Annotated in this window: 44 protein-coding genes, 5 tRNA genes and 1 riboswitch; of the genes, 16 read left to right on the plus strand and 33 right to left on the minus strand. The window is 41.2% G+C overall.

Annotated features, from left to right (window positions below):
- The first annotated feature begins 338 nt into the window (after positions 1 to 338).
- Positions 339 to 1,856 carry an acetaldehyde dehydrogenase ExaC gene (exaC, locus tag FN960_RS19440; RefSeq protein WP_143850541.1) on the plus strand — a complete coding sequence of 506 codons (1,518 nt, stop codon included), beginning with the start codon at positions 339 to 341 and terminating at the stop codon, positions 1,854 to 1,856.
- A 113-nt stretch (positions 1,857 to 1,969) separates the two neighbouring features.
- Here exaC and FN960_RS19445 read toward each other — a convergent pair whose 3' ends face one another.
- The 10 genes from FN960_RS19445 to FN960_RS23355 form a co-directional block, all read right to left on the minus strand.
- The gene (locus tag FN960_RS19445) at positions 1,970 to 2,569 is read right to left on the minus strand and encodes a methionine ABC transporter permease (RefSeq protein ID WP_143850583.1); all 600 of its coding nucleotides are present in this window, start codon (positions 2,567 to 2,569) and stop codon (positions 1,970 to 1,972) included.
- Between the two features lie 64 nt (positions 2,570 to 2,633).
- Positions 2,634 to 3,656, minus strand: a complete 1,023-nt coding sequence (locus FN960_RS19450) for a methionine ABC transporter ATP-binding protein (protein WP_143850542.1) — start codon at positions 3,654 to 3,656, stop codon at positions 2,634 to 2,636.
- 66 nt (positions 3,657 to 3,722) lie between these two features.
- Positions 3,723 to 4,529: a MetQ/NlpA family ABC transporter substrate-binding protein gene (locus FN960_RS19455; protein ID WP_143850543.1), complete on the minus strand. Its 807-nt coding sequence runs from the start codon at positions 4,527 to 4,529 to the stop codon at positions 3,723 to 3,725.
- Positions 4,526 to 5,620: an iron-containing alcohol dehydrogenase family protein gene (locus FN960_RS19460; protein ID WP_143850544.1), complete on the minus strand. Its 1,095-nt coding sequence runs from the start codon at positions 5,618 to 5,620 to the stop codon at positions 4,526 to 4,528. The genes FN960_RS19455 and FN960_RS19460 overlap by 4 nt, the downstream gene beginning before the upstream one ends.
- 175 nt (positions 5,621 to 5,795) lie before the next feature.
- The gene (locus FN960_RS19465; protein WP_143850545.1) at positions 5,796 to 6,278 is read right to left on the minus strand and encodes a hypothetical protein; all 483 of its coding nucleotides are present in this window, start codon (positions 6,276 to 6,278) and stop codon (positions 5,796 to 5,798) included.
- A gap of 9 nt (positions 6,279 to 6,287) precedes the next feature.
- The gene (locus FN960_RS19470; protein WP_143850546.1) at positions 6,288 to 6,818 is read right to left on the minus strand and encodes a hypothetical protein; all 531 of its coding nucleotides are present in this window, start codon (positions 6,816 to 6,818) and stop codon (positions 6,288 to 6,290) included.
- Positions 6,819 to 6,883: 65 nt separating this feature from the next.
- Entirely contained in the window at positions 6,884 to 8,095 is a 1,212-nt protein-coding gene (locus FN960_RS19475; RefSeq protein ID WP_143850547.1) for a serpin family protein, read from the minus strand.
- A 1-nt stretch (position 8,096) separates the two neighbouring features.
- Entirely contained in the window at positions 8,097 to 9,347 is a 1,251-nt protein-coding gene (locus tag FN960_RS19480) for a serpin family protein (RefSeq protein WP_185971116.1), read from the minus strand.
- Positions 9,348 to 9,492: 145 nt separating this feature from the next.
- Entirely contained in the window at positions 9,493 to 10,005 is a 513-nt protein-coding gene (locus FN960_RS19485) for a hypothetical protein (RefSeq protein WP_143850549.1), read from the minus strand.
- Positions 10,006 to 10,228: 223 nt separating this feature from the next.
- Positions 10,229 to 10,372: a Rha family transcriptional regulator gene (locus FN960_RS23355; protein ID WP_185971117.1), complete on the minus strand. Its 144-nt coding sequence runs from the start codon at positions 10,370 to 10,372 to the stop codon at positions 10,229 to 10,231.
- A gap of 309 nt (positions 10,373 to 10,681) precedes the next feature.
- Between FN960_RS23355 and FN960_RS19490 the strand changes: the two genes are divergently transcribed.
- Positions 10,682 to 10,888: a hypothetical protein gene (locus FN960_RS19490; protein ID WP_143850550.1), complete on the plus strand. Its 207-nt coding sequence runs from the start codon at positions 10,682 to 10,684 to the stop codon at positions 10,886 to 10,888.
- A 143-nt stretch (positions 10,889 to 11,031) separates the two neighbouring features.
- Here FN960_RS19490 and yhbH read toward each other — a convergent pair whose 3' ends face one another.
- Both yhbH and FN960_RS19500 read right to left on the minus strand, forming a co-directional pair.
- Positions 11,032 to 12,243, minus strand: coding sequence for a sporulation protein YhbH (gene yhbH / locus FN960_RS19495; RefSeq protein WP_143850551.1), 1,212 nt, complete (start codon positions 12,241 to 12,243; stop codon positions 11,032 to 11,034).
- An 847-nt stretch (positions 12,244 to 13,090) separates the two neighbouring features.
- On the minus strand, positions 13,091 to 14,866 hold the full coding sequence (locus FN960_RS19500; RefSeq protein ID WP_143850552.1) for a right-handed parallel beta-helix repeat-containing protein: 1,776 nt from the start codon (positions 14,864 to 14,866) through the stop codon (positions 13,091 to 13,093).
- A 146-nt stretch (positions 14,867 to 15,012) separates the two neighbouring features.
- Here FN960_RS19500 and FN960_RS19505 point away from each other — a divergent pair, with 146 nt between their 5' ends.
- The 3 genes from FN960_RS19505 to yidD all read left to right on the plus strand — a co-directional run bounded on the left by FN960_RS19505 (position 15,013) and on the right by yidD (position 16,575).
- A complete protein-coding gene (locus FN960_RS19505; protein WP_143850553.1) occupies positions 15,013 to 15,228 on the plus strand; it encodes a hypothetical protein in 216 nt (71 codons plus the stop codon).
- 134 nt (positions 15,229 to 15,362) lie between these two features.
- Complete coding sequence (locus FN960_RS19510; RefSeq protein ID WP_143850554.1) at positions 15,363 to 16,262, plus strand: M15 family metallopeptidase; 900 nt, start codon at positions 15,363 to 15,365, stop codon at positions 16,260 to 16,262.
- A 64-nt stretch (positions 16,263 to 16,326) separates the two neighbouring features.
- Positions 16,327 to 16,575: a membrane protein insertion efficiency factor YidD gene (gene yidD, locus FN960_RS19515; protein ID WP_143850555.1), complete on the plus strand. Its 249-nt coding sequence runs from the start codon at positions 16,327 to 16,329 to the stop codon at positions 16,573 to 16,575.
- Between the two features lie 44 nt (positions 16,576 to 16,619).
- Here yidD and lepB read toward each other — a convergent pair whose 3' ends face one another.
- Positions 16,620 to 17,153 (minus strand): signal peptidase I, encoded by a 534-nt coding sequence (gene lepB, locus FN960_RS19520; RefSeq protein WP_143850556.1) that lies wholly within the window; start codon positions 17,151 to 17,153, stop codon positions 16,620 to 16,622.
- A 368-nt stretch (positions 17,154 to 17,521) separates the two neighbouring features.
- Between lepB and FN960_RS23270 the strand changes: the two genes are divergently transcribed.
- Both FN960_RS23270 and FN960_RS23275 read left to right on the plus strand, forming a co-directional pair.
- On the plus strand, positions 17,522 to 18,286 hold the full coding sequence (locus tag FN960_RS23270; RefSeq protein ID WP_260682076.1) for an IS110 family transposase: 765 nt from the start codon (positions 17,522 to 17,524) through the stop codon (positions 18,284 to 18,286).
- Entirely contained in the window at positions 18,243 to 18,788 is a 546-nt protein-coding gene (locus FN960_RS23275; protein WP_143850558.1) for a transposase, read from the plus strand. Before FN960_RS23270 ends, FN960_RS23275 begins: the two co-directional genes overlap by 44 nt.
- Positions 18,789 to 20,168: 1,380 nt before the next feature.
- On the opposite strand, the gene FN960_RS19540 is transcribed toward FN960_RS23275, so the two are convergent.
- Positions 20,169 to 22,064: a PrkA family serine protein kinase gene (locus FN960_RS19540; protein ID WP_143850560.1), complete on the minus strand. Its 1,896-nt coding sequence runs from the start codon at positions 22,062 to 22,064 to the stop codon at positions 20,169 to 20,171.
- Between the two features lie 193 nt (positions 22,065 to 22,257).
- Here FN960_RS19540 and FN960_RS19545 point away from each other — a divergent pair, with 193 nt between their 5' ends.
- Positions 22,258 to 24,144 (plus strand): transglycosylase domain-containing protein, encoded by a 1,887-nt coding sequence (locus FN960_RS19545; protein WP_143850561.1) that lies wholly within the window; start codon positions 22,258 to 22,260, stop codon positions 24,142 to 24,144.
- Positions 24,145 to 24,473: 329 nt separating this feature from the next.
- Positions 24,474 to 25,031: a DUF5366 family protein gene (locus FN960_RS19550; protein WP_143850562.1), complete on the plus strand. Its 558-nt coding sequence runs from the start codon at positions 24,474 to 24,476 to the stop codon at positions 25,029 to 25,031.
- Positions 25,032 to 25,927: 896 nt separating this feature from the next.
- On the opposite strand, the gene trmL is transcribed toward FN960_RS19550, so the two are convergent.
- Together trmL and FN960_RS19560 are read right to left on the minus strand one after the other, a co-directional pair.
- Positions 25,928 to 26,407: a tRNA (uridine(34)/cytosine(34)/5-carboxymethylaminomethyluridine(34)-2'-O)-methyltransferase TrmL gene (gene trmL, locus FN960_RS19555; RefSeq protein WP_143850563.1), complete on the minus strand. Its 480-nt coding sequence runs from the start codon at positions 26,405 to 26,407 to the stop codon at positions 25,928 to 25,930.
- Positions 26,408 to 26,476: 69 nt separating this feature from the next.
- Positions 26,477 to 27,331: an amidase domain-containing protein gene (locus FN960_RS19560; RefSeq protein WP_143850564.1), complete on the minus strand. Its 855-nt coding sequence runs from the start codon at positions 27,329 to 27,331 to the stop codon at positions 26,477 to 26,479.
- A 175-nt stretch (positions 27,332 to 27,506) separates the two neighbouring features.
- Here FN960_RS19560 and FN960_RS19565 point away from each other — a divergent pair, with 175 nt between their 5' ends.
- Positions 27,507 to 27,953, plus strand: a complete 447-nt coding sequence (locus tag FN960_RS19565) for a GNAT family N-acetyltransferase (protein WP_185971118.1) — start codon at positions 27,507 to 27,509, stop codon at positions 27,951 to 27,953.
- 20 nt (positions 27,954 to 27,973) lie between these two features.
- On the opposite strand, the gene FN960_RS19570 is transcribed toward FN960_RS19565, so the two are convergent.
- Positions 27,974 to 28,510 carry a methylated-DNA--[protein]-cysteine S-methyltransferase gene (locus tag FN960_RS19570; RefSeq protein ID WP_143850566.1) on the minus strand — a complete coding sequence of 179 codons (537 nt, stop codon included), beginning with the start codon at positions 28,508 to 28,510 and terminating at the stop codon, positions 27,974 to 27,976.
- Positions 28,511 to 28,573: 63 nt separating this feature from the next.
- Positions 28,574 to 29,725 carry a tRNA epoxyqueuosine(34) reductase QueG gene (queG, locus tag FN960_RS19575; protein WP_143850567.1) on the minus strand — a complete coding sequence of 384 codons (1,152 nt, stop codon included), beginning with the start codon at positions 29,723 to 29,725 and terminating at the stop codon, positions 28,574 to 28,576.
- Between the two features lie 97 nt (positions 29,726 to 29,822).
- Between queG and FN960_RS19580 the strand changes: the two genes are divergently transcribed.
- Together FN960_RS19580 and FN960_RS19585 are read left to right on the plus strand one after the other, a co-directional pair.
- The gene (locus FN960_RS19580) at positions 29,823 to 30,509 is read left to right on the plus strand and encodes a B3/B4 domain-containing protein (protein WP_143850568.1); all 687 of its coding nucleotides are present in this window, start codon (positions 29,823 to 29,825) and stop codon (positions 30,507 to 30,509) included.
- 55 nt (positions 30,510 to 30,564) lie between these two features.
- Positions 30,565 to 31,005, plus strand: a complete 441-nt coding sequence (locus FN960_RS19585; RefSeq protein WP_143850569.1) for a Dps family protein — start codon at positions 30,565 to 30,567, stop codon at positions 31,003 to 31,005.
- Between the two features lie 413 nt (positions 31,006 to 31,418).
- Here FN960_RS19585 and FN960_RS19590 read toward each other — a convergent pair whose 3' ends face one another.
- From FN960_RS19590 to metE, 4 genes are all read right to left on the minus strand, one after another.
- The gene (locus FN960_RS19590) at positions 31,419 to 32,468 is read right to left on the minus strand and encodes a M42 family metallopeptidase (protein ID WP_143850570.1); all 1,050 of its coding nucleotides are present in this window, start codon (positions 32,466 to 32,468) and stop codon (positions 31,419 to 31,421) included.
- Between the two features lie 129 nt (positions 32,469 to 32,597).
- A complete protein-coding gene (locus FN960_RS19595) occupies positions 32,598 to 34,013 on the minus strand; it encodes an NAD-dependent succinate-semialdehyde dehydrogenase (protein WP_143850571.1) in 1,416 nt (471 codons plus the stop codon).
- Between the two features lie 63 nt (positions 34,014 to 34,076).
- Positions 34,077 to 34,688 (minus strand): DUF3298 and DUF4163 domain-containing protein, encoded by a 612-nt coding sequence (locus tag FN960_RS19600; protein ID WP_143850572.1) that lies wholly within the window; start codon positions 34,686 to 34,688, stop codon positions 34,077 to 34,079.
- Between the two features lie 456 nt (positions 34,689 to 35,144).
- Positions 35,145 to 37,436, minus strand: coding sequence for a 5-methyltetrahydropteroyltriglutamate--homocysteine S-methyltransferase (gene metE, locus FN960_RS19605; RefSeq protein WP_143850573.1), 2,292 nt, complete (start codon positions 37,434 to 37,436; stop codon positions 35,145 to 35,147).
- A 136-nt stretch (positions 37,437 to 37,572) separates the two neighbouring features.
- Positions 37,573 to 37,678: riboswitch (SAM riboswitch) on the minus strand.
- A 162-nt stretch (positions 37,679 to 37,840) separates the two neighbouring features.
- Between metE and FN960_RS19610 the strand changes: the two genes are divergently transcribed.
- Both FN960_RS19610 and FN960_RS19615 read left to right on the plus strand, forming a co-directional pair.
- A complete protein-coding gene (locus tag FN960_RS19610) occupies positions 37,841 to 39,310 on the plus strand; it encodes an SLC13 family permease (RefSeq protein WP_143850574.1) in 1,470 nt (489 codons plus the stop codon).
- A gap of 382 nt (positions 39,311 to 39,692) precedes the next feature.
- A complete protein-coding gene (locus tag FN960_RS19615; protein ID WP_143850575.1) occupies positions 39,693 to 40,187 on the plus strand; it encodes a phosphoribosylanthranilate isomerase in 495 nt (164 codons plus the stop codon).
- 384 nt (positions 40,188 to 40,571) lie between these two features.
- On the opposite strand, the gene FN960_RS19620 is transcribed toward FN960_RS19615, so the two are convergent.
- The 3 genes from FN960_RS19620 to FN960_RS19630 all read right to left on the minus strand — a co-directional run bounded on the left by FN960_RS19620 (position 40,572) and on the right by FN960_RS19630 (position 43,463).
- Entirely contained in the window at positions 40,572 to 41,192 is a 621-nt protein-coding gene (locus tag FN960_RS19620; protein WP_143850576.1) for a flavodoxin family protein, read from the minus strand.
- Between the two features lie 124 nt (positions 41,193 to 41,316).
- Complete coding sequence (locus tag FN960_RS19625; RefSeq protein WP_260682079.1) at positions 41,317 to 42,864, minus strand: gamma-glutamyltransferase family protein; 1,548 nt, start codon at positions 42,862 to 42,864, stop codon at positions 41,317 to 41,319.
- Between the two features lie 209 nt (positions 42,865 to 43,073).
- Complete coding sequence (locus tag FN960_RS19630) at positions 43,074 to 43,463, minus strand: DoxX family protein (RefSeq protein WP_143850578.1); 390 nt, start codon at positions 43,461 to 43,463, stop codon at positions 43,074 to 43,076.
- Positions 43,464 to 43,719: 256 nt separating this feature from the next.
- Between FN960_RS19630 and FN960_RS19635 the strand changes: the two genes are divergently transcribed.
- Entirely contained in the window at positions 43,720 to 46,701 is a 2,982-nt protein-coding gene (locus FN960_RS19635) for a 5'-nucleotidase C-terminal domain-containing protein (RefSeq protein WP_143850579.1), read from the plus strand.
- 171 nt (positions 46,702 to 46,872) lie between these two features.
- Entirely contained in the window at positions 46,873 to 47,007 is a 135-nt protein-coding gene (locus FN960_RS23280) for a hypothetical protein (RefSeq protein ID WP_260682078.1), read from the plus strand.
- A 79-nt stretch (positions 47,008 to 47,086) separates the two neighbouring features.
- Here the strand turns inward: FN960_RS23280 and FN960_RS19640 are convergent, their stop codons facing one another.
- From FN960_RS19640 to FN960_RS19675, 8 genes are all read right to left on the minus strand, one after another.
- On the minus strand, positions 47,087 to 47,293 hold the full coding sequence (locus FN960_RS19640; RefSeq protein ID WP_143850580.1) for a hypothetical protein: 207 nt from the start codon (positions 47,291 to 47,293) through the stop codon (positions 47,087 to 47,089).
- Complete coding sequence (locus FN960_RS19645) at positions 47,290 to 48,048, minus strand: alpha/beta fold hydrolase (protein WP_143850581.1); 759 nt, start codon at positions 48,046 to 48,048, stop codon at positions 47,290 to 47,292. Before FN960_RS19645 ends, FN960_RS19640 begins: the two co-directional genes overlap by 4 nt.
- Positions 48,049 to 48,164: 116 nt before the next feature.
- Positions 48,165 to 48,956, minus strand: a complete 792-nt coding sequence (locus FN960_RS19650) for a hypothetical protein (RefSeq protein WP_143850582.1) — start codon at positions 48,954 to 48,956, stop codon at positions 48,165 to 48,167.
- Positions 48,957 to 49,224: 268 nt separating this feature from the next.
- A tRNA-Leu gene (locus FN960_RS19655) sits at positions 49,225 to 49,306 on the minus strand.
- A 3-nt stretch (positions 49,307 to 49,309) separates the two neighbouring features.
- Positions 49,310 to 49,386 (minus strand) — tRNA-Arg (locus tag FN960_RS19660).
- A gap of 18 nt (positions 49,387 to 49,404) precedes the next feature.
- Positions 49,405 to 49,493 (minus strand) — tRNA-Leu (locus tag FN960_RS19665).
- Between the two features lie 25 nt (positions 49,494 to 49,518).
- A tRNA-Cys gene (locus FN960_RS19670) sits at positions 49,519 to 49,589 on the minus strand.
- Positions 49,590 to 49,601: 12 nt separating this feature from the next.
- Positions 49,602 to 49,673: transfer RNA gene (locus FN960_RS19675), tRNA-Gly, on the minus strand.
- Positions 49,674 to 49,756 lie beyond the last annotated feature (83 nt).

Genomic DNA, 49,756 nt, shown 5'->3' on the forward strand with positions numbered 1-49,756 from the left:
TCTCTTTCCCGATATCTGCTTCTCTTTCCCGATATCCAGCCCTCTTTCCCGATATCCACCTCTCTTTCCCGATATCCGGTCCTCTTTCCCGATATCCTCTCGCCGCTTTACCTCCTCTCACACCGATTCTTCCTCTCCTCCCGCCGCTTTTTCATCTCCACACCGATTCCCCTCCACTCCTCTTATCCGCAGCCGTCCCCTTTACCAAATATCAGCTCGCCACCTCCCCAAAAACCAATCCAAAAAAATCCACTATTTTAAAAATAAGCGCTTACATTTTTGTTGTTTTGGGTATACACTTAAGGGGATTCTTAATACTTACGATGGAGGGATTATTCATGGTGTATCAGCAGCCTGGAACAACAAATTCTGTAGTAACGTTTAAGGAACGATATGACAATTTCATTGGTGGGAAGTGGACAGCCCCAGTGAATGGTGGATATTTTGAGAATGTTTCCCCCGTCACTGGCGAGGTATTTTGTGAGATTGCCCGCTCTTCCTCTGAGGATATTGAGTTGGCATTAGATGCCGCACATGAGGCCAAGGCGTCATGGGGCAAAACAACGCCAACAGAAAGAGCCATCTTATTAAATAAAATCGCTGACCGAATTGAAGAAAATAAGGAAACGTTGGCTGTTGCAGAAACGTGGGATAATGGTAAACCCGTTCGGGAAACCTTAAATGCGGATATTCCTTTAGCAGTTGATCATTTTCGTTATTTTGCTGGTGTGATTCGAGCTCAAGAAGGCACTCTTAGCCAGATTGACGATCAGACCGTTGCCTATCACTTTCATGAACCTCTTGGAGTAGTTGGACAGATTATCCCTTGGAATTTCCCGATATTAATGGCTGTATGGAAACTCGCTCCTGCTCTTGCAGCTGGAAACTGCGTGGTGTTAAAACCAGCTGAGCAAACACCCGCCTCAATTCTTGTACTTTTAGAGCTAGTTGAGGATTTATTGCCAGCCGGTGTTGTAAATGTTGTGAATGGATTTGGAGAGGAAGCTGGTAAACCTCTTGCCTCTAATAAACGAATTGCTAAGATTGCCTTCACCGGAGAAACAACGACCGGAAAACTAATTATGCAATACGCATCAGAAAACCTTATCCCTGTAACATTAGAGCTTGGCGGTAAATCACCAAATATATTCTTTAAAGATGTATTAGATAAGGACGATGCTTACTTAGATAAAGCGATTGAAGGATTTGTGATGTTCGCCCTAAACCAAGGTGAGGTGTGTACATGCCCTTCCAGAACACTCATCCACGAAGACATTTATGAAGAATTCATGGAACGCGCGCTCAAAAGAGTGAAGGAAATCACCTCCGGAAACCCATTAGATCCCAATACAATGATTGGGGCACAGGCTTCCCAGGAGCAGCTCGATAAAATCACCTCCTACCTGGAGATTGGAAAACAAGAAGGCGCTGAGTGCTTAATTGGCGGAGGTACACGCCAGGTTGAAGGAATGGACAACGGCTTCTACGTAGAACCAACCATTTTTAAAGGAACAAATGAAATGAGAATTTTCCAGGAGGAGATTTTTGGTCCTGTACTTTCTGTGACAACATTTAAAGATGATGAGGAAGCATTAGCAATCGCAAATGATACCTTATATGGACTTGGAGCCGGTATCTGGTCTCGAAACATTAATACGGCATACAAGTTTGGCCGTGAAATTCAGGCTGGACGAGTGTGGACAAACTGCTATCACGTCTACCCAGCTCATGCCGCATTTGGTGGATATAAGCAATCAGGGATTGGACGCGAGAATCATAAAATGATGCTCTCTCATTATCAGCAGACTAAGAATCTTTTAGTTAGCTATAGTGATGACGCACAAGGCTTCTTTTAAAACTGCCTCAAATAAAAAAGAAACGGACACTATTCTAATGTCCGTTTCTTTTTATGTCTTTAATTTAATGAGTTTCTTGGTATCAAGCACTTACCATAAATAAAATCTCAATACTAATCCTTTTTGACTTTCGCTGCCCAACGGTTTCCAATAGACTGGACACCTTGAACAATAATAATTAAGAGTATAACGGTGACATACATAACATCTACCTCATAGCGAAGGTGTCCAAATCTGTAAGCTAGGTCACCAAGTCCACCAGCACCAACTAAACCAGCCATTGCTGTTGCCCCGATAAGTCCGATGATGGCAATTGTCATACCTAAGATAATAGACGGTCTTGCCTCTCGAACCATAACATGCCAGATGATTTGATAGCGTTTAAAACCCATTGCTTCGTATGCTTCAAGCACACCCTTATCTACTTCTAACAGTGCAGATTCCATAAGTCTTGCAATATAAGGTGCGGTATAGATAACTAACGGCACGAGTACACCTTGTACGCCAATTGTGGTACCCATTATAAATTTCGTAAATGGCAAAATGAAAAACAGTAAAATAATAAATGGCAAGGAACGGAAAATATTGATGATGGCATTAAAGAATTGATAGATAATCACATTTTGTGTTGGCTGACCTGGTCTTGTTAGTACAAGGATAATACTTAGTGGCAGTCCAATAAGTAATGCCACCACAAATGAAATTCCTACCATCACAAAGGTTTGCTGGGTTGCCTCCCATATAGCTGGACCCCTTGTATCAAAAAATGTTGCAAAATCAAAGTTCACGACCACTTACCTCCTCTACACGCACACCCTCATTACGTAAGAACTCAATCGTTTTAGCTGTTTCTACTTCAGATCCCTGTAAATGCGTAACTAATCTTCCATAAGGCTCGTCCTTTAACTGGACAATATTGCCCGATAAAATATTCGAGTGTACGTCAAATTGCTTGGAAGCTAGCGACAGCGCAGGCTTACCAGTTGAATGTCCAACAAAGGATAGACTAACGATGGGACCAGTTGCTCTTAAGTTTTTAATAAGTTCTGATGGGATATCATCTGGAAATAAGCTATTAATGAATTTCTTTGTCGTAAGCTCCTTTGCATTTGAAAATAGTTCTACCACTTTACCTTGCTCAATTATTTCGCCATTTTCCATAACGGCTACACGGTCACATATTTTTTGAATCACATGCATTTCGTGGGTAATTAACAGAATTGTAATGCCAAACTCGCGATTAATTTTTAATAATAGCTGGAGGATAGACTCTGTTGTTTCAGGGTCGAGAGCACTTGTTGCTTCGTCACTTAACAAGACACGTGGCTCATGAGAAAGAGCTCTAGCAATTGCCACACGTTGTTTTTGACCACCTGATAGCTGTGCCGGGTATGAATCATATTTTCCTTCTAATCCAACCACACTTAAATACCGTTTCACACGCTCATCAATTTCCTTATCAGGAACACCTGCCAGCTTTAGAGGAATAGCAATATTTTGATAAACTGTTGCTGTTTTGAGCAGATTAAACCCTTGAAAGATCATCCCAATTCCTTTGCGAGCTTCTCGCAGCTGGTGTTTAGTCATTTGCGTAATATTATCGCCTTTAATAATGACACTACCTGAATCTACTTGCTCAAGACGATTGACCACACGAATTAATGTACTTTTACCAGCCCCACTATAGCCAACAACACCGAAAATTTCACCCTCTTCTACACTTAGCGAAACTTTCTTTAGTGCTTCTACCTTACCTTTTTTTGATGAAAAGGTTTTTGATATGGATTTAATTTTAATCATTATGCTGCTCCTCTCTTAACAAAAACCCTACTCATACTGAGCAGGGCTAAGATTCATACAGTGCTCTTACCAAGAAGGAATAACAGACCCTTCAAATTCATCTTCTATAAATTGCTTGACTTCATCTGAATGATACGCTTCAATTAGTTTTTGTACAACAGGATCCCCTTTGTTCTCATCGCGAACCACAATCGTGTTTACCCAAGGAGAGTCTTCTGGTTCAATATAAATAGAGTCATCCTGTGGACTCAATCCTGCTTCCGTAGCAAAGTTTGTATTGATAGCTGCCAATGCCACCTCATCTAATTGTCTAGGAAGTTGAGAAGCTTCTGCTTCAATAAACTGTAAATCATAAGGATTTTCCGTAACATCTAAAACGGAAGCATTTGTCCCTGCGCTTTCGTCTAATGTAATTAGACCAGCATCTTCAAACATCATTAACGCTCTAGCACCATTTGTTGTATCATTTGGAAGCGCAACTTTTGAACCATCAGTAATGTCTGTTGGCTCTTCTAATTCATTTGAGTATAAACCCATCGGAAAGTTAACTGTTGTTGCTACATCAACTAAGGTATCTCCTTGTCCTTCATTATAATTATCAAGGAATGGCTTATGCTGATAGCTATTAGCATCTATATCGCCTTCACTTAAAGCTGTATTTGGTATGGAGTAATCAGTGAAAACTTCTAAATTAACCGTTAAGCCATCTGCTTCAGCTATTTCCTGAACCTTTTCCATAATTTGCTCATGTGGACCAGCTGTAACACCAACTGTAATTTCATCCTCAGCTAACGCCCCACCTTCACTCGAACCACAAGCTGACAATACACCTGCAGTTAGTGCCGCAAGTCCAAATCCTAGAATTTTCTTCATCCTACTACTCCCTCTTTCCTATCCATTAATTTTTCTATATTTAGTATGACTTGTTTCAGTTCATCTGATGTAGGAGAATTGCTCATATAATGAATGGATTCTCCAACAGCTAATGCTCTTGTTACCAAGGCATCCAATACTTTATCTTCGGTTCTTAAACCTATATCGTGTAGCTTCACTGGCAAACCCAACATTTGATAATATGGGATAAGTCTATTAATTTCTTCCCAGTTTTTTTCAATTCCTAGTTGAACCAGGATTCCATAGGCAACCTTTTCACCATGCAATCGACATATAGTTTCAGGAAAAATTGTCAAGCCATTATGAATGGAATGCGCTGCCGCAATCCGGCCATAATTATCACCCAAACCACCTACTAAACCTCCTGCAACGATGTTTGTCTCAATAACCTGGATTAATTCATTAGTTACCTTCTTCTGCTTTAAGGAATCTAGCGCCGCCCCTCCATGTGTTAACAATGCATCGCGGCAGGTTTGTGCTGCATCTAGCGCGAGTTTTACTGGAATACGCAAGTCTTCTAAATCTCTTGTAAGCACCTCAGCCTCATACCACTTTGCTATTGTATCTCCAATTCCAGCTCTCAGATATTGTATAGGAGATTGCGCGATAATCTCTGGTTCAATTAGTACAAGTCCAATACCTTTAGGAAAGGAGTCATAACGGATAAATTCTCCTTGCTCGTTATAAAACACACTTAACGTTGACCAAGGCGCACAAGTAGAAGCAAGAGTCGGAATAAGAATAGTGTCAATATTCATCTCATGAGCACATGCTTTGGTTAGGTCCATTGCAGTGCCGCCACCAATTCCGAGGATACAATCCGCTTTAAATTCAGCAGCCTGTAGCTGGTGTCTGGCCACTTCTTTATCTGTACAATGACCTTTGTATAACCCGTAGAACACTTCCATTTGATCAAATGATGGAAGATAAGGCTTGGCTGCTTCAAGCGACTTTTCCCCATGTAGAACATAGACTCTTCTAATGCCACGTTCTTGTAGTTTTTCTTCTAACGAACTTAGAATAGTTTGTTCACACAGATAATATCCCGGTCCCACCTTTATCTGTAGCATTCAATCACTCTCCATTAAACTGACTATTTTGATATATTTAATCATTTTAACAGGATCAACCTAAGCATTCCACAGTAAATTACGCTAAACCTTATTCTACCTCATAATAATACTCTTCTCCGTCACAGAGTTAAAGTATTAATTCCGATGAACACGATTACATTAATAGATTTATTCAAAAAATTTCCGATTTAACTTGTCTTCTTTTAAAATGCATAACTAATATCGCAACCAGCACAGTACCAGAAATAAACGCAAGCCATGTGTTCAAATTAAAATACATCTTGTTCATTTGGTTATGTGTGCCTTGTGTAATTGCGTGGATATACTCCTCCACTTCCTCCCTACTACTATTTGTTTCATACTCTGGATAGTTATTTACTAAAAGTAGACGATACTCATCAACTGCTTGAATTTGAAAATAAATAGCTAATACGACATGAAGTAACAAAAGAGGTGCCAACCATTTTGGTGGACTAGTAAGGACATGAATCCAGCAGTAAACCAAACCAGCAAAAAGGGGAATGCAAGCAATCATAAAGAATATAGCAATGTTCCCCATACTGCTGTAAGGTGGATGAACACTTGCAAGCATATTAGAAAAAATAAAACCAATCGTCAATAACACAAGTAAAATGAGTAATAAGATCCTACGCATGATTGTCCCCTATACTAATAAGTAACGTACAAAACCTAATATAGCAAAACAAAATAAAACCGAGCCTGTTCCGATACCCGTTATGGCACTTGGCGCAACTTGTAGCCGCTTAGCGACAGGAAGAGAGACACATGAAATCACCATAATTAGCAGTGCAAGCAGATAAAGAGTTGGATCAGCAAACACTGGAGCTAGCCCAATAAAATGACTACCAACAATAAACGCAACAAAAGGAGCAATCATATGCTTCTTTTTAAACACAGTCAGTAGAATCGCACCAACCATGCAGATAATGATTTCCGCCCATACAAAGATAAGATATAAATTAAATGCTGTTGCTTGATTCAAAGCGGATGCGTCATTCCAGTGTTGAATACTTAAATAGATCCCAATACTACTTATGACAAACCCCAGCCCAGATGCTACGCCTATATACTTTCTCCAGCTTGGTCTCGGATTCTCCTGTGCCCAACCAAACCACACAAAGCTAAAAAAACCAAACACCGCCATATACATCACGTAATCCCGAACATACTCCATGATCATTCCTCCCTCGATCATAGTATGAACAGCAAATTAATACGATGCTAGTGACCTGAGACAGTTTATTCGTCTTCCTCCACAACAGGCTCAACCACACTGCCCATAAATAGAATGGTTTCACTTACTTCATCCGTTATCGCAAAAACAAAAGGACGGTCGACGTTGAAGGGCTTTCCAACCACTGCTGAAGTCTCCTCGATTGCAACAGATGTAACCGCCGCTGCTTCTGTTCCTACTTCATCAACTTTAATAAAGGTTTTATGAAGAATTTCATCAATCTTATACAAAGAATCTGGACCAAATAGCGGCGCAAAGTCAATTTCCGTTAACAAAACGGAATCCATACCGAGCACAGATAACGTAGGAATCAACGAATACTCCGCTTCATAGGTAAAGGTTGGCATGGTTACATCCACGTGTTCCGTCTGCCACTCTCCATTCCAGAATAACTCACTATCTATGTCCCCTACTACCTCCTCAAACATGCCTTCCTCCGGTAAAATGACACTCATCGTTAAACCTTCATCCTCATATGGTATTTTGATCGCTTGGAAATGGTCTTCTTCATAATATTGAAAGTCAGCTGATTGTCTCATCATAGGATGCTCGATAGTTGAGCCATCTAATAAATGAAAGGGACTTGGACTTGTTTGTTCTTCTTCAAATGGAACCAACCAATTAGCATCAAAATAGACCGCATTAATGACATAAGCTACTATTTCTGGCGGGACTTCTGCCAACAGCACTTCAATATGTCCATTCGTATTCTCTTCCACCCAATTGTTAATTGCGTCCTCCGGTTTCTCTTCAGGCAGTTCATTTACCTCACCAACAAGCGAATTCTTAAGCATGCTATGATAGCTTTCTTCTACCTCTAGCTCTGGAATGTGCCAGATGGCGTTGGCGGTTTCTATTTCTGTATGTGATAAATCAGAAAAGGCTTCTACCAAGGTTTGCAGTTCTTCATTTATCATGTCTAGCTCTAATTCATTTAATTGAAGGGTCTCCAATATCACCTGCTGATCAGCGTCAGCCAGACCATTTGCTGTTAGAAGAAGGGCTAACTGAACACTATAAGGAGAGATATGTGTGTTATCTTCAATACCATACTCACTAAAGACCTCGTGAAACAGATTCATAGCAAATTGAGATTGACCATTCTTGAAGGTATGATCCAAAGTGATAGCTGCCCGAGGTTCTGGTTCGGTATTTTCCGTTCCACAACCTGCTAAAATAAGCCCTGCACCGATAAGCAGATATTGAACCCGCTTCATATTATTCCTCCTTTAACATGGGCTCAATCACACTGCCCATAAACAAAACCGACTCCGTAGTATCATCCATTATTGCAAAGAAAAATGGGCGATCAACAATAAATGGTTCTATTTCTATAATCTCAGCGGACTCAACCGTTATTTCTATTCCGGTAGCAGCGGCTGCCTCCGTCCCCTTTTCATCTACGTCTATAAAAGTCTTGTGTATGACTCTATTGATTTCATATGGTTCGTGTTCATTAAACATATTAGGTAAACCCACTTTCCCTTGAAAAAGTGGTCCTAATCCTAATTCAGTTAATTTGGGGGCCAATGAATAATTAGCAGAAAACGAAAAAGCAGGCATTTGTAGCTCCACCTTTGCATGCATCCATTTCTCAACATTAAAAGCATCCTCTAGATTTGAACCAACATTTTCAAACTCCCCTTCATCTGGTAAAACCACCGCCATATATAACCCTTCCTGTTCATAAGGAATTTTGATTGCACGGAAGGAGTCTCCTTCTATTAGAGGGAATTTCTCGGTTTGTTTCATCATAGGATGCTCTATCGTCTCACCATTCAGAAGGTGAAATGTCTCCTCAGTTGTCAGATTCTCTTTAAACGCATTCTGCCAATTGGCGTTAAAGTAAACAGCATTCATAAGATAAGCAACAACTTTTGGGTCTACTTCATCCAACATCCTTGGAATCAATCCATTTGTTTTCTCTGAGACCCATTCATTTATCTCATCCTCAGGTTGAATGTCAGGCATTAGATGAATCTCACTATTATAGAAAGTACTTATTAGCTCCTCGTATTCCTCTAGTACTGTTAGCTTATCCTTATGCCATAATGAATTAGCAGTTTTTATTTCTGCTTCTTCATACCCTTTAAAGATCTCTAACAGCTCCTGCATCCGTTCGTTTTCTTCATCCAAATCTGTCTCTGATAGATATAGGGTATCCATGATTAATTCTCTATTGCTTTCGTCTATCCCATTCGCAAGAAGCAATAGCGCCATTTGCACACTATAAGGTGAAATCAACGTATTTTGAAGATCACCTTCTTCTTCAAACACTGTCCGAAAAAGCTCAAAAGAAAAACCACCGAGATCCGTCGTTGTTAGAGGTTGCTCGACTTCTATAGGTTTATTTGGTTCATAATGAAGAGTATCGGGTGGAGTTGGTTGACCGTTAGATCCTGTTGATTGTGAACCGCACCCAGATATTATAATTAAACTTATCGAAAGCACTAGTAGGCTTTTTTTCACGTACGTCCACTCCCTTCTCTTATCCACTATTCGACAGAGATTGCAAATAACCTATAGAATTTTACTAATTTTACGAAGTTTTTACTTTTGATAAGTAGGAGTGGGGTTTGAAGGTAAAAATATAATCGTAGAGAGATAAGTAGGTTTATTCTGATATTAAAGTTAGTTGGTTTTTAGGAACTCGCTCAAAAACCATAATCTCGGTGTTAGAAAAAGGTTTGTTTTTCATATAGTTTTCTAATGTGACTCCACTTCCCCAATATTGTTTAACAAGTTCTTCTTTTGATGGAGTGCCTGGTTCAATCATGGTTCCAGCTATTCCACTTTCATCTATGACGTATTCATCCTCGATGTAAGAAAATAGTTTTGTTGTTATATCCCTATCAAATACCATGATTTTATTGGTGAATATCGGGAATCTCAAATAATTCTTAAAGTCGTAAGGGCTAAGTGTCACAACAATTCCTACGTCAAAATTTATCCATTCTGCTCCAGGTGATCTTAATCGAACTCGCTCCATTATATCTGGATAAAAATCTCCCCCGCCGCCAGTGCCTAAATACATAGAAGTTAATTTTGGATGCAAACCTTGCTCTTTGACTTTTTTCATTTTTATTAAGCTTTCATACTTATTACCATAAAGATGGTATAAAAACACGCGGATCGCCTCCTCATTTGAGCTTTATCAACTACTCACATTACTATAGCCATATGTATTATATTGAAACCACTTCAAAAGCTCTCAAACAATAAAAATAAACAGCAAAAAAACCGGCATACGCCGCACTCTCTGTGTAACCCATTATCAGGAAGGAGAACCCATCTTGCGTGATGAGGTATCTCTTATAAGTGCGGCCTCTTCCATTCTCATAATTCGACTCTCAAAAATTGGAAAGTGGAAATTTCTTGCTGCATTCAAGGTGACGAATATCCCTCCTCACCTCATGCGACTTACCAAATGAATCCGCTACCGTTAGACTGTCTGTAACTACATGACTATTTTCAATGAATACTAACTGAGTCATTTTATTTCCTCCTAAATTCAGTATTTCCTCCAATGTTTTGTAAGCGCCTCTCGGGATAGAGAAATAGCATACTTATTTGGAGGTTTTTTCATGTACAAATTTAATAAATTTGGGTGCAGTTGCATTTGCTGTTGTGATCTTACTCTCCTTTATCATAGGATGAGATTTTTATTGGACTAATGTTATAGGTGTATTCATCGGAACATTTCTTGCATGTTCCCTTGTGATTCCGATGATAAGAAAACGGCGTTCCTCCTAAATAAAGGACGATACTATATAGATTGCTAAAAATAAATTGGAGGGTTAATTATGTATAGGAACTATAATGCCAGATGGCTTCTTGCTGTAGTAATAGCTTTTGTTGGGGGACTCGCTGTATATTTCATAGTCCCACTTTTCGGCATCGAACCGAGTGTAGAGATATTTACTGCTGGTTTTTTATACTTATTCTGCGCATCATTTTATTCAGAGCGTTTCGCATCTAATGATCTTCCACCAATGAGGGAAGAGGGTTAATCAACCTCGATATCTGCATCAAGATATGAGTCATCGAAGATCTCCCTGTCCATTAGTCGATATAAGTTCTTGATAGCTCCTAAAGCTCTCATATAATTAAATAAAACCAAAAAAGCCCGGCATCCGCCGGGCTCCCCTCTTTCTTACACTGCCGCTCCCTCAAATTCCTTCCTAAAAAACTCCTTCATCGCGTGATACACGTCGCCTTGTTCTTTAAGAATATAATAACGAAAACGCGGATCATCTATGTTTTTGTATGCGCTCATAAGAGTCGAGTGACGAGAGTATTGATTGACTTCACCATATCCAAACATACTGGAGACGCTCATTAACTGCTCTACTAGCTTTAAGCAGCGGGCATTGTCGCTGGTGAGGTTATCACCGTCGGAAAAATGGAATGGATAGATATTATAGCGACTTGGCTCATATTTCTGTTCAATGACTTCTAACGCTTTTCTGTAAGCAGACGAGCAAATGGTACCACCGCTTTCACCCTTGGAGAAGAAGTCCTCCTCTGAGACCTGCTTCGCTTCTGTGTGGTGCGCGATAAATTCAATGTCTACGGTTTCGTACTTGCTACGCAAAAAGCGGGACATCCAAAAGAAAAAGCTTCGGGCCATGTATTTCTCAAAGCGTCCCATGGATCCACTTGTGTCCATCATGGCAATTACAACGGCCTTAGATTCTGGTCTTGTGATTTCGTTCCATGTTTTAAAACGAAGATCGTCGTTTGAGATGGGATTAATGCCTGGTTTACCAGTGAGGGCATTCCGTTTAATGGCTGAGAGAATAGTGCGGCGCTTGTCGACGTTGCCCATTAGTCCCTTTTTGCGGATATCATTAAACGAAATATCTTCAATAATGATTTCATCTTCTTCTTTTTTCTGAAGATTTGGCAGCTCTAGTTCGGAGAATAATAGTTCTTGAAGCTCTGCGATTGAAACCTCGGCTTCATAATAATCCTCACCAGCTTGATCTCCAGGGCCTTGCCCTTTTCCTGGGCCTGCCTGCTGCTGTGCTTTTGGATCCCTGGCGACCACATCTCCAATCTTTGTATCACCCTGTCCTTGCCCCACGTGTTTGTTTTTATCATAATTGTATCGAATCTTATATTCATCCAAGGACCTAATCGGAATTCGAATGACATCTTTTCCATTAGACATCACAATGCTCTCTTCACTGACCAAATCGGGAAGGTTTTTCTTAATGGCTTCCTGTACCTTCTCCTGGTGACGGCGTTGGTCTTGATAGCCTTTGCGGTGGAGGGACCAGTTCTCCTGTGACACAGCGAAGCCTTGATATTCGTCTTTTTTCACTTGTTTCCCTCCTTGGATATATATCTGAAACTTTTTCATTCAACAAGCACCATTATGGATAAGTTTGCATATAGTATGGTGGAGTCGGTTCACTATATAATGACCTAGCTTTTTATAGTGATTACCTTATCTTATGCAGACAAGTGAAAGAGTTGCCAAAAAATTCAGATCAATTATTGAGGGATTGTTTTGATTCATATTTTTATCGTATATGAGGACAAGCTGAGAGTATGGAAGGAATTGATGCTTCCGGATTATTCTCACCCGCACTTCTGTATTTAGGGTAATGAAGGTGAACAATTGTTGATAGAGTTGATGTTTATGTGTAAATTAGTTTTTTTCTCCTTCTGTCGCACTCGAAAATGGGGACACTTACCTGAGGGAAGGTAATGAACTAACCCAACTCCGTCGATTTACCTTATTGAACCTTTTTATCGATGTCACTGAAAAAGTCATGTAAGAATGAGCGGAATGGCGCCGCTACAGGAGAACCCTACGCTTTCCGCGGGAACGGCCTCAGCCCTCGAAGCGGAAAACCACCACTTCGATGTCTTCAGACGCGTTCTGTTCCGCAGGAGTCTACGGGTTCTCCTTCCGCTAATGTTCTGACTTAAACAATTGTAGAACTTCGCAGTCTTAGAAAGATCGTTTTTCAGTGACCCCCTTTATATCCCACAGTTTTCGACCCTCCATTTTCATTAGCGTGTTTCAAATAAATATCGTAATTCAGATTTACACATTAATAAGGACTTTACTCAAATTGTTTCCCTTCTAGTAAAAAGAATTTTTACTCCCCAAAGAAAAATCATGACTTTAGTAAGAATCCTTACCTCTCCACATAAAAAAGAAGAGAAAAGCATACTAAGCTTCTCTCCTTTTTGCCTTTTTAATATCCTTTTCCTAAACGTCGTTCTAATTCCTCAACTAAGCCTACAATTTCAGCGGTCTTGGCTTCTTTTTCAGCAAGCTCCTGTGATTTTTGTAATCGTTCCATCGTTTTCTCGTCCATATTGGCTAAACGTTCAGCAGCTTCTCTTTTTTGTTCGGCGTAATCGGAGAGTGCCTCCGCCCCTTCGCCAATGATTTCAGCTGGACAGTCCCCTTCCAAAATAATAGAGGCCGTGTTATCGGTATAGGAGCAGTTTTCTATATATGGTCCGGCTTCATGAATATGAATGGCACAATCTCCGCCTTCTAAAATAGCAGCGCCAGTGATGACGGGTGTACTTCCCTCTGTAATTTCAAGCTGTGCTAAACCGTGTTGAATGAAGCGGCAGTTCTCAACTCGGCCTTTTGCCTCTTCTATAAACCACATACCGTTAGATGCACTCTCTTGTAATGTGCAATTCACAAAGGTTGGATCAGCTCTCCGGATAATAACCTGAGGGAATTCATGTCCATGTCTAGCAAACTCACAATTAGTGATATGAGCTTTGCTTTCTTCTAATAAATGAAGTCCGTTCTCATATCCTTCATAGACTGAGGTTGCATCCATTTCCAAAAAGCTTTGCTCTGCCACAACAATTTGTATTTGCTGGTGTTGATATACATTGGACTGCAGGATCGTTGCTGAAGATTGTTCAGTCAGCCACACCCCATAATGCTCTCCGTGATGGATGGCACAACGTTCAATGAGAATGTTTCCCTGTTCGGATACACAAACCTGCGGCAGGTGATGCCCGGCAACCTCACTGTCACTAAGAACCGCTTCTCCGCTTGAAGATATAAGTACTGCATTGCCGTTACCACTCAGAATAGAGCATTGCTTTGCTTTCACCTGGCCACCATTTACCCGCAGCTGTGCTTGCAGGTGGGCAACAAATCGGGTTTGCTCCACTTTTAATATGGTTCCGTCCTGCACATTGCACCCAATATCGCCACTATGTAAGTAAGAGTTTTTAATTAGAGCCTCACAATCTACTAACAGGATCTGCTGTTGATGGTTACGATATAGCTCCGAATCCTTAACTAATAAACGACCACCAATCACCGTGATCCCGCCAGCTTCTCCCTCATAAACAGTGCTTGATGTAACAGAGAGCGATGTGTGTTCGTTTACTGATATTTGGGGCTGGGGTCCAGCATGTCCATAAACAGAGCAGTCTTCCATCATCATTTGACTCGTATCCAGCAATGTGACCGCTTCTTTAGCGCCTTGAAATATATGAGAGTGTTTCAGCACCATTCGTCCGTTATTAGTCAGCTTCACTTGGACATCTCTTTGCTTGGATAGGGCACAATATAGCAGGGACACCTTTCCATCACAAAGCACGGCATGGTGGTTTCGCTGCATAATGACTTCGCGAAGAGCCGCTCTGCTTCCTTTACGTACGGTTACAGCCGAGCTTTTCATTCGATTTATATCGCAGCCAGTTAATGTGATGGAGCTATCTTCCTCTACCAGCACACCCGTTTTCCCGTCTTGAATAGTTAAATTTGAAACCGACGTGACTGCGGTGTTTTTTATATGTATAGATCCTTGTAAAATCACTTCATCCTTATGTCCAATTCCGGTAATGGTAATTGATTTATCGATGGTAAATATACCTTTATACAAGCCTTGCTCGAGACGAATGGAGTCCCCATCCTCGGCAACCTCAAGAGCCTGTTGCAATTGTTTATATTTTGAAAGGATTTTTTGAGATACTGTAATGTCTTTCATCTGCTCCACCCCACTTCCGTTTCATTATAATGCAGATAGTAAATTTCTGTCCAAAAAGAGGGACAAAGGTAAGTTTCTCCAATGGTTCTTTTTCAGTTGCATAAGAACATAAGTTCGCATAAAATAATCATAAGGAGGCGAAATCAATGACCAAGTATTTTCTAATTAGAAGCTGCATGCAAAAGGATTTAATTGAAATCATCTATCTTTCAAAGTCTGAAAAAATAACCCAGCGCCTGATTACAGCTGAAAGCATATCTAACGGAATACTTACTGGTTATTGTCACTATCGTCATCAGAAAAGAAGATTTTTAGTCAATCGCATCTTATCCGCCTTTCCTACTAGACAAAAGCAAGCCTAAGACTGATTAAACCCTGCACACAAAGGCTAAGCTACTAAAGAATGATTTTTTGTGAAAGACATGTTTCATTATAAGGCTGTGTGTTATAGTTCTATATAGTACGAATCTGACAAGGTTAGGCAGGTAATTTATTCATGAAGAAAAATTTATGGTGTATCGTGGCAGTCAGCGCACTCGTGTTGAGTAGTTGTTCACCATACAGCCAGCAGCCGTCGCATGACGAACCAGAGAGAGAAGAAAACCCTGACAGCCAGATCTCTGGAACAGATGGTTCCTCTGACAATGAAACAGAGCAAGGGGATCCTATAGATGAAGCACCTCTTAGCGATCATGAACCTGACGCCGAACACCCTTCAGATGATGAAGATCAAGATGAGCAACCACATGATGATACTACTATCTCATTACCATCAGAATATATGAATCAAATAGAAGAAGTGGATGGACAAGCTATCATTCAGAACCCTGACAATATTTTAGCGTTTGTGAACCATGATTACTTGCTCCCAAGTGATTATATACCAGACGATTTAGTCATTCCTGATGTAAAGTTCTCATATGGGTATCAGGATACAGACAAAAGCTATATGCGGGAGGAAGCTGCTGCTGCCCTTGAAGGTTTATTTGGAGCCGCTCAAGAGGAAGGCATTGAGCTAGCGGCCGTTTCTGGTTATCGTTCATATGATAGACAGGAAGAACTATACGAGCAGGCTATTTCTAGGTCTGGTCCAGAACAAGAATTTGTAGCCAAACCAGGGAGCAGTGAACATCAATCTGGTCTTGCTATGGATGTGTCAAGCTCAAGTGTTAACTACGGCTTGGTTCAGGAATATGAAAATACGAAAGAGGGCCAGTGGCTTGCAGAGCACGCCCACCACTTTGGATTCATCATCCGCTACCAAAAAGATAAAGAAGATATTACTGGTTACGGATACGAACCGTGGCATATCCGCTACGTAGGAGAATCCGCCATTGAGATCTATGAAAGTCAGTTGGTGTTAGAAGAGTTTTTTGATTTAGTTGAAGAAGTGTAACAGTAGAAGGAGCCGCCCAAGAAAGGTGGGCTCCTTGTTAATTCATGAGTAGGGACTGAGTGCTTTGAAAACATTAATCCTTGGGTTTATTCGATTCTATCAACGCTTTATCTCTAGCTGGACTCCTCCTACCTGTAGATTCTATCCCACTTGCTCTCAATATGGGTTTACAGTGATTAGCCGATTTGGAGTGATTAAGGGAAGCTGGCTCCTTGTTAAACGTATTGTTAAATGCCAACCCTTTCACCCTGGAGGGATTGATATGCCACCAGAATCAGAAAGTGAAGTCTGCTGCAAACACGCCCATGAATAAAAAACCGGAATGTAGAGCATAGCTCATGTGCATTCCGGTTTTTCTTATTTATTTCCCATATAATTAAACTCAGATATTGGCCAAAAACGAAGGTCCACTTTTCCCACAATTTGATCCTCGCTCACCGTTCCAATTCGACGGCTATCTAGACTACTCGGACGATTATCTCCCATAACAAAGACATGGCCATCTGGGACTTCTACTGGATCAAAATTATCTGTAAATGTTGCAAATCCTTGCTTGGCTTCCTCTAAATATGGCTCATCAATTGGCTCATCATTTATGTAAAGGACATCGTCTTCCACCTTCACTGTGTCACCAGGCAAACCAATGACGCGCTTAATATAATCTTCATTAGGGTTGGCATGAAAAACAATTAAGTCATCATGATTCGGCTCACTAAATTGATAATTTATTTTATTTACGATAAACAGCTCCCCCTCATGAGCTGTAGGCAACATAGATTCACCTCTTACTTCATAACTCGTAAAAAGGAAGGTTCGAATAATCACTGCCAGTAGTATGGCAATAACAATGGCTTTAACCCAGCCCAAAAGCTCACGTTTTGTTTTACTCACAATGTTCCTCCGCCATTCTTTTTCTTTTAAATTTACCACTTTTATACGTTTAGAACAACTAAACAGGGTCAGGATTCTTAGTCAAATGTATCCGTTTTATGACGTTCATTTTTATAAGAACAAATCTTTGAAGAGGCTTTTGCCTTGGTCTGGATGAGTAGGAGCTCATTAGCACCGCTACAGGAGAACCCTAGCACCCGCAAGAACGGCCTCAGCCCTTGAAGTGGAAGTGCGCCACTTCAATGTCTTCAGACTCGTTCTGTTCTGCAGGAGCATTCCTGTGGGATTTCTTTTTAGCCTATTTACAGAAAAAAAGCCCTCCGTTAAGATGCAGTTGTACCCACACAACACACCAAGGAGGACTTACTATGAATCATAATATCAATGAGCGTTTAGATCAAGTACAAGAAGACACATTGGTGATTGGCATTGATATTGCCAAGCGTAAGCATTTTGCCTACGCTGCCGATCATCGGGGGCGTGAGCTAGGAAAAGCGTTTCCGTTCCATCAATCCGCCCATGGATTCGATCAACTTTATGACCAAATGGAGCAGTTGAAACAGACGCATCAAAAATCGAACATCCTGATTGGTTTTGAGCCGACCGGACATTATTGGATGAATTTAGCGCAGTTTCTTCTCCAACAAGATATCCCCTTTGTCATGGTCAGTCCGTTGCACGTCAATCGCGCAAAGGAGTTTGAGGATAACCTGCAAACGAAAAATGATAAGAAAGATGCGCGTGTGATTGCGAGAATGGTCACGCAGGGGTACTTTCATTCTCCACGCTCTCTAGTTGGCGTAGAAGCTGAACTACGTAATGGCGCAGCCCATCGCGATCGATTAAAAAAAGAGGGTGCTCGTTTGAAAAATCAGATCATCCGTTGGATAGATCTCTACTTTCCCGAATTACTGGGATCGGCGTATAAAGAAATCGGGAAAACGGTGATCTGCATTCTAAAATACCACCCCTTACCAGAGCAGTGGCACCATTTGGATATCGAGGCCTTTCTGTCAAAACTGAAAGAAAAAGAAGCTAGCCGACGTTCAAGCATTAGCTTCTCAATCCATTGGATTAACAGAGGGAACGATGGTTGCGAACCACGAAATGGAGTGGATCATCGGTCAGTATGAACAAATTGAAACGGCATTAGAAGAAATATCCGTAAAAATGCGAGAGCTCGCTCAAGAAATCGAGGCGTACCAGCACTTAATCTCGATTCCTAGCATAAGCGAAGAGACAGTCTGCGATCTACTGGCTGAAACAGGTCCCCTCACGTCTTATAGTCATCCACGCCAACTCATAAAATTAGCGGGATTGACGTTACGTGAGAACTCTTCTGGCCAACATCAAGGACGAAAGAGCCTCTCTAAACGAGGAAGGCGTGGCTTACGTGCACTCCTCTTTCGAGCGGTTTTCCCGCTTATCAGGAATAACCAAGTCTTCTCAGATCTCTATACGTACTACATTTCGAGAAGTGAAAATCCGCTTAAAAAGAAGGAAGCTATGGTTGTTCTCTGCAGTAAGCTATTGAAGATCTTTTGGGGGGTAAGTCACCACAAGGTGGCGTTTGACGCGGAACGAATGAGGAATGATTGCCGTCCTCTTCAAGCAAAATCCCCCCTCGCTTCATAAGGAAGTTAAAAAAATGGTGACGTAGAGAATCGGTTAGTAACGAAGACTTTCGACCTTGAGTCCATGCAGGAGCATAAAACCGACTCTGCCTTATGAAGAGACCCAACGAAGGAACGTGAGCGCACGACGCTAAGAGACATGGGAGGGTGCGTCCTCATAAGAAGAGCAGAGCCAGATCAAGCACCACATAGCGAGTCATGACTGGATGAAATACCCTTATCTATTAGCGAAGCGTCTGCGCCACTTCCTTTAATACACATTAATGGGATGAATAACATGAATGGACATAGTCAAAAAATATTTTTCTCTTACCACATCTGCCTCAAACCATTGATAGATTAACTTTTCCGGAGGGAGTCTACGGGGTCACATCCGCTAACGTTCTGAATTAAACAACTGAAGAACGTTCGCAGTCTTATAAAGATCGTTTTTCAGTGACCTCTTCCTCTTCCCGCAGGTGTCGGCCCTCCTATTTTGTCCGCGTATTTTAGGGTGGCATCGATATAAGTATTTATAAAATAATAAGGACTACATCCGGAGTGCGTGCTGCCGGAATTCTAATGTTGATTTTATGTATAAAAAATTACTCTAATATAATCGGAATTTATATGAGGAGTATGAATTATTCAATGTCTTTCTAGTTCTTGAGATTATAATAAACTTGTTTAATGTAAAATTTAATGATGTAGTATACAGCCCTTATAATTATCACTACAAATGCTAATAAACTTAACGTCATCAAAAAAGCACCAATAGCAGTTTGCAGGACATTATTCAAGATAAAGGTCGCAGCCGCAAAAACAAGAGCTAAAATCAAAAACGTTTTTTTATTCATCCTAAGACCTCTCTTATTGTTTTTTTAATAACACAAAATCTATTCTAAGGCCGATATTTGTTTGATGTGGAATTTTAAATGCATTCCTATTTAATTAAGCGTACATCTTATGTCATATGCTAAATCGAAAAAAAACAAAGATTATGTCGTGAACTTAGCTAACCTAAGTTTATCATATACTACATGCCTACCACCCACCCAGCGGACGAAAATGGTGGGCTGACACCTGCGGGATGTAAAAATTCATTGAGATAAGATGGCGAAGCCAGATTAGCTCAATACCTTCCCGCGGTAAGCATGCCCCCATTTTCGGGAGCGGAGGTGAAAAACCGATGCTCAAATACCCTCCAATTCCTCCATGTACTTATACAAGCAAAGTGTATTTTTGGAGCAACATCCTTCCTCGTTCATTTTTATACAATAAAAAGCTGACAACTGTATGGATCTCTCCAACATTGTCAGCTTCTCCATTAATTATAATTCATATGGCTAAACCACTTCACATGTCTTAGTGTTTGGCTCCATTTAAAGATTTATAAGCTGGCCTAACGATTCAGCAAACTTCCTACGTAACGAAGCAGTTCATTAGCTGATGTTGAGTTGTATCCATGCTCATCAATTAGTCGTGCTATGACTTCGTTTACCTTTTTAAGCTGGGATTCATCAGGCGTCTTAACAGATGTTGTGATTTTGACAATATCCTTTAGATCAGCAAATAGCTTCTTCTGGATTGCTTCTCTTAGGCGCTCATGTGAATTATAATCAAACTTCTTGCCCTTTCTGGCGTACGCTGAAATTCGAATGAGGATTTCTTCTCTAAATGCTTTTTTCGCATTTTCAGAAATGCCAATTTGTTCTTCAATGGAACGCATAAGCTTTTCATCTGGAGTCATTTCTTCACCCGTTAATGGATCACGCAGCTTATTTTTATTGCAATAGGCTTCAACATTATCCAGATAATTATCCATCAATGTTTTGGCAGACTCATCGTAGGAATAGACAAAGGCCTTTTGTACTTCCTTCTTAGCTATTGTGTCGTACTCCTTACGAGCAGTAGAGATGAAATCCATGTACCTCTCTCGTTCTTCCTTTGAAATGGAAGCATGCTGATCCAATCCCTCTTTAATCGAGCGAAGCACATCCAAAGCATTGATTGACGTTAACTGCTTACGAATAATAGCAGAGGAAATGCGGTTGATGACATAACGTGGATCTATTCCTCCCATGCCTTCATCCGTATGCTCATTCTTGAGCTCTACTAAATCCTGAGAGTTAAAGCCTTCTACACTTTCGCCATCATATAATCTTAATTTCTTAATAAGATCCACACCAGATTTTGTGGTTTCTTTTAGTCTCGTTAAGATGGTGAAAATGGCAGCTACTTTTAACGCATGTGGGGCGATGTGTACATGAGCTAGATCACTATCATCAATCATTTTCTTGTAGATACGTTCTTCTTCACTTACCTTTAGGTTATATGGAATTTTCATCACAATAATTCTTGAATGAAGGGCTTCGTTTTTCTTGTTTGAAATAAAGGTTTTGTATTCTGATTCGTTTGTGTGCGCCACGATTAGTTCATCAGCTGAAATTAAGGCGAACCTTCCAGCTTTAAAATTTCCTTCCTGTGTCAATGAAAGCAAATGCCAGAGAAATTTCTCATCACACTTTAGCATCTCCTGAAACTCCATCATGCCTCGATTAGCTTTATTTAGCTCTCCATCAAAGCGATAGGCACGTGGATCAGATTCAGAGCCATATTCAGCAATTGTTGAGAAATCGATGCTTCCGGTTAAATCAGCAATGTCCTGTGATTTTGGATCAGATGGGCTGAATGTACCAATTCCTGTCCGTTTGTCCTCAGAGAAGAAAATTCGTTCAACCTGCACATCTTCAATCCGTCCACCATAATCCTCTTGAAGCCTCATCATATTTAGGGGAGAGAGATGACCTTCAATCTTAATCCCATACTCCTCTTGAAAATCAGCTCGCAAATGCTGTGGAATGAGATGGAGAGGATCCTCATGCATAGGGCACCCTTTTATGGCATAGACTGCTCCCCGATCTGTTCGGGAGTATTGCTCTAATCCCCTTTTTAGCATCGTGACTAGCGTTGATTTCCCTCCACTGACTGGTCCCATTAATAGCAAAATCCGTTTGCGGACATCCAATCGTTTTGCTGCAGAGTGAAAATACTCTTCGACCAGCTGTTCGATGGATTCTTCTAAACCGTAGATCTGCTCTTTAAAAAACGAAAATGTCTTTTTTCCGTCTTTCTCCTCGACTCCAGCATCATTGATCATATTGTATACCCTGGAATGAGCGGTTTGTGTCACATATGGTTTTTCTTTAATAAGCTCCAAGTATTCCTCAAATGTGCCTTCCCACCGTAACCGTTCTTCTTCTTCTCGATAACGCTCAATCTTTTTAAGTATACTCACAATACCCCTCCATCCTCGTCATTCGAGATTAGTTCATACTATGCCAGCGAACCATCGAACATGCCTTTTTATTAGGTCTGAAGTAAATCCCATCCCCCTAATAAAGTCGCGGATAAATAGATTGACTAACTGTCAATTTCAGCATTTTGATGGTATACTTTAGGAAAATATTTTCGCAGAAAGTGAGATTAGTATGAGACAAAGTACAGGCTGGCTGCTTATCATCCTACTCTGCACATCCTTTTTCCTACTTTTAACAAGAGTTGGTGCTGAAGTAAGTGATGTCGAGTCATTGTCAGAGGCTTTTGACCAAAATATAGAATTAGATGAGTTATTTCTGTCCTCTAATAGCTATATTCTCGACTCAGAGGGCCGGTTAATTTCTGAAGTATATAAAGATACAAACCGGATTTATAAAACATTTGACCAGATCCCTCAGCTATTTAAAGATGCCTTTGTTGCTACAGAGGATCGCCGTTTTTATGAGCATGAGGGCTATGATACAGCAGGTATTGCTAGGGCTTTTGTTGCAAATGCTCAAAGCAGTGAGCTAGAGCAGGGTGGAAGTACAATCACTCAGCAATTGGTCCGTAACATTTACCTAAGTCATGACCGCTCCTATCAACGTAAACTAAGTGAGATCCTCTATTCACGTGAGCTCGAAAAACGTTATACGAAAGATAATATTCTTGAGCTCTATTTAAATTCCATTTTTTTTGGTCACCAAGCTTACGGAGTTGAAGCGGCAAGTCAGTATTATTTTAGTAAATCCAGTGCAGACCTATCACTTGCTCAGGTTGCTTTTTTGACAGCTGTTCCTAATAATCCGAGCTTTTTTGATCCCGTTGAACACCAAGAACGGACCGAGGATCGTAAAGGTTGGGTTCTAAAAAAGATGCTTGAAGAGAATTACATTTCTGAGGATGAGTATATCGAAGCATCTGAGGAAGACATTCATTTAGCGATTCAAACACGTACTGATATGTTTCCTGATTATGTGACTTATATTAGAGATGAATTTAGAGACCTTGTTGCGGAGAAGGATGGGTTTAATGTCTCTTTAGAGAATGCAACAACACCTGAAGCAAAAGATGCCATCAAGGAAGAACTGGACACACACATCCAAAAGTTATTTGATGAAGGTATTGCCATACATACTGCTCTTAGGCCATTAATGCAAAAGCAGGCTGTGCAATCGGTCATATCGAATATACCAGATGAGTCCATTCAAGGCTCGCTTGCAGTCATTGATAATGAAACAAATCGCTTGATTGCAATAACAGGTGGAAAAGGATATGAGAAATTTAATTTTCACAGAGGATATCAGGACTTTAGGCAGCCCGGTTCTTCTATAAAACCGTTGCTTGCTTTTGCTCCTTATATTGAGGAGACCGGGGCCGGTCCATCCTCAATGGTCGATGCGAGCAATAAGTGCTATGACCGACCAGGGCAGGAAGAGTATTGCCCTCCTAACTACGACGGAAAAGAAGCCGGTAACATTACATTAAACAGTGCACTCGCCCATTCATATAACACAGCCGCAGTAAACCTGTTTAATCGCACAGGAATTGACACTGCATTTTCGTATCTTGAACCTTTTCATTTTAAAAAGGTGGGAGGCGCCAATGACAGAGTGCTTCCTTCTGCATTGGGTGGTTTGCATGAAGGTGTCTCACCTTTAGAATTAACTAGAGCCTATACAACGTTTGCGCATGACGGGGCCTACGCACCAGCTTATGGCATTACAGAAGTAAAGGATGGTGCCGGAAACGTGCTCTATGAGTGGGAAACATCTGAAACTCAAGTTTGGAGTAAAGCAACAAATGACAAGATGAGACAGCTATTAAACGGTGTTATTAAAAACGGAACCGGTCGCTCTGTAAAAGTCTCCGCCCCTTATGTTGGAGGCAAAACTGGAACCACTAACAACTACCACGAAATCTGGTTTGTTGGTCTAACCGATCAATACACAGCCGGAATTATGATCGGGCGAGATCAAACCCAAAGTGGACCAAAAAGCATTGAATCCTTTGCTAAATCCAATCCACACCAAAAAATATTTAATGAAATTATGAAATAAAAAAAGATCCCGCGGGATCTTTTTTTATTTCTTATGAGGATTACTGTCGTATCCTGCTGCAAAGATAGCAACAAGAAACACAACACATACTCCCAGTATCAAAGCTGTACCCATACGATTTGCCTCCTTGAATGAATCCAACTGTCCTTGCACCATTATACTGGATTAAAGGAGCGTTGAAAAGGCTTACCCTGGATAAGTTAACATCCTATAGCAACAGACTAATAAACTAGTACCTAAGAAAGTAGTACTTGCCTATTCCTGCCAGCATCTATACAATGAACTCTATACAGCTAGAACATTTATACGTTAAGAACAGGAGCTTACAGATGTCGAACCGTTATTTAACTGGTCACTTTCCATTAATCGCTATTATCTTATTTAGTCTATCTCTTTCTTTTTACGGTCAAGGATTTATGCTGACTCAACTCGAAAACCTTGGTGTATACGAGGGGATGCTGGAATTCTTTACGGAGAGCGGCATTAAGTTAGCCATACTATTTATATTCTTATTACTTTTCTTCATGGTCTTCTCTGCCCTCAAATTAATCGCTGACACCACCATTCAACTATCGATGCTGTTTTTCTCAAAAGATGAAGATGGATCCGAGCTAAACAAAGTCCGCGCAGGATCATGGATTTTCTTAGGTGCTAGCTTGCTCTCATTATTATTAATGCAAGAGATTTTCTTTATAGGTGTCTTATTTGTTGCAGCTTGTCTGGTATATTTTATGTTCTTTATTTATAAAATCTATGATTCTCTTTCCATCCTTGGCTTGATTGGATTTATATTTTTCCATGTAGTATTCTGGGGGGCTTTTGTCCTTGCAGTTGGCTACACCAGTCTTCGTCTTTACAATAGTTTTATTCAGAGCTTACCTTTTTAAAGGCATACTTACTAAAGAAACCCCTTATCACCTTTTCTAACGTGATAAGGGGTTCTTTTCTCTTGCTGTGAATGGGCTTGCTCTTGATTATAAGCTCTTTCTTCTTTGTATGACGAGCTTCTTTCTTGGTTACGGGCTTCCGGGCTTGGTGTGGAGCTCATTCCTCTTGCTATATCCTGCTTCTTTCTTGGTATCGGGCTTCCGGGCTTGGTATGGAACACATCCCTCTTGCTATATCCCGCTTCTTTCTTGGTACGCGCTCCACGTCTTGGTGTGGAGCTCATTCCTCTTGCTATATCCCGCTTCTTTCTTGGTACGTGCTCCACGTCTTGGTGTGGAGTTCATTCCTCTTGCTATATCCCGCTTCTTTCTTGGTATCGTGCTCCCCACCTTGGTGTGGAGCTCTTTCCTCTTGCTATATCCTGCTTCTTCCTTGATAACTTTCTTCCGCTCTTGGTTATGAGCTCTTTCTTCTTTGTATGACGAGCTTCTTTCTTGGTAACGGGCTTCCAGGCTTGGTTAGGTGCCCTTTCCTCTTGCTATATCCCGCTTCTTTCTTGGTACGCGCTCCACGTCTTGGTGTGGAGCTCATTCCTCTTGCTATATCCCGCTTCTTTCTTGGTACGTGCTCCACGTCTTGGTGTGGAGTTCATTCCTCTTGCTTTATCCTGCTTCTTTCTTAATAACGGGCTTCCGCTCTTGGTTATGAGCCCTTCCTTCTTGCTATGACCCGCTTCTTTCTTGGTATCGGGCTTCCGCTCTTGGTTTTGAGCCCATCCTTCTTTGTATGACGAGCTTCTTTCTTGGTATCGGGCTTCCGGGCTTGGTTATGAGTCCATTCCTCTTGCTATGCCCTGCTTCTTTCATGGTAAATCACACTTGCATGACATTCTATCTCAATCCGCATATATTCCTTTGAATCCCTGCTGTCGTATGGCTTCATATATGACTATGGCAGCTGTATTCGACAGGTTCAGGGAACGAACTTTATCGGTTTGAGGGATTCGAAGGCAGTTTTCTCGATACCTATCAATAATATCCTCTGGAAGACCTGTTGTTTCTTTTCCAAATACAAAGAAGATCTCCTCTTCGATATTGGAGTAATCAAAATCGGAGTATGACTTGGTTCCTACTGTTTCTATTAAATAAATCGAAGCTTGAGGAAAGCGACTCGTTAATTCATCAAATGAGTCGTAGTAGTTTATTTTAACATTTGGCCAATAATCACAGCCGGCTCGTTTTAGCATTCGATCTTCTGTAGAGAAGCCAAGTGGTCGAATGAGATGCAGGGATGTATTTGTGCCTGCACATGTTCTCGCAATATTTCCTGTATTAGCCGGTATTTCTGGTTGGTATAAGACTATATTTAAACCCATTTGGTACACCTCGTTTTGAATATAAAGTACAGAGCTTAGTATACCATGATCAAGGCAAAACAAAATGGTTCAAGTGACAACAACACGGAAAAATTTATACTTAATTTCCGGTGTCCATGCGGTTGAATCCTCATATGTCCAAAATCTCATTCTGCTGTTAACCGTTTGCGCATTAACTAAGGGTTCGTTGTTTTCATCCTTCGCTACTACAATGGTGGTGTGCTGCCACCTTCCGTCCCCTGTAAAGTCGTAGCAAATGATATCTCCTAGCTTTAGTTCTTGGGCCGTTGCTTTCTCCTCTCCCCTTAGCCCAGTAGTCGCTCCACTTAAGTACCATCTAAAGGAATGGGCAACCGTCCAGCTATAGCTCCATTCAGCGCCGTTGTACCACCATCCCTTTCCCTTTTGTCCAGTTCTTCTCATTGGCGCTCCCCCGGCATGCAGGCACTGAGAGATGAAATTGGTACAGTTATCTGTAAAGCTGTGATATGACTTATTCGTGTCATTCCACCAGCGCTCTGCATAACGTACGGCTTCTCTTCGGTTATATTTGTTTCTGTAAGTGGTATCTTCTACCTCAACCTGTATACGCTCAAGGTCACTAGGAATAGGCTCCTGATCTGATTGGTTAAGAATAATTTCAGCATCACTTTCAAGATGGCCATGTGAGAATTGAACTCTTCTCGTTTCCTGTCTTTCCTCTACATAAAACTGTTCGTTTTGCTTGTGTAGCCACTCATAATGAATGGTATATTCTACAATCGCCTGCCGATCAATCTTCTGTATACGGTTGATCGAACCTGATGCTTTTGAATGAACAATAGAAGATTCCTTATTCCCCTTTTTTTGACGTGTCGCTAAAACAAAGGACTGATTTCTACTTTCAGCTAGCTGATGAATTGCTTTAACAATTGACTGATCCATATGCCACCCCCACTTAAGCTTCTTATACAGGCTATTCAAAGTCTGCTTGACTCATTCACTTATAGACATGTATAATAATACGTATTAATTTATAAATATACATACAAGAGGTGAAATGATGGCTTATTCCATTCGTCTAGCTACTTCCACTGATGGCGCTAAGATGTGCGATTTAATGCATAGATCATTTTCCATTTATACTTCCCCTCCGTCCAGTGCACTACTTGAAACAGCATCTTCTATACAAGTAGATTTACTAGCGGGAGAGAAAGCCGTTTTACTATTTACAGACGAGCTCGAATTAGTAGGCATGGTTCGTTTTGTTGAAAAGAAATCATCCATTCACTTCCATAGATTTTGTGTGGAGCCATCTGTTCAAGGTAAGGGATTGGGCGGCAAGTTATTAAACTGGTTAGAAGGTTATGCCGAATTAAAAAAAATTACAGTGCTTAGGTGTAAAGTTCGAACCCATGCCGTTGATAATGTCCACTTTTATAAAAAAAACGGTTTCACAGAAGACCTAGATTGGTTACCAGAAAAAACGCATTCGACCGAGGTTCTACCCTTCTATAAAAGTGTACTAATCAAAGAGCAAAAAAAGACGCACATCCCGTCCTACTAAAAAGCGGAGTGTGCGTTTTATTAATTTACAACAAGTCGTTCGATCGATCCTTCATGTAAAAGCAGTTTTTCCTTTTTATCCAGTCCACCGCCATAACCAACCATTGAACCATTGCTTCCAATGACGCGGTGGCACGGAATGATGATCGGAATAGGGTTACGGTTGTTTGCCCCTCCAACTGCTCGAACGGCTTTTGGGGCGCCAATCATCTCAGCTATCTGCTTGTAAGAGCGCGTTTCCCCGTATTGAATATCAGTTAAAGCATTCCACACTCTCTTTTGAAAAAGCGTTCCCGTTAAATCAATGGGTACATCAAATGTTAATCTGTGCCCTAAGAAATATTCTTCAAGCTGCTTCTTCGCTTCTGATAGAGTCTCCGAGCACTGCTTCCACTCACCACTCATACCAAGCTTTAACAATCTTGCTCTTAAAGTTGAATGAACACTTTCAATCGATCCAAAATGCAGATGACATACTCCTTCTTCAGATGCCACAATGGTTAATGAACCAAGAGGGCTGTTCATTTCGTCCACAAAACAAGTGGAGCGATTATTCATCCCATACTCCTCCTCTCATCAAACTTTGATCTCTATTAGTTTACCTTAGGCGAGTAGGACAGGCTAGTTCCTTGTTACGTTTGTTTCCAAGAAATCCAGTCCTTTCTTAATCTCTTCCAGCACTTCTACATCTTTTTCATTGAATTTCGCCTGATTAAGTGCCTTTTCTTCATCCAAGGTCCGACCAATTTTTCCAATAGCCCAAGCGGCCGTTCCACGAATCACTGGGCGAGGATCTTCTGCAAGTAACTGTTTCAACACAGGCAGGGCAGATTCCTCTTTAAAATGCGCTAGTGCAATAATTGCATTGCGTTGAATCGGTTTCTTTCCACGCCACGATCCTGAAATATCACCAAAACGCTCCTTAAATTCACGGTTACTCATGGTTAATAAAGGCAACAGCTGCGGCTTGGCAATGTCGGGATCTGGTTCCATCTCTGGATGATTATGAACATCAATTCCTTTATTTTTTGGACACACCTGCTGGCAGGTATCACATCCATAAATTCGATTGCCGATCTTCTGACGATATTGTTCAGGGAGGAATCCTTTTGTTTGCGTCAAAAATGCCACACATTTTTGTGAATCAAGTTGACCTCCCTGAACCAATGCGCCGGTTGGACAGGCGTCTATACATTTTGTACAGCTACCACACTGCTCTGTAATGGGGGTATCCGGTTCAAATGGAAGAGTTGTCAGTAAGTCACCCAAATAAACATAGCTCCCGAATTCCGGTGTAATGATGGCACAATTTTTTGCGCTCCAGCCAATACCGGCGCGTTCTGCAACAGCTCGATCTGATAATGCCCCTGTATCTACCATTGACGTGCTTTTTGCTTCAGGTGCCTTTTTCATTAAAAACGTTTCAAGCTTCTGCAGGCGATCACGTAATATATGATGATAATCCTTACCCCATGAGGCGCGACAAAAAACACCCCGTCGATCACCTTTTTTACTTTTGGGTGGATTTTTCATTCTTGAAGGATAGGCTAACGCGATGGATATAATAGATCTAGCCTTAGGCAAACTAAGCTCAGGATTTACTCGTTTCTCAATATCTGGCTCTTCAAAGCCTGACTGGTAACCAAGTTCCTGCTGCATGACTAGGCGATCCTTCAACGTTAAAAATGAATCGGCAGAAGCGAACCCAATTTTGTCTATCCCGATTTCTTTACTGTATGCAATTAGCTCTTCTTTTAACTGGGCGTATGTCATGCCCAACTCACCTTTCTCTCGTGCTTTTTATATAAAGCATTTCAGTTAACGAACCTTTTGTATTCATGCTATGCTAACGATACTAAGGAGGTTGTCCATGTTAGATGCAACGATTGATTCATCATTACACACACTTAAACCTAATTTGTCCATTGGACTGATCTCATACTATCATATCTCGATTGGCACTTCACCTCAAATGATACAGGGGCGTTTCCGTTATTTTCAAGAGGTATTATCCTTTGAATTGCAAGAGAAGGAGTTTACAGATTATGAAGGCATCCAAGTATGGAGAGATACTTTTAAGCAGCTTGGCATCTCTGCCTCAAGATACCGACCTTCACATGAGGCAATCTATCGTCGTATAAAAAAAGGAGCTTTTCTAGATTCGGCAAACTCCGCTATTGATTTAAATAACCTCTTCTCAATAGAATATCAAATTCCAATCGGCCTTTATGATACTGCTCATATTGAAGGACCAATTCAATTCAAGATGGGTGAAGCATCCGAATCATACGAAGCATTAAACGGTCGCCATTTTTCTGCTGAGGGTAAGCTTGTTTCTGTTGATCAGCAAGATGCATTTGGTAGTCCAATTGTAGATTCTACGCGCACAGCAGTAAATGAACAGACCACTAACGCTGTTCAAATCCTTTATTTAAATCCAACTCAACAAGCGCAAGAATCTCAAAAGCTGCTGGAGCGTGCCTCCCAAATGTTCACCCAGGTCCACGGTGGTGAGGCTGAGGTGAAAATCATTCCTGACTTTTCTCAGAAGGTTTAATTCTTCTTTTTTATGGGAAACTAATTTATGATCATTCACATTAGGAGGCTGCACTATGACACAGGAAAGAATTTCACAAATCTTAAACAATCAGGTATCTAACTGGAGTGTGCTATTTACAAAGCTTCATAATTATCATTGGTACGTAAAAGGTCCACAGTTCTTTACTTTACATGAGAAGTTTGAGGAGCTTTATAATGAAGCATCTGGCTATATTGATGAGTTAGCTGAACGCCTATTAGCTCTTAAAGGAAGTCCAGTTGCAACGATGAAGGAGCATTTAGAGACCGCATCTATAAAAGAAGGGGAATACGGCTTAACTGCTGAAGCTATGGTAGAAGACCTTGTTCGCGATTTTTCTCTACTAACAGAAGAAATTAAAGAAGGGATGGAGGCCGCTGAGAGTCTTGGCGACCAAACGACAGCTGATATGCTGCTAGCCATTCACCAATCTCTTGAAAAGCATAATTGGATGCTTCGTTCATTTTTACGATAAAATGTTAAAACTCCGAGCAAGGAAGTCCTTGCTCGGAGTTTTTTGACATGGGTTCCTCCCCGCCGCTCCCGAAGATGGGAGCACGCTTACCGCGGGAAGGTATCGGCGCTAAGCGTGCTCTTCCATCTTATTTCAATTAACCTTTTTATATCGAGGTCACTGAAACAATCATTATAAGATTGCGATCGTTCTTCTATTGTTTAAATCAGAACGTTAGCGGAAGGAGAAACCGTAGACTCCTGCGGAACAGAACGTGTCTGAAGACATCGAAGTGGTGGTTTTCCGCTTCGAGGGCTGAGGCCGTTCCCGCGGAAAGCGTAGGGTTCTCCTGTAGCGGCGCCATTCAGCTCATTCTTACATAACTTTTTCATTGACTTCCTTTTCGGGAATCCATCCAATAAGCTTTTCCTAATTTATATAACCAATTCAGACAACACATATTGATACAACAAGTTCCCCGTATGCTGTAATGAGTCTCGGTGTGTACGTTCGTATGCGTGGGATGAATCGATTCCTGGTCCAACTAGGCCGTGGACGATGTCGTGTCCTGAGCGAATTGCCGCAGAAGCGTCAGATCCGTAATAAGGGTAGATGTCCAGCTTATAATCGATTCCACTCTTTTCTGCGAGGCTTACTAAATGCTTCCGTAATAAATAATGATAAGGTCCTGAAGCATCTTTTACGCAGATAGAAGCAGAGTATTCGTCTGTAGACTGCCCATCCCCCATAGCACCCATATCTACTGCTACATATTCAACCGTTTCAGGTGAGATGCTGGCATTTCCGCCATAGCCAATCTCTTCATTGTTTGAGATGAGAATGTGGGTAGTATAAGGAAGAGTGATCTCCTCTTGCTGTAATTGTTTGATTAATTGAAGAACCAAAGCCACACTCGCTTTATCATCCAGATGTCTAGACTTTATGTAGCCATTTGACGTGACTTCAACTCGTGGATCAAACGAAATAAAGTCCCCTACCTCAATACCTAGCTTACGAACCTCTTCTGCTGAGTGAACTCTTTCATCTAAACGGATCTCCATATTGGTCTGGTTTCGTTCCGCAGTTCCTGCATCTTTATAAACATGCACCGAGGTTTGGTGCATTAAAATGGTTCCTGTATATTTTTTCCCTGAGGAGGTTTCAATCTGACAGTACTCTCCTTCAATCGCGTTATAGCGGAACCCTCCAATTAGATCCATTTTAAGACGTCCGCTCGGCTTTATTTCCTTCACTATAGCCCCTAGTGTATCAACGTGGGCTGTTAGCATACGATGCTGTTTTTGATCCTTACCTGGAATGGTTGCAAGCAGTCCTCCTTTACGGTTAAGCTTATTCTCTACTCCTAACTCATTTAAATACTCCTGCACAAACTGAATCACTTCATATGTATTACCTGTTGGACTTGGAATCTCCACCAATTTTTTTATTAAATCAATCGTTTCAGTCACCCGATCTTCTGCCATGTTACCTTCCTCCATTCTCTTGTCTTACCATACGATACCTTTTTGATAGATAAGTTTCAACTACGACGATAAAGAAATAGCCCTGAGGTATAAGCCTCAGAGCCATTAAACTAAGTCAAGTATGCACAGTTATTTTGACAGCTTCACTGAAATATATTTTGTTTCAAGGAATTCCTCTATTCCGTGATGTCCGCCTTCTCGTCCGATGCCGCTTTCCTTCCATCCTCCAAATGGCGCCTGAGCGACAGATGGTCCACCATCATTTACTCCAACTATTCCGTATTCAAGCTTCTCTGCAAGTTGGATGGCACGGCTTAAGTTCTCAGTAAAGAGGTATGCAGCTAGTCCAAATGGTGTTGCATTTGCTCTTTCAATGGCCTCAGATTCTGTTTTGAAGGTGGAGACAGGTGCTAGAGGACCAAAGGTTTCCTCAATCATACACACCATATTATCCGTCACTCCGGCAATGATTGTTGGCTCCACAATTTGACCGTCTAATCTGTTTCCACCGTACACCACGCGGGCACCCTTTTCTTTTGCATCCTTCAAATGATTTAATACCTTGTCCACTGCATCATCATCAATAAGCGGCCCAATATCTGTATTCTCATCTAATCCTTTGCCAACAACTAAGGAAGAAACAGCTTCAGCAAATTTATCTAAAAATGCTTCTTCTACCTCTTCAGCGACAAGAATTCGGTTCGCGCAGACACATGTCTGACCACCATTTCTGAACTTTGAAGAAACCGCTTGTTCAACAGCAAGATCCAGGTCTGCATCCTTGGTAACGATTAATGGGGCATGTCCCCCAAGCTCCAACGACAGCTTTTTCATCGTTTCAGACGCGCCGCTCATCAGCTGCTTACCAATTTCAGTTGAACCAGTGAAGGTCAGCTTTCTGACGCGACTATCCTTTTGCCAGGCTTCTGAAATTTCGCTGGAGCTACCTGTTACAACATTAATTACTCCTTTAGGAATACCTGCTTCCTCTGCAAGCTCCACAAGTTTTAAAGCAGTTAATGGCGTTTGACTTGAAGGCTTTAATACCGTTGTACAACCCACTGCTAATGCAGGAGCCAGCTTACGTGTAATCATCGCTGCTGGGAAGTTCCACGGCGTAATAGCTGCCACAACGCCGACTGGCTGTTTAATGACAAAAAGTCGCTTATCCGCTGCAGATGGAGGGATCGTTTCACCATACACCCGTTTTCCTTCCTCTGCATACCACTTTATAAATGAATTTGCGTATCCAATCTCACCTGAAGCTTCCTTTAACGGCTTTCCTTGTTCCTCTGTCATTGTTTTGGCTAAGCTTTCTTGATCTCGTTCAATCAGTGCGTGCCAGGCTTCCAAAAGCTCCGATCGCTCATGAGCGGTTTTGGCTGACCACTCGGGAAAAGCTGCGTACGCCGCATCTACTGCAGCTTTTGCTTCGCGCTCTCCGCCTTTAGGCACCTGATCTACTGTATCTCCTGTAGCGGGATTGACAACATCAATGGCTTGTAAATCCTTACCGATCCATTCACCGTTCACGTAGAAGTTCATTGTTTTTTCCTCCTTGAGATCATCTCCTTTTACTGTTCCTGTTTTTATCCAAGTCTAAACAAATTAATAAAGCATGACACCTAATGGTCCATCGTCCAAGATGATTGGCTGTAGCTCATACACGGAAATTGGAAAGTACGTAAACCCATAGACATATGCCTGCAGTTCATAAAGATCAAAGTATAAGACTAATGATTTATCTGCAATGTACCATTTTTGAGTGGCAGTTATGCCTGTGAATGGATTCAAGAGATCAAGCTGTCTTTGTTTGATCTGCTCTTCAATTATTTTATTTAAAGTCTGCGTATAATAAACGCCTGGCTTAAACAAATCTCCTAGCTGATAGATCTCGCCCGTTGTGATATTCATCGTTAATGTTTCTTGAATCGTCATCCCATGGGCCCCACCGCTGAAATAATATAAGCGATTCATCAGGCTAAGGATATCCCTTTGATTATTCTTTAACTCGTACCCGCCTGTTAATGTGGTCTGACGTGGTGGATCTGCATAGCCCGACTCTTTAATCATGTCATGAACCTGGACATTTACCGCTTGATTTAGCTGGTGCTGAACTACTAAAGAAGAGAGTCCAGAAATCTCCGGATAAAAAATATCCAATCTTGGCGAGAGCATATGTCTAGTAATAATTGAAGCCGGAAGCATTGTAGTATTCATGCCTGCACATCCTTTTTGGCTTTTGGTAGATGTGTATGCATGTGATATGCAATTAATCCTTTGAAATAGGAGGCCACTGAAAAAGTCATCTAGTAATGAGCTTATGTACCGCTACAGGAGAACCCTACGCTTTCCGCGGGAACGGCCTCAGCCCTCGAAGCGGAAAACCACCACTTCAATGTCTTCAGACTCGTTCTGTTCCGCAGGAGTCTACGGGTTCTCCTTCCGCTAACGTTCTGACCTAAACAATTGAAGAAAGTAAGATCATTTATCAGTAACCTAAATGAAAAGGTTAATTGAGATAATTGGCAGAGCCAGATTAGCTCAGGACTCCCGCGGTAAGCGTGCCCGCAATTTCGGGAGCTTAGCCGAAGATACTAACTCCTTACCTTATCTATCCACTAGATTGTGAAACGTTAAAAACCCGCCAAAACTCAGCGGGTTTTTCTATCTTTATTATTCTGGTGAGGTGACGTATTGCTTACGTGCTTCTTTTGCTGCATTCACCATGACTCTTAAGGCTTCAACGGTTTCTTTTTCTTTTCTTGTTTTTAAGCCGCAGTCTGGGTTGATCCAGAATAGCTTAGGATCAAGGACAGATAGTGCGCGACTAATGTTACGGTCAATTTCCTCTTGAGCTGGCACACGCGGGCTGTGAATATCATATACCCCAAGGCCGATCCCTTTGTTATACGTAAAGTCTTCAAAGGCCGAAATTAATTCACCGTGGCTGCGTGACGTTTCAATTGAAATGACATCTGCATCTAACGCGTCAATTGATTCAATGATTGCTTCAAAGTCTGAATAGCACATATGCGTGTGAATTTGTGTTTGCGTCTGTACTGTATTAGTGGATAGACGGAACGCACCTACCGATTGATCTAAATACGCTTTTGTTTTGCTTGGTTTTAAAGGAAGACCTTCACGGATCGCAGGCTCATCTACCTGTATCACACCAATTTCTTCTCGCTCAAGCTCCTCTACCTCTTTACGCAATGCAAGGGCAATCTGATTTACGACCTGACCCTCTGGAATATCTGTACGTGGGAATGACCAGTTGAAAATAGTCACTGGACCTGTCAGCATTCCTTTTACCGGACGTTTTGTTTGGCGTTGTGCGTAAGCAGTTTCTTTTACTGTCATCGGCTTAACAAAAGCGACGTCTCCATAAATAATTGGTGGTTTCACGCAACGCGATCCGTATGATTGAACCCAACCAAACTTAGTGAATTGGAAGCCTGCTAGCTTCTCACCAAAAAATTCTACCATGTCGGTCCGTTCAAATTCACCGTGAACCAGCACATCCAAATCAAGCTCTTCTTGAATTTTAATCCACTTATCAATTTCATCTCGGATAAACTTCTCATAGTCCTCGGAATTAAGCTCGCCTTTTCTCCATTTCAAACGTTGTTGACGCACTTCCTTCGTTTGTGGGAAGCTGCCAATCGTTGTTGTTGGTAAAAGCGGCAGCTGATACTTCTCCTGCTGAATGCGAAGTCGTTCTGGTGCATCAATGGTACGTGTAGGAATCTCTTCACTAATCGTTGCAAGCACAGAACGAACCTCTTCATTATTACGACTAGACGATTCATTTAAAGCTTTAACCGCTGCAGAGCTTTTTTCGAGACTCTCTTCATCCTGCTCATCATTTGCTACCTTTGTTAAAGCAACAAGCTCCTGAAGCTTCTCATCTGCAAACGCAATGCCCTCTTTCAAAAGCTCTGGCAGCTCTGTTTCCAGTTCAACGGTTACAGGGACATGAAGCAAACTACACGACGGTTGAAGAATGAGCTGTCCTTCTCCAACAATGACAGAAAGCTGATCAACGATGTCCTTTACTTCTTTAAGGTCAGCACGCCAGATATTGCGTCCATCAATAATTCCTGCTGCAAGTACCTTACCAGTTGGAAACCCAAATTTCTTTACCTGTTCTAGCGACACCCCTTCATCATGAACAAAATCTAGTCCAAGTCCTTGAACAGGAAGATTCACTACAGCCTCATAATCATCAATGGCTTCAAAATAAGTTTGTAATAATATATTTAAGCTTGGAGCTGCGACATCAAGCTGCGCATACACTTCCTGTAACAAATCAAGATCTTCATTAGAAACCTGACCATTTAAGAATGGCTCCTCAATTTGTACCCAATCTGCATCTGCTTCCTCTAATTCTTTTAATAACGTCGCATATAAAGGAATAAACGAACGTACCAATTCCTGCTCGGATTGACCCGTTAGATTTTTTGATAGCTTCACAAAACTAACTGGTCCAATAATGACAGGCTTTGTTTTTGTACCTAGCTCTTCTTTTGCTTCGTTAAATAGCTCCAAGACACGATTATGTACAAGCGATGTTGGAGGTGTACTAATTTCAGGCACAATATAGTGATAATTTGTGTTATACCACTTTGTCATCTCAGCAGCCACTGCGGAATCAGTTCCACGCGCAATCGCAAAATAGGTGGTTACATCCACTTTTCCTCCGTTATAATCAAAGCGATCCGGCACAAGCCCAAATGAAACAGCCGTATCAAGCACCTGATCATAGAAGCTGAAATCACCTACAGGAACTAAATCAATGCCTGCTTCTGTTTGTTTTTTAATATTTGTCAGTCTAATGCTTTTTAGAGACTCCAATAAATCTTGTTCTGAAATGTTACCTGCCCAAAATTGTTCAAGGCTTTTCTTCCATTCTCTTTTTTCACCAATACGTGGATACCCAATGTTTGAACTTCTTACTTTTGGCATGTTCTCACTCCTCATCTTCATCTCTCAACTTAACAAACTCAAATTCCAAACCACCTTAGCAGATTCACTTAAAGGGAAATAAAAAATGCCCCCTTCAAAAAAAGAAAGAGGCATTGAATCATCTCAATAATCGTTCCCCTTATCTTTCAAAGTGTCTCCACCTTGCTGGATTTAGCACCTTTTCATTCTGAATGGTTGCTGAAGCTTCATCGGGCCAGTCCCTCCGCCTCTCAATATAAGAGCGTTACATTTTGTTATGTTGAATTGAGTCTACTTTAGCATGTGACAATCAGACTGTCAAAACAATTTTGAACATTTGCGTTTTTTCGTCAGAATTTGCAATCCTAAAGTCACCTATGTCAAAATCAAATAGTTCCATAAAAAAGTAAGAAAGGTGTGAATGTATGTCTGAGGAACAAGCAGTACAACCGACCTATCCAAGGCGAGCAAAAATTGGCCTGATTTTAGGTCCATCCTTATTTTTATTGGCTTATTTTCTGATCCCATCTAGCCAACTAGATCATGCACCAAGATTTGTTCTAGCTATCACTCTATTAATTGCTACATTCTGGGTGACAGAAGCTATTCCAATGGCCGTCACATCATTGATCCCACTTGTAGTCATTCCTTTAGTTGGAGCAACTGACATAGATACCATCGCCGCTTCTTATAGTAGCCCAACTATTTTTATGTATGGTGGAGGATTTGTCATTGCAATCGCGTTGCAGAAATGGAATTTACATAGACGCATTGCACTAAATATTATTGACATGATAGGAACTCAAAGTCAGCGGATTGTTTTAGGGATCATCATCTCTACTGCATTTCTATCACTCTTTGTATCAAATGCTGCAACCGCTTTAATGATGCTTCCAGTTGCCCTAGCTTTAATTTCCGAGGTCAAGGAAAAAGAAATCCTAACTGGAAAAAGCCTAACTCATTTTTCTAAGAGTATCCTACTTTCCGTCGCATATGCGGCAACCATTGGTGGACTTGCCACACTTGTCGCAGCTGTACCAAACGCTCTATTTGCAGAGATCGCCAGGACACAGCTAGATCGCACCGTCGCCTTCTACGAATGGCTACTATTTGCCGGACCAGTAGCATTAATCATGCTCGTATTCTTATATTTTTACTTAACAAAAATGAAATTTAAAGTAGACTCTACAAATCAAGACCAAACGATAGATTTTATAAAAAAAGATAAAAAGAATCTTGGCAAGATGTCGAGAGATGAAATCTGGGTGGCCATCGTGTTCGGAATAACCGTATTCCTTTGGGTATTTAAAACCCTGGTGTTCCCTGATCACATTGCTGATAATATGCACGACGGTGCCATCTCAGTATTTGGAGCAATCTCACTATTCTTCATACCTAGCACCAAAAAAGGGGAACGATTGCTTGAGTGGAGGGATTTAAAAGAGCTCCCTTGGAACGTCCTTATCTTATTTGGTGGAGGACTCGCTCTAGCATCAAGCTTTGGAGCATCCGGACTTAACGACTGGATCGGTGACACGCTTCAACTATTAGAAGCATTCACCCCATTTATCATCATTCTTTTATTAGTCGTGATTGTTCTCTCAATCACTGAAATTCTATCTAATACTGCTGTGGCAAACCTCGTTCTTCCACTATGCGTGGGGTTAGGAATTGCCGTTGGTTTGGATCCATTAATCCTCATGGCGGCAGCTGCCTTATCTGCGGGATCCTGTTATATGCTACCTGTAGCTACACCTCCCAACACGGCTGTGTTTAGCGCCGGAGTGTTAGATGTAGCGGACATGGCCAAAGCCGGTGTTTGGCTTAACATCTTCTCCGTAATAGTGATTACGTTGGCCGTCTATTTCTGGATGCCGATCGTGTTTGGATTGTAAAAAGAGCTGCAAGCTTTTTGCTAAAAGATTTGAGTTAAAGAGTAAGAGCATGCGGTTCTGTTTCCAAAAAGATTCGGACGATCTCGAAGTGCAATGGCTCTCTTACCAAGATCCATAAGCTTTTAGCAAGAAGTTCTGGCCCATCACCAAGAGCAATAGCTCTTTTACCAAGAGCCACATGCTCTTAGCAAGAAGTTCTGGCTCATCTCCAAGAGCAATGGCTCTTTTACCAAGACCCACACGCTCTTAGCAAGAAGTTCTGGCTCATCACCAAGAGCAATGGCTCTCTTACCAAGATCCACATGCTCTTAGCAAGAAGTTCTGACTCATTATCAAGAACAACGGCTCCTTTACCAAGAGGAGCCTCTTTATGGAGGGGTAAATGGATAATTACAAGTATATCGAGTTTTTAAAAATTGCAAAAAAACTAAATGAATATGAAATTATACCGTTATTAATGGGTTCAGTAGGTTTAGAGGTCGTTACAGGAAAGAGTTGGGATGCTTCAGACTTAGATATTCATGTACCCGGTGATAAAAGAGGGTGGGAAGTATCGCCCGAATTAAATATTTACAACTGGAATGAAATAGTAAACATGATGAATTCAATGCAATACACTTTAATTGATTTGCATGAGCACCAGTTCTCTAAAGGCGGTCTTTCCGTTGAATTTGGCATTATCGATACGCTACCCAGTTTTGCAGGAGTGCAATTAGAGGATGTAAAAATGCATCAAGTGGAAAAAGTGAAATTTTATTTATTAAATCCTCATCAATATTTACGTGTTTATGAGTCTTCATTTAAGGATAGTTATCGAGCCAATAAAAATAATAATAAAGATGTGAAAAAGATCAATTTCTTAAAAACAATCATATAAGGCAGGCACACTTCTTTTATTAAGAAAAATGGATTAAATAACAAGAACACGATCTGGTTTATCAAGAGCCAATCCGCTTTACCAAGAGGATTGCTCTTCTCGCCCAGAACAATGACCTCTTTTCCAAGAACTAAACAGCCTTACCAAGAGGAGTGCTTTCCTAACCAAGAACAATAACCACTTTACCAAGAGCCATACCACCTTACCAAGACACTCGCTCTCCTAACCCAGAACAACAAACACTTTACCAAGAGCCAGCCCCTCTTACCAAGAAACCCACACCCGTCACCAAGAACAATTCCATTTTTCCAAGAACCACCACTCCACACCCGCCAACCCCAGCAAACAGATACCCCCTCCCACATAAGCGAGAGGGGGTATTTTTTATTCGTCTTCCATCACTGGTATTTCATGTTGCTGGTGCAATCTTGCAAAGTAGTCGAGGTGGTGAACCATTTTCTTGACTTGTTCCATGGTGAATTCATGCTTGTACCCTTCTGCCTCGATAAATGATGGGCCTGGACCGGCTTCACCCACCCAGTAGGTTACGGTTTCTGGCGGCATTGTGAATCCGTTGTATGATAGTCCAAATAAAATGGATGAGATGGCGTGTTTAGCTCCATCTTCATTACCGGTGACAACCACTCCACCAACCTTATTATAATAAATAGGCTGACCTTTTTTGTTGGTTACACTTACGCTACCGTTAATTCGTTCCATTACTTTGGTCGCGATGCTTGATTTTTCACCCATCCAAATGGGTGTACCGATCACAACGATGTCCGCTTTTTTTATTTTTTCAATAATTTGCGGCCATTCATCGCCATCTCCTGCGTCGTCTACCACGCCATACGCTACCTGGTAGTCGGCTATTCTAACAGTCTCTGATGATATATTTCGTTGTTCCAGTCGTGTTGAGACTTCCTTTATTAATGCGTCCGTGTTTGATTCTCCCTCACTACTCTTTTTAAGTGAGCAGTTTAAAAATAATGCATGAATAGACATAGACACCTCTCCTTTACCTGAGCTATCTACTGTATTACCGTATGCCCAAGGACTGAAACCTAAATCAAAAAAACCGAACGGACACATTTGTCCCGCTCGGATCCTTGTTAATTCAGTATCTCTTTTACCATGCTGCGACTTCCCCGTCTGTTCTCGGTTCTGTCCCTCCAGCTAATACGCCCGTCTCTGGATTTCTCCAAATAATTTGACCTCTACCAAATCCACCTTCGTCAATAGCAATCGAAATATCATGCCCTTTGTCAGCTAGAGCCCTCGTAATCTCAATTGGTAGATTTGCCTCGACCTGGACCTTTTTGCCCTCTGTCCAAAGGAATCTTGGCGCATCAAGAGCAGCTTGTGGATTTAATCCAAAATCAATCGTATTCATCACTATTTGCACATGCCCTTGAGGTTGCATAAAGCCACCCATGACACCAAATGGTCCAACTGCTTCGTTCCCCTTGGTTAAAAATCCTGGGATGATCGTATGATACGTTTTTCGTCCAGGCTTTAGATAATTATGATGGGTTTCATCCAATGAGAAATTATGTCCTCTGTTCTGCAACGCAATGCCCGTCTCAGGAATCACAATACCAGAGCCAAAGCCCATATAGTTACTTTGAATAAAGGAGATCATGTTCCCATCGCCATCAGCCGCAGCTAAATAAACTGTACCACCAGAAGGCGGTGTGCCTGGCTCCGGTGTGATCGCCTCTTCACCAATAAGCGCTCTTCTCTCAGCTGCATACTCATCTGAAAGTAGCTCTTCTTGTGAAACCTTCATTTCTCGTGGGTCGGTAATATAAGCCATACCATCCACAAACGCCAGCTTAACAGCTTCAATCTGCTTATGGTACGTGTCCACACAATCCTTTGTTTTCAAATCAAATCCTTTTAAAATATTCAAGGCTTCAAGAGCAATCAACCCTTGTCCATTCGGCGGAATTTCCCACACCTCATAGCCTTTATAATCTGATTTAATTGGTTCTACCCACTCTGGCTGATAGGCTGCTAGATCTTCTTTTGTCAAATGACCTTGATGCTTTTTAAAAAATGCATCAATCTGATCCGCTATCTCTCCCGTGTAAAATGCCTCTGCATTTGTTTCCGCGATAAGACGCAGTGTTTTTGCGTGTCCTGGAGACTTCCAAATCTCTCCCGCTTTAGGAGCTTTACCATCTGGTGTAAAGGTATCAAACCAATGCTTAAACTCATCACCAGTTAATTTTTTTCTAAAGCTTGCAGCAGCTTTCGCCCAATACTTTGCGAGAGTTGGTGAAACGGGGTAGCCATTTTCAGCGTAGTCGATGGCTGGTGCAAGCACTTCCTTTAATGAAAGCTTTCCAAACTTACGTGAAAGCTCAGCCCACCCACGTGGTGTGCCTGGAACGGTGACTGGCAATACGCCGTATGTAGGGAGTTCCTTTGTATGTCCTGCTGCTTTTACAGCTTCAGGTGTTAACCCCATTGGCGCCTGACCACTTGCATTTAAGCCATGAAGCTTACCATCCGTCCAAACTAAAGCAAAGGCATCTGAACCTATGCCATTAGAGGTAGGCTCAACCACTGTCAAACATGCCGCTGTCGCAATCGCGGCATCAATTGCATTTCCCCCGGCCTTGATCATGTCCAGCCCGGCTTGAGCCGCCAATGGCTGCGATGTCGCCACCATTCCTTTTTTTCCGTAAACCACATTTCGTTTTGACGCATAAGGATATTGATCTTGTGTACTCAAAAGCATTCACTCCAATAATCTAGTAGTCTATGTATACTTCAAAGTATAGAGGGAAATAAATGATTTGTCCAAATTGTAAAATTACTTAGAATGTAAAAAAGGGACTAGTGTATAGTCCCCATAATCATAAAAGTTTATTATTTACCCTATAACTTCCTTAATCCTGCAGGTAGGATTTGCCCCAATGCCAATAGTCTGCTACTGCTTAACGCGAGCATTATAGAACAGGCAAGCAGGACAAGATCTAGCTCGTACCCACCAAGAAATCCGGCAGGAAGCTTAACCTGATAAATGGCGCCAATCATAATGATGGCAAACACGATACTAACCGTGCGTGTAAGAAGACCTAGAATTAAAGCCAAGCCGCCAATCACTTCAGCAAAAGTCACTATGTACGCCAGTATCGCAGGTAATCCCATATCGTCAAACATACCTACTGTTCCTTCAATGCCTCCATTAAACTTATCTAACCCATGAATCAAAAAGGTTATCCCAACAACAATCCTCAAAATGAGTAAACCAAATTCCGTTTTCATGTCATACCAATCCTTTCATAAAATAGTATCTGTTAGTGTGCTACAGTTAGCGCAAAAAGAAAAGTACGCACCTTTATGTAACCCAGTATCTTTATAATACTGATTGATAATTCAGTATTTAGATAGTCGGTAAGAAATCTTTACAAGATTTTTATAGATTTTTAGTAGAAATCTCGTGATTTTTTGATAGGCTTAAAAAGGAGACTTACAGATATTCTGCTAGTCTACTATAATAAAAAACCAATGGAGGTACTTTATGGATAGTTTGTCATGGAAGCGCTCAACTAGGATGATCTCTTTCATCGCTTTCTTATTTTTTGTATTATCATTCTCTCAAATAGCTCATGCAAACGAGGAAATCGACTTAACCATTCTACATACTAATGATATTCATGCAAGCTTTGATGAATATGCCAAGGTCTCTGAATATGTTAAACAGCAGAGACAAGCATCAAGTCACTTCTTGTATCTTGATGCGGGTGATGCTGTAAGTGGTAACCCTGTCGTGGATTTAAATGATGGTAAACCCATCTATGAAGTATTTAACTTAGCAGGCGTTGATGCCTTCACACTAGGAAATCATGAATTTGACTTTGGACAGGACGCGTTTGCTGCAAATATGGAGCTATCGGAGTTTCCATGGCTTGCTGCAAACATGGATGTAGGAGACACATCTTTAGAACAACCAAAGCCATATGAAATCTTTGACCTTGATGGATTATCAGTTGCTGTATTCTCCGTTACCCAAGCTCCACCTGCTACTGCACCAGCAAATACAGTGGGTCTTGATTTCGACGGCGATTATGCTGGCGTTGCTGCAAGCTATCAAGAAGAGCTTGAAGAGCAGGCAGATATTATTGTAGCTTTAACACATATCGGCTTTGATCAAGACAGACGCCTGGCTGAACAGGTTGATTATTTTGACGTCATCATAGGCGGTCACTCACATACAACACTTAACGCACCTAATGTAATTAACGGAACACCTATTGTACAAACTGGATCTAATTTAAACAATATTGGCCAAGTGACTCTTACGTATGATCAAGCAACAGATTCCGTAACCAACACATCCGGAAGCCTTGTATCTGTGGCTTCATTAACGGATAGAGATGAAGCGGTTCAAGCGGTTGTTGACGGATATAACGAAGACATGGAAGAGCTGCTTGGAGAAGTCGTTGGAACCTCTAACAACGGATTAACTCGTGATGGTCGTTATAACGGCGATGCTCCACTCGGTAACTTCTGGACAGACGCGATGCGTGATATGGCAGATAGTGATATTGCCTTCACAAACAATGGCGGTATACGTGCAAGCATTGATGCCGGAGATGTTACGCTCGGTGACATCTATCAAATTGAACCATTTGCAAACGAAATTATGGTCTACGAAATGACAGGTCAAGCAATTAAGAACGTCTTAGAGTTCTCATACTCTCGCGACAATCGTAACGAAATTGACCTACAGGTTTCAGGACTAAATTATAATGTGCTAACTGGTCCAACAGGTAGCTATCAAGACGTGACATTAACCATTGGAAATGAACCAATTGATCTAGAAGCTACCTACACAGTAGCTGTTGCCAATTACATTGGTACGGGCGGATCAGGATATAACTTTGAAGGCACTGTTATTTCCGAAACAGTTGGTTTAATGACAGAAGCCATGAAGAACTTCGCACTTAAGCTCACGGCTGAAGGCAAGACTCTTGATTACTCTAGTGAAGGTAGAATTAAGCTATCTGTGGACCCAACAGCACCCGTACCTGGTGAAATCATTGGTTCTACAGAAACAGGCCTCTACTCAGCTAATAAAAACAGAAATGATGTTGGACTTGGTAACCTATATACAGATTCCATTCGTACAAAAGCTGGAACAGATATTGGCATGCTTAACGGATCTTCTGTTACAGGAGAAATTAACCCAGGTTCCATCACAGATCAACAAATTGAGTCCTTAGATGGATTTGGTAATGTGATTGTTTCTGTGAACGCATCAGGTTCAGACATCAAGGACGTTATACTTGAACAAGCAAAATATCGTCGTGGTGTAGATGTGCAAATTTCTGGATTAACGTACAACCTAGTGACGGACGCGAACGGCGCCATCTCAGATGTAGAAATCTCCTTGGAAAATGGAGATTCATTTGATCCTAGCGCTACCTATACTGTTGCTTATAACGATTACATGCATGGAAACAACTTTTACAACCTTGGCTCTGACATCATTGAAGCAGACCTCGGTCCAGTTTGGACGTCAGTTGTCGACTATGTAACAGCACAAGAAGGACCAATCAACTATGAAGAAGGACAACGCATCACAATCGATGGTGAAGGCTCCGGTGACGATCCAAGCGGACTCAGAAGTGTAGCAGAAGCACTTGCCAACAATAGTGGCACCGCACGAGTAAAGGGATACATCGTTGGTTCAATTGTGAACTCCTCACCAGTTATTGGTGAAGGCACTCACGCACCATCTAACCTACTACTCGCAGATTCACCAGATGAAACAGATCGTTCGAAGATGCTACCTGTGCAGCTTGTGAACGGCACTGCCGTACGTAACGGATTAAATCTACCTTCACATCCAGAAAACCTAGGTAGACTAATTACCGTAACAGGCTCACTTGAAGCCTACTTCTCAACACCTGGAATGAGAGCTCCAACTACCTTCACATTTGAGGAAGAAGAGCCTGAAGTTCCAGAGGAGCCGGAAGAACCGGAAGTACCTGAAGAACCAGAAGCTCCAAAATGTGAGTACACTGCGTGGGAAGCAAACAAAACCTATGTAGCTGGCGATCGCATTGAGCACGACGGCGACTTCTATCAAGCACAATGGTGGACTCAGAACCAAAACCCAGCAGAGAACTCAGGCTACTGGGAAGTTTGGCAAAAGGTTACTGAATGCTATGAAGTACCAGACGGACCTCAAGAATGGAATGCAAAAACCATCTATAACACTGGCGACCACGTAACACTTGATGGCGAGCTATACGAAGCCAAATGGTGGACTCAAGGTCAAAGCCCGAAAGACCACTCTGGAACTTGGGACGTTTGGAAAAAGATTAGTGATTCAGAGCCAGAAGGTCCCGAAGAATGGGACGCCTCAAGCATTTATACAGCTGGTGACCGCGCCTTTTTTGACGGAAAGCTCTACGAAGCAAAGTGGTGGACACAGAACCAAAGCCCAGCGAACCACGCTGGACAGTGGGATGTTTGGAAGGAAATTAAAGAGTAATGATCTACCTAAAACCAGTGCTATCCTTTACGGGACAGCACTGGTTTTTTTTGAGCGATAAGAACCTTTAATAAGGATGATCAATTTTTATAAAAAAGCTAATAGGACAACCCCCTTCTTGGCAAAGCTAAGAACAAGGCTTTAAATTCTATTACAGTGAGGGGCTGTATCATGAAATTTTACAGAAACAAGGAGGATGGTAAGACGAATCGAAGAAAAGAGACCTATGTAGAAATTCCCGCACATTTTATCATTGCCGTAGCAGCCGTCATTAGTTCAATTATATCTGTATTATTAAATATATAGTGTGATCACTCAACTAGGGTAGGTGTTGAAAAAATTGGTGTTGCCCATGTCATTCAAACCTGCCCCTTATTTAAAGCAGCTATTTATAAACATCAGAGATCACATGTACACATTTTTGGGCAAGTAATCCTGATACAAGTAATATCAGCAAGGTCGCAAGTAAAATATAAATAGAATTATCAAAAGGAGTAAATTGATTATATATCCATCCAAACACATTAAGAAAAAGAAAGAATAGTATGACCCATAACAAAACATTTACTAGCTTTCGTAGTAATCGCTTCACATGATTTCTCCTTCTTTAATAACCTCTCCCTTGATCCAGACATCTAGCAGCCTATTGAAGGACTCAGCCCTGCCCAGAGGATATCCATGTTTCATATCTGGAATGACAAATACTTTAGCCTTTGGTACTGCATGTGACAACTTGTCCACCGATCTTGTAAGCAGCTTCTCTTCTTTGTCACCTATCGTAATCAACATCTCTCCAGAGTATTGACTGATCTCTTCCGGCAGATCAAATGTTAAATTCTCATTCATAATTGCCCGCAAATCGGCAGTACGAACGTTTCTTGCACCAGCAAAATATCGTTCAAAATAAAAAGGTTCCGTAATATAGAGCTCCTTCGCCTGCTTTAATGAAAACCATCTACTCTTCGGCAAAATATTGAATAAAGGCAAAAGCGGTTGAATAATCTTTCGAAGAACTGGCTTTGGATCAATTAAACCACTATTCACCATCACATGACTAAACATATCTAGCCTTTCAGCACACATCTGTACAGCGATCTGAGCCCCCATAGAGAAGCCAACTAAGATGAACTGACGGTTATCCTTCATATGAGGCTGTAGATCTTTTAAGAAGGTGGTTGCCCAGTATTGGATCCCCCTTTGCTCATCCATCTGGTACGTAGGGACAATGCAGTAATGGGTATGTTTGAAATGATCCACCTGTTGATCCCACATCCATCCTTCGACGCCGGCGCCGTGGATGAAGAGGATGAGGGGGTTATTTGGGTTACCAAAGTATGAATATGACATGATTCACCCCTATTTTGAGCAACCAATTGATTGCTAATTTAAAATATAATTATGTGTTTAAACTTATATAACAATATTCATTCTTGATTATTTCAATTTTAAGGAATTCAATTTTTTTAATGATTATCTCCTTCATCGTATATATCGCAAGAGCATGAAATTGCCTGTCCAGCACATTTAGGGCAAACTTCTAAATCACAACCAAGTACATGATAGTATCCTTCTTTTACCGCACAATCACCACAATGAATACTTATGTAAAAAGCTTGTCTATCCAGTTCTTCTCCATGTTTTATTCGCTCGTATTCTATACCACTGATTGTAAAAGTAGAAAACAATTGAGCTTCAGCAATCTCAATTGGATAATACTTACTTAGATTCACTCCACCATAAAGTACTTGATCAGTTTTTTTGAATTGTTCGATTAATAGAGCTTCTGCTTCCCAATAATTAGGGAGAATAAAGTTATGTAATTCTCCATCTAAATACCGGAAATGAAAGGAATGAAGAAACTCAAAGATAATAATATATATATTTAATAATTCAGGAGTGTTAAGTTCTACCTCAAAATGAATAATGTCATTTCTTATCCCTATAGCCCTTTTAATTGTTTTTTCATCTTTATCGGTGAAATCTAAATTAAGTATGTTCTTTAATCTTTGAAGTGCATTGGTAATAGAGACAGTTTTTTTAGGATTGTCTATTCTTTCATATAAAAGAACTTTATGATCTCTTCTTAATACCTCTTTAAACATTAATTCCATAGATTGAACCAAATCAACTATTGCCGATTTCCAAAATCTTTTATAGTCATCTGGATATTCTTCATTAGTCGCTAAATGATAATCGTGTAATGAACTGTTTAAAAAGTCATAAGCATTATCTAATAAACTTAACTTTATCTTCACAATCTTCCCTACTTTTTAATATTATTTTACAATATCGTTGAATACTCTTTTTTCTTCACCTTCAACTTTCATCTCTAGAAAGAAAAATGCTGCTTATTGTACCATATTCTAAGTATTTGCAGGAATATTATACTATAAATATATCTTAACAAAACTAGTAAATTAAACTTTTAGGATAAATGTAACAATGGACTTCAAGTTAAATTATAGATACAAAAAAGCTCGTCATTACTTTTAAAAGTAATGACAAGCTTTTCATAATTAATTATACCGGTGGCCGGGGTCGAACCGGCACTCCAGAAGGAACACGATTTTGAGTCGTGCGCGTCTGCCAATTCCGCCACACCGGCATATGGCACGCCCGAGAGGACTCGAACCTCTAACCTCTTGATTCGTAGTCAAGTACTCTATCCAATTGAGCTACGGGCGCATAAGACTTATATAATATTGGTGCCGAGGGCCGGACTTGAACCGGCACGGTAATCACTTACCGCAGGATTTTAAGTCCTGTGTGTCTGCCAATTCCACCACCCCGGCAGGCAGATAAAAAATAAAACAAAAAAGGCGGTACCCGGATTTGAACCGGGGATAAGGGTTTTGCAGACCCGTGCCTTACCACTTGGCTATACCGCCGCATTTTCATAAAGCGGAAGACGAGATTCGAACTCGCGACCCCCACCTTGGCAAGGTGGTGTTCTACCACTGAACTACTTCCGCATAAATAAATGGCTGGGCTACCTGGGATCGAACCAGGGAATGACGGAATCAAAATCCGTTGCCTTACCGCTTGGCTATAGCCC

The organism is Alkalicoccobacillus porphyridii (assembly GCF_007293315.1).
Taxonomy (GTDB): Bacteria; Bacillota; Bacilli; order Bacillales; family Bacillaceae_D; genus Alkalicoccobacillus; species Alkalicoccobacillus porphyridii.

Coding starts and splice junctions, on each gene's coding strand:
- FN960_RS19570 (WP_143850566.1), bottom strand. CDS start 28,510: ATGAATAATCGCTCCACTTGTTTTGTGGACGAAATGAACAGCCCTCTT.
- FN960_RS19590 (WP_143850570.1), bottom strand. CDS start 32,468: ATGGCAGAAGATCGGGTGACTGAAACGATTGATTTAATAAAAAAATTG.
- FN960_RS19510 (WP_143850554.1), top strand. CDS start 15,363: ATGAAGAAAAATTTATGGTGTATCGTGGCAGTCAGCGCACTCGTGTTG.
- FN960_RS23275 (WP_143850558.1), top strand. CDS start 18,243: ATGGTTGCGAACCACGAAATGGAGTGGATCATCGGTCAGTATGAACAA.
- FN960_RS19445 (WP_143850583.1), bottom strand. CDS start 2,569: ATGGTAGGAATTTCATTTGTGGTGGCATTACTTATTGGACTGCCACTA.
- FN960_RS19450 (WP_143850542.1), bottom strand. CDS start 3,656: ATGATTAAAATTAAATCCATATCAAAAACCTTTTCATCAAAAAAAGGT.
- FN960_RS19560 (WP_143850564.1), bottom strand. CDS start 27,331: ATGGATCAGTCAATTGTTAAAGCAATTCATCAGCTAGCTGAAAGTAGA.
- trmL (WP_143850563.1), bottom strand. CDS start 26,407: ATGGGTTTAAATATAGTCTTATACCAACCAGAAATACCGGCTAATACA.
- FN960_RS19455 (WP_143850543.1), bottom strand. CDS start 4,529: ATGAAGAAAATTCTAGGATTTGGACTTGCGGCACTAACTGCAGGTGTA.
- FN960_RS19565 (WP_185971118.1), top strand. CDS start 27,507: ATGCATAGATCATTTTCCATTTATACTTCCCCTCCGTCCAGTGCACTA.
- FN960_RS19635 (WP_143850579.1), top strand. CDS start 43,720: ATGGATAGTTTGTCATGGAAGCGCTCAACTAGGATGATCTCTTTCATC.
- queG (WP_143850567.1), bottom strand. CDS start 29,725: ATGACATACGCCCAGTTAAAAGAAGAGCTAATTGCATACAGTAAAGAA.
- FN960_RS19550 (WP_143850562.1), top strand. CDS start 24,474: ATGTCGAACCGTTATTTAACTGGTCACTTTCCATTAATCGCTATTATC.
- FN960_RS19500 (WP_143850552.1), bottom strand. CDS start 14,866: ATGAAAGACATTACAGTATCTCAAAAAATCCTTTCAAAATATAAACAA.
- FN960_RS19595 (WP_143850571.1), bottom strand. CDS start 34,013: ATGAACTTCTACGTGAACGGTGAATGGATCGGTAAGGATTTACAAGCC.
- FN960_RS23280 (WP_260682078.1), top strand. CDS start 46,873: ATGAAATTTTACAGAAACAAGGAGGATGGTAAGACGAATCGAAGAAAA.
- FN960_RS19545 (WP_143850561.1), top strand. CDS start 22,258: ATGAGACAAAGTACAGGCTGGCTGCTTATCATCCTACTCTGCACATCC.
- FN960_RS19490 (WP_143850550.1), top strand. CDS start 10,682: ATGTATAGGAACTATAATGCCAGATGGCTTCTTGCTGTAGTAATAGCT.
- FN960_RS19465 (WP_143850545.1), bottom strand. CDS start 6,278: ATGCGTAGGATCTTATTACTCATTTTACTTGTGTTATTGACGATTGGT.
- FN960_RS19620 (WP_143850576.1), bottom strand. CDS start 41,192: ATGTCTATTCATGCATTATTTTTAAACTGCTCACTTAAAAAGAGTAGT.
- FN960_RS19505 (WP_143850553.1), top strand. CDS start 15,013: ATGACCAAGTATTTTCTAATTAGAAGCTGCATGCAAAAGGATTTAATT.
- yhbH (WP_143850551.1), bottom strand. CDS start 12,243: ATGAAAAAGTTTCAGATATATATCCAAGGAGGGAAACAAGTGAAAAAA.
- FN960_RS19470 (WP_143850546.1), bottom strand. CDS start 6,818: ATGGAGTATGTTCGGGATTACGTGATGTATATGGCGGTGTTTGGTTTT.
- FN960_RS19630 (WP_143850578.1), bottom strand. CDS start 43,463: ATGAAAACGGAATTTGGTTTACTCATTTTGAGGATTGTTGTTGGGATA.
- FN960_RS19610 (WP_143850574.1), top strand. CDS start 37,841: ATGTCTGAGGAACAAGCAGTACAACCGACCTATCCAAGGCGAGCAAAA.
- FN960_RS19600 (WP_143850572.1), bottom strand. CDS start 34,688: ATGAATACTACAATGCTTCCGGCTTCAATTATTACTAGACATATGCTC.
- FN960_RS23270 (WP_260682076.1), top strand. CDS start 17,522: ATGAATCATAATATCAATGAGCGTTTAGATCAAGTACAAGAAGACACA.
- exaC (WP_143850541.1), top strand. CDS start 339: ATGGTGTATCAGCAGCCTGGAACAACAAATTCTGTAGTAACGTTTAAG.
- FN960_RS23355 (WP_185971117.1), bottom strand. CDS start 10,372: ATGACTCAGTTAGTATTCATTGAAAATAGTCATGTAGTTACAGACAGT.
- FN960_RS19460 (WP_143850544.1), bottom strand. CDS start 5,620: ATGCTACAGATAAAGGTGGGACCGGGATATTATCTGTGTGAACAAACT.
- FN960_RS19615 (WP_143850575.1), top strand. CDS start 39,693: ATGGATAATTACAAGTATATCGAGTTTTTAAAAATTGCAAAAAAACTA.
- FN960_RS19580 (WP_143850568.1), top strand. CDS start 29,823: ATGTTAGATGCAACGATTGATTCATCATTACACACACTTAAACCTAAT.
- FN960_RS19585 (WP_143850569.1), top strand. CDS start 30,565: ATGACACAGGAAAGAATTTCACAAATCTTAAACAATCAGGTATCTAAC.
- FN960_RS19625 (WP_260682079.1), bottom strand. CDS start 42,864: ATGGTGGCGACATCGCAGCCATTGGCGGCTCAAGCCGGGCTGGACATG.
- FN960_RS19475 (WP_143850547.1), bottom strand. CDS start 8,095: ATGAAGCGGGTTCAATATCTGCTTATCGGTGCAGGGCTTATTTTAGCA.
- FN960_RS19645 (WP_143850581.1), bottom strand. CDS start 48,048: ATGTCATATTCATACTTTGGTAACCCAAATAACCCCCTCATCCTCTTC.
- metE (WP_143850573.1), bottom strand. CDS start 37,436: ATGCCAAAAGTAAGAAGTTCAAACATTGGGTATCCACGTATTGGTGAA.